General features: G+C 60.2%; 39 protein-coding genes (1 of these 39 running past the window's edge). 19 read left to right on the top strand and 20 right to left on the bottom strand.

Annotated features, from left to right (window positions below):
- On the bottom strand, positions 1-343 hold the 5' portion of the coding sequence (locus K0P03_RS32985) for a hypothetical protein (RefSeq protein WP_272791905.1). The gene continues 245 nt to the left of window position 1, outside the view; the window shows 343 of its 588 coding nt (coding positions 1-343); the start codon lies at positions 341-343; its stop codon lies off the left edge, out of view.
- Positions 344-868: 525 nt separating this feature from the next.
- Between K0P03_RS32985 and K0P03_RS32980 the strand changes: the two genes are divergently transcribed.
- The gene (locus K0P03_RS32980; RefSeq protein ID WP_272791904.1) at positions 869-1,174 is read left to right on the top strand and encodes an alkylphosphonate utilization protein; all 306 of its coding nucleotides are present in this window, start codon (positions 869-871) and stop codon (positions 1,172-1,174) included.
- Positions 1,175-1,183: 9 nt separating this feature from the next.
- On the opposite strand, the gene K0P03_RS32975 is transcribed toward K0P03_RS32980, so the two are convergent.
- The 12 genes from K0P03_RS32975 to K0P03_RS32920 form a co-directional block, all read right to left on the bottom strand.
- Positions 1,184-1,399 (bottom strand): hypothetical protein, encoded by a 216-nt coding sequence (locus K0P03_RS32975; protein WP_272791903.1) that lies wholly within the window; start codon positions 1,397-1,399, stop codon positions 1,184-1,186.
- Positions 1,396-1,770, bottom strand: coding sequence for a hypothetical protein (locus K0P03_RS32970; RefSeq protein ID WP_272791902.1), 375 nt, complete (start codon positions 1,768-1,770; stop codon positions 1,396-1,398). The genes K0P03_RS32975 and K0P03_RS32970 overlap by 4 nt, the downstream gene beginning before the upstream one ends.
- Entirely contained in the window at positions 1,767-2,654 is an 888-nt protein-coding gene (locus K0P03_RS32965) for a DUF7007 domain-containing protein (RefSeq protein ID WP_272791901.1), read from the bottom strand. The genes K0P03_RS32970 and K0P03_RS32965 overlap by 4 nt, the downstream gene beginning before the upstream one ends.
- A complete protein-coding gene (locus K0P03_RS32960) occupies positions 2,651-3,124 on the bottom strand; it encodes a hypothetical protein (protein ID WP_272791900.1) in 474 nt (157 codons plus the stop codon). The genes K0P03_RS32965 and K0P03_RS32960 overlap by 4 nt, the downstream gene beginning before the upstream one ends.
- Before the next feature lie 99 nt (positions 3,125-3,223).
- Complete coding sequence (locus K0P03_RS32955) at positions 3,224-5,068, bottom strand: ParB/RepB/Spo0J family partition protein (protein ID WP_272791899.1); 1,845 nt, start codon at positions 5,066-5,068, stop codon at positions 3,224-3,226.
- Between the two features lie 566 nt (positions 5,069-5,634).
- Positions 5,635-6,072 (bottom strand): hypothetical protein, encoded by a 438-nt coding sequence (locus tag K0P03_RS32950; protein ID WP_272791898.1) that lies wholly within the window; start codon positions 6,070-6,072, stop codon positions 5,635-5,637.
- Positions 6,073-6,193: 121 nt separating this feature from the next.
- Positions 6,194-11,350, bottom strand: a complete 5,157-nt coding sequence (locus K0P03_RS32945; protein ID WP_272791897.1) for a DEAD/DEAH box helicase family protein — start codon at positions 11,348-11,350, stop codon at positions 6,194-6,196.
- A gap of 98 nt (positions 11,351-11,448) precedes the next feature.
- On the bottom strand, positions 11,449-11,847 hold the full coding sequence (locus tag K0P03_RS32940; RefSeq protein ID WP_272791896.1) for a DUF3085 domain-containing protein: 399 nt from the start codon (positions 11,845-11,847) through the stop codon (positions 11,449-11,451).
- A gap of 11 nt (positions 11,848-11,858) precedes the next feature.
- Positions 11,859-12,461 carry a DUF1419 domain-containing protein gene (locus K0P03_RS32935; RefSeq protein WP_272791895.1) on the bottom strand — a complete coding sequence of 201 codons (603 nt, stop codon included), beginning with the start codon at positions 12,459-12,461 and terminating at the stop codon, positions 11,859-11,861.
- A gap of 145 nt (positions 12,462-12,606) precedes the next feature.
- Positions 12,607-13,566, bottom strand: coding sequence for a DUF3991 and toprim domain-containing protein (locus tag K0P03_RS32930; protein ID WP_097143024.1), 960 nt, complete (start codon positions 13,564-13,566; stop codon positions 12,607-12,609).
- A gap of 219 nt (positions 13,567-13,785) precedes the next feature.
- The gene (locus K0P03_RS32925) at positions 13,786-13,968 is read right to left on the bottom strand and encodes a hypothetical protein (protein WP_003501420.1); all 183 of its coding nucleotides are present in this window, start codon (positions 13,966-13,968) and stop codon (positions 13,786-13,788) included.
- A 392-nt stretch (positions 13,969-14,360) separates the two neighbouring features.
- On the bottom strand, positions 14,361-15,404 hold the full coding sequence (locus K0P03_RS32920; RefSeq protein WP_272791894.1) for a hypothetical protein: 1,044 nt from the start codon (positions 15,402-15,404) through the stop codon (positions 14,361-14,363).
- A 158-nt stretch (positions 15,405-15,562) separates the two neighbouring features.
- Between K0P03_RS32920 and K0P03_RS32915 the strand changes: the two genes are divergently transcribed.
- From K0P03_RS32915 to K0P03_RS32835, 17 genes are all read left to right on the top strand, one after another.
- Positions 15,563-18,304 (top strand): UvrD-helicase domain-containing protein, encoded by a 2,742-nt coding sequence (locus tag K0P03_RS32915; RefSeq protein WP_272791893.1) that lies wholly within the window; start codon positions 15,563-15,565, stop codon positions 18,302-18,304.
- A complete protein-coding gene (locus tag K0P03_RS32910) occupies positions 18,301-19,362 on the top strand; it encodes a DUF6088 family protein (protein ID WP_272791892.1) in 1,062 nt (353 codons plus the stop codon). Before K0P03_RS32915 ends, K0P03_RS32910 begins: the two co-directional genes overlap by 4 nt.
- 4 nt (positions 19,363-19,366) lie before the next feature.
- Positions 19,367-20,425, top strand: a complete 1,059-nt coding sequence (locus K0P03_RS32905; protein WP_003501430.1) for a nucleotidyl transferase AbiEii/AbiGii toxin family protein — start codon at positions 19,367-19,369, stop codon at positions 20,423-20,425.
- Positions 20,426-20,437: 12 nt separating this feature from the next.
- A complete protein-coding gene (locus K0P03_RS32900; RefSeq protein ID WP_013650715.1) occupies positions 20,438-21,295 on the top strand; it encodes a response regulator transcription factor in 858 nt (285 codons plus the stop codon).
- Positions 21,292-21,870, top strand: a complete 579-nt coding sequence (locus K0P03_RS32895; RefSeq protein WP_003501432.1) for a hypothetical protein — start codon at positions 21,292-21,294, stop codon at positions 21,868-21,870. The genes K0P03_RS32900 and K0P03_RS32895 overlap by 4 nt, the downstream gene beginning before the upstream one ends.
- A 1-nt stretch (position 21,871) precedes the next feature.
- Positions 21,872-25,270: a UvrD-helicase domain-containing protein gene (locus K0P03_RS32890; RefSeq protein ID WP_272791891.1), complete on the top strand. Its 3,399-nt coding sequence runs from the start codon at positions 21,872-21,874 to the stop codon at positions 25,268-25,270.
- A gap of 81 nt (positions 25,271-25,351) precedes the next feature.
- On the top strand, positions 25,352-26,107 hold the full coding sequence (locus tag K0P03_RS32885; protein WP_003501434.1) for a multiubiquitin domain-containing protein: 756 nt from the start codon (positions 25,352-25,354) through the stop codon (positions 26,105-26,107).
- Positions 26,082-27,254 carry a ThiF family adenylyltransferase gene (locus tag K0P03_RS32880; protein WP_272791890.1) on the top strand — a complete coding sequence of 391 codons (1,173 nt, stop codon included), beginning with the start codon at positions 26,082-26,084 and terminating at the stop codon, positions 27,252-27,254. The genes K0P03_RS32885 and K0P03_RS32880 overlap by 26 nt, the downstream gene beginning before the upstream one ends.
- Positions 27,254-27,697, top strand: a complete 444-nt coding sequence (locus K0P03_RS32875; protein ID WP_443020638.1) for a DUF6527 family protein — start codon at positions 27,254-27,256, stop codon at positions 27,695-27,697. Before K0P03_RS32880 ends, K0P03_RS32875 begins: the two co-directional genes overlap by 1 nt.
- Before the next feature lie 173 nt (positions 27,698-27,870).
- Positions 27,871-30,525 carry a PD-(D/E)XK nuclease family protein gene (locus K0P03_RS32870; protein ID WP_272791888.1) on the top strand — a complete coding sequence of 885 codons (2,655 nt, stop codon included), beginning with the start codon at positions 27,871-27,873 and terminating at the stop codon, positions 30,523-30,525.
- Positions 30,525-33,917: a UvrD-helicase domain-containing protein gene (locus K0P03_RS32865; RefSeq protein ID WP_272791989.1), complete on the top strand. Its 3,393-nt coding sequence runs from the start codon at positions 30,525-30,527 to the stop codon at positions 33,915-33,917. The genes K0P03_RS32870 and K0P03_RS32865 overlap by 1 nt, the downstream gene beginning before the upstream one ends.
- A 113-nt stretch (positions 33,918-34,030) precedes the next feature.
- Positions 34,031-35,197 carry a DUF6361 family protein gene (locus K0P03_RS32860; protein ID WP_272791887.1) on the top strand — a complete coding sequence of 389 codons (1,167 nt, stop codon included), beginning with the start codon at positions 34,031-34,033 and terminating at the stop codon, positions 35,195-35,197.
- On the top strand, positions 35,187-37,043 hold the full coding sequence (locus K0P03_RS32855; protein ID WP_272791886.1) for a phospholipase D family protein: 1,857 nt from the start codon (positions 35,187-35,189) through the stop codon (positions 37,041-37,043). The genes K0P03_RS32860 and K0P03_RS32855 overlap by 11 nt, the downstream gene beginning before the upstream one ends.
- Positions 37,040-38,941: a hypothetical protein gene (locus tag K0P03_RS32850; RefSeq protein ID WP_272791885.1), complete on the top strand. Its 1,902-nt coding sequence runs from the start codon at positions 37,040-37,042 to the stop codon at positions 38,939-38,941. Before K0P03_RS32855 ends, K0P03_RS32850 begins: the two co-directional genes overlap by 4 nt.
- Before the next feature lie 19 nt (positions 38,942-38,960).
- A complete protein-coding gene (locus K0P03_RS32845; protein WP_272791884.1) occupies positions 38,961-40,175 on the top strand; it encodes a C-terminal helicase domain-containing protein in 1,215 nt (404 codons plus the stop codon).
- A gap of 30 nt (positions 40,176-40,205) precedes the next feature.
- On the top strand, positions 40,206-42,902 hold the full coding sequence (locus K0P03_RS32840) for a site-specific DNA-methyltransferase (RefSeq protein ID WP_272791883.1): 2,697 nt from the start codon (positions 40,206-40,208) through the stop codon (positions 42,900-42,902).
- Positions 42,902-46,048, top strand: coding sequence for a BPTD_3080 family restriction endonuclease (locus K0P03_RS32835; RefSeq protein ID WP_272791882.1), 3,147 nt, complete (start codon positions 42,902-42,904; stop codon positions 46,046-46,048). The genes K0P03_RS32840 and K0P03_RS32835 overlap by 1 nt, the downstream gene beginning before the upstream one ends.
- 187 nt (positions 46,049-46,235) lie before the next feature.
- Here K0P03_RS32835 and K0P03_RS32830 read toward each other — a convergent pair whose 3' ends face one another.
- The 4 genes from K0P03_RS32830 to K0P03_RS32815 form a co-directional block, all read right to left on the bottom strand.
- Positions 46,236-49,199 carry a TrlF family AAA-like ATPase gene (locus K0P03_RS32830; protein WP_336314312.1) on the bottom strand — a complete coding sequence of 988 codons (2,964 nt, stop codon included), beginning with the start codon at positions 49,197-49,199 and terminating at the stop codon, positions 46,236-46,238.
- 52 nt (positions 49,200-49,251) lie between these two features.
- A complete protein-coding gene (locus K0P03_RS32825) occupies positions 49,252-50,121 on the bottom strand; it encodes a hypothetical protein (protein WP_272791880.1) in 870 nt (289 codons plus the stop codon).
- A complete protein-coding gene (locus K0P03_RS32820) occupies positions 50,109-51,185 on the bottom strand; it encodes a type IV toxin-antitoxin system AbiEi family antitoxin (RefSeq protein WP_272791879.1) in 1,077 nt (358 codons plus the stop codon). Before K0P03_RS32820 ends, K0P03_RS32825 begins: the two co-directional genes overlap by 13 nt.
- 144 nt (positions 51,186-51,329) lie before the next feature.
- Positions 51,330-52,451, bottom strand: coding sequence for an RHE_PE00001 family protein (locus K0P03_RS32815; RefSeq protein WP_272791878.1), 1,122 nt, complete (start codon positions 52,449-52,451; stop codon positions 51,330-51,332).
- Between the two features lie 284 nt (positions 52,452-52,735).
- Between K0P03_RS32815 and K0P03_RS32810 the strand changes: the two genes are divergently transcribed.
- Positions 52,736-53,662, top strand: a complete 927-nt coding sequence (locus K0P03_RS32810) for a recombinase family protein (RefSeq protein WP_272791877.1) — start codon at positions 52,736-52,738, stop codon at positions 53,660-53,662.
- 11 nt (positions 53,663-53,673) lie between these two features.
- On the opposite strand, the gene repC is transcribed toward K0P03_RS32810, so the two are convergent.
- From repC to repA, 3 genes are all read right to left on the bottom strand, one after another.
- Positions 53,674-55,008 (bottom strand): plasmid replication protein RepC, encoded by a 1,335-nt coding sequence (gene repC, locus K0P03_RS32805; RefSeq protein WP_272791876.1) that lies wholly within the window; start codon positions 55,006-55,008, stop codon positions 53,674-53,676.
- A gap of 209 nt (positions 55,009-55,217) precedes the next feature.
- Complete coding sequence (gene repB, locus K0P03_RS32800; RefSeq protein WP_160872130.1) at positions 55,218-56,231, bottom strand: plasmid partitioning protein RepB; 1,014 nt, start codon at positions 56,229-56,231, stop codon at positions 55,218-55,220.
- Positions 56,232-56,453: 222 nt separating this feature from the next.
- Positions 56,454-57,671 (bottom strand): plasmid partitioning protein RepA (gene repA / locus K0P03_RS32795; RefSeq protein WP_336314311.1); only part of this gene is annotated, 1,218 nt, incomplete at its 5' end.

Genomic DNA, 57,671 nt, shown 5'->3' with positions numbered 1-57,671 from the left:
CGACACCCTTAGCGGTGGCGTCACGCGCCTCGCTGACGGCGCGGGAGTAGAACTGGCCCGCGCCATGAGCGGATCCGACATACGCTCCAACGATGCGCTGCAGATGGATCTGCATCGCCCGTTCGCTTAAGCCCTCGGAGAGTCCTGTGGCGGTTTCGATGATCAGGCGCTCGTGCATGTCGCGGATGCCGTCGCTGTCGAGAATGGCGGTCCCGAAGCTCTCGGCGATCCGGAGCGCCTGCGCTTCATCGGGGCATGTGAGGCGGACCATTTCGATGGTGGCGCCCTTGCGGAGCTGGACGACTCGGGCGGATTGGCGGGACTGGGTTGCGGACTTTGTCATGGTGGTTTCCTTCTCGGTTTCCCCGAAGCGGTTCGGCCCCCTTGGCCGATCTGCCCTTCGGTGCGGTCAAGAGGAGCCGGCGCAAGCCGGGCGTTTCAGGGTCCGGGCAGGCCAGATCGAGCGGAGCCGGTGCGCGAGCAAGCGGGTCTTTGAGACCTGCGAGGCCCGCGTTCCTGCTCTGCGACAAGCGGCATGACCGGCCGCCCCGCGGCGCGACAGCGGCCTTGAAACGACCGGCAGCCGGTTCAGACCGCAACGAAACCGAAGGGCGGAACGGCCAAGGGATCGACATCGGATGCCAGAGCCGAAGAGGAAACAAGGCAAGGCGCGCCAAAACCAATTCCCATCTGCCGGAAGAGCTTCGCTCACCAGGACCGGAATGCTTTGACGGCCCTCCTGATGTCCGCTGGTCTGCGAGGCGCCCTCGATGGGAAAGCGGCGGTTTGCTCTCGGCGGCTTTCCGCGATAGATGCGCTCCTGACATGCGGGACCCTTGCAAGGTCTCCCAGGGAAGGGGCACGACAGATGAGCGACCAGAGCAACGACGATTACGTCTATGACGAAGCAACCGGGGAATGGCAGCCGGCCTCCGAACTTGCCGCGGAGAAGGCGAAGACAGCCGAAGTCCGGGATGCCTCCGGCAATATTCTAGCCGACGGCGACTCCGTAGTGCTGATCAAGGATCTGAAGGTCAAAGGCGCCGGCCAGACACTGAAGCAGGGCACCGTCATCAGGTCGATCCGGCTCACCGATAATCCGGAAGAGATCGATTGCCGCCACGACGCGATCAAGGGGCTGGTCCTGCGCACGGAATTCGTGCGCAAGCGCTGACGGGATGCGCTACCGTTTGGGCAAGCGGTAACGATCAAGCCAGGTGGGGCCGTGCGTGTTGCGAAGTCGGCGTAATATCCCGACATCGTCATGGGGCGCTTCGCCCATCCAGGCGTTGTTCAGGATGCGCTTCCACGAACGCCCGTGTCTGGCGGCATAATGCTGAAGGGCATTCACCTCTTCCTCGGTCAGAGGTGGAAGGGGCTCGGCGTCGAAGCGCCTCATGGCGCGCTCCTCTCACGACGGTGATGACGGCATCCTCGTTCCGGACCCCGAGCGGAAGCATTAAATTCCGGTCGCGCCTGGAAAGCGGCGATGGCCGCCTCCTGGCGCGCGAGCTTGCGAGCAAGAGCATCGATCTCCGGCTGCCGTTCCGCGGTGATCGCCGCCAGACTGGAGCGATAGCGGGCGAGGAAGGCTTCCGGCGCGGGCGGTTTACCCCGCCGGTATCCGCTTCGGCGCCGCCCGAGCGACGGGATGAGAGCCGTCATCTTGGCGGTAATCTGCCGGTCGATCATGTCGAGCTGGCGTTGAGTCTGGCGGCGGGCCTCTTCCATCCGGAAAAGCAACTCCTGACGTTCCGGGGACCGGGTCATGACGTCTCCCTCCCCTGCCAGACGACAAAGCTCGATGGCCCGTCATAGGACCGATGACGATCGACATCGATGACGAAACCGAAGCGGCCCGGCTCGTATTCACTAGATGGCACGAGAAACCGTCGTTCCCCGGCATTGTGCTCCCGCTTCCCGCCACGCGTGGCGATCACTTCGATCATGCCGGGATGATGATCGGAGCGAAGGGCGGAGATGACGATCCAGTCACCGGCATGGGCCGCCTCGAAAGCGCGACGGTCCTTCACATGGGACTCCCCCGGCGCAAGGGTCGTGACGAAGATCGTTTCCCAGGCGTCGGGCCACCATTCCTTGATGGACCGTTCCGCGCACCGGCGTTCGAACGCGGTGAACAGATGGGGGAAGGTGATCGCGACGATCGCCCAGGCGGAGTCCTCCTCATAGAAGCCGTCTTTCGACCGCAGCAGCGGGTGAACCTTTCGGTTGCGCTCGGCCGAGAGCTTGAAGCCGCCGTGCCCGGCGGTGGAATGGCACTCGATACCCTGCGCATAGACGGTCGTGCGCTGCGGCATTCCCCAGGGCGTATGGACACGGGTGAAGATCTCGCAGCGGCCAAGTGCCTGCCGTTCGCGCTGATGTTCGGCGTTCTCGATCACGCGTGCACGAAACGCCGCCTCGTCGGCGAGTTCGCCGGAATGGCCGTAGAAGTCGGATCGCCGCCACTCGGCAAGCGGCCGGGCGATCTTACCACCGAGGCCAAGATAGTGCCGCCCATTACGGCCGGGCACCATCGCGAACGCCGTATCGGCGACACGGGCGACCGGAAAGCCATCGGCGGATCGCCCAAAAGAGACCTCCGGATATCCGGAGGTGTCATTGGCTTCGGTCATGACAGGGCTGGTGTTCATGCTGCCGCCCTCCCTTCCACGACGTCGGCAGCGACCTCGTCCGCAGTGACGACCTCCAGCACGGCATGAGGATAGCCGTGTCGGGACAGCCATTCCTCTGCGGCTCGGCGGTTCGCTGCGAGATGGACGAGCTCGGCATTGTCGCCGGCGCGATCGAACACGCGGCAACTGCCGATGGCAGGGCGTTCTGCAATCGTGAACGTCAGACGGGTCTCCAGCGAGAAAGTCCAATGAACGCGGATTGTGATGACGCAAGCAGCACCTTGGTCGTCTTCATGAAGCGTGAAGCTCGCGGGCAGGATGCTGCTGCCTGAGCCAAGTTCTCCCTGTTTGCGGATCAGGCGGCCGCTGCTGTTATTGCTCTGCCATGCAGACAGCTTCCTGCGATGGCGTTCGGGTGGCCGCGGCGCGCCGTCCGACCAGGCGATGATCGAGCCGATGGGTGCCATGAATGCGATATGCGCGGACATGCAAGTTCTCCCTAAGTTTCGAGGGTTGCGCAAACGAAACCGCCGCCGATGGAGATCACCGGCGGCGGAACATCATTCGGAAGGAAGTGAGGCGTGCGGCTATTCCGCCGCGATGCAATAGGCCTCCTGCTCATCGTCGAGATCGGTTGCATCAGGAGCATCGTCTGACGTGTCGAGCAGATCGGCTTGACCCTCGAACGGATCGAGAGCTTCACCTTCATCTACGACGCTCCCATCAATCGGAGCGCCTTCGCCTGGATCCGTCTCCGCATCGACCGCGGCGCCCTCAACGGGCTCGCCGTCGAGGCCATCCTCTGCGGCGTCAACCTGGGCTTCATCATCGTCAAGAGTATCGGCTTGGCTGATCAGATCGGCGACATCATTCGAATCGGGCGCGAAGAGCGCCGACGAATGGACGAAATGGCCTTCCTTGAAGTGTTCGACCAAAGCCGCACGGGTTTCGCGCACCTTTGGACGCGGCAGGACATTGACCTCCTTCGCTGCCGATTCCAGCGCCTGCCGCGACAGGCACAACAGGAAGTCTTCCGAGCCCATGTTCGTGAGATACCCGTCGGCGCCGATGGCATCGCCGGCGATGCGGGAAACGACACCGCTGTTCGAGATGCCGCGGCGGCAGGACAGGACGTCGATCAGCATGGAGCGGGCGGCGACGCGCACCGTCTCCATATCGAAGGAAAGCTTGCCGTCCCCGGAGAAGAGGCGGGCGGCATGGCGCCGGAAACGCTTCGGTCCGAACACGGTGTCGTTGGAGCCAGAGTCGACGCGGACATTCTGGCCGGCAAGTGAGAGAACGAGCAAGGCCATGAGCATGTCGTCCTCGATCGGCGCGCGGCCGAGCGCCTCATGCAGGGCGTCGGTGCGGAAATCGCCGATCATGTCATGGCCCTTCTGGGTGACGTCAGGGCGCGGCTTCGGCGTATCGATGATCCTGCCGTCATGGAGAACATCGCCCTGCCCGCCTGTCGCGGAGACGCCGCCCTTGCCTTTCGTTTTGCTGTCCTCCGGCATGCGGAAGGCAACCGACTGCACCTTGCCGTCGCGATCGAGATACATGGCCACATGGTCGGACTTCGACGGCTTGCCGTAGACGCGTTCCGCCTTCTTCGGCAGTTCCGGTTGACCCCAGCTGTTGACCTCGACGATCGCGCCCTTCTTCGGAAGGTTATTGGTCATCCATTCCTGCTGGGCGCCGAGGAAAGCCTCGACATTGGTGGTATAGCGCGTGTCTTCGTCGGCCGGCGAAAACAGGTCCTCGACCCACTCGATGCCGTAGGCCGCGGCGAGATCGTCACCGAAGCTTGCATCCTTCGCATACATGCGGGTTTTCGAGAGCGCACGGGAGATATTGTACCAGTCCGCCCGCTCGTTCTTCTTCGGCTTGTGCGCCTTCCACACCTCTTTCTGTTCGTCGAGCGCCGCGGCGGCGACGGTGCGGAGCTGCTGCTCGTTGGGCATGTCGCCGAGCGCCATGTGGTCGAGCATGGCCGGCAGCACGTTGGCGAGTAGCCTGAGTTTCCTGATCTGGCGAACCGGCAGGGCGAGCGCAACGCCGATCCCCTCCTCCGTCCAGCCCAGCGCAACGAGCCGTTCTATGCCGCGCCACTGGTCCACCCCGTTGAGAGGTTCTCTCGCGATGTTCTCGACCATCGAGCGCATGGCACCGTTATCGTTGGCCGCCTCGCGGACGATCACCTCGATTTCCTCGAGGCCGGCGGCGATCGCCTGTCGGACGCGGCGATGACCGGCCTGGATGATATAGCCGTTCCCACCATCCGTCTGCGGCGACACGATCGGCGGCTGGATGATGCCGACCGCCTTCACCGTCGCCAGAAGCAGTGCGTCAGCCTGCGGCGACGATTTGGAACGGCGCGCGTCGTCGGGATTGTCCTTCAGCGCGCGGGGATCGAGTTTGAGGATCTGCATGGGATTTGCTCCTTCCGGGGTTTCGGAACCGGCACATCGCCGGCTCTTGTCCGCCTTCAGTTCTTTCCGAAGACATTTCCCGGACCGCAGGGCGGGCAGACCGGCGCAACTGCGCCCGAGCGGCCCTGCCGGTCAGGGCGAGCGGGGCGAAGCCTTGCGAGAACGACCGGCAGGGTTGCGGAGGGGGCGGTTGAGCGCCAGCGGCGACGGGTCGACCGCTCTGCGAAAGGGTTTTCTCCTTGCTTTCCTCCTCTTACTTTTTCAGACGGGTGAGGGAAACGCGAGGCAGCACACACAATCGAAGGCGCCTGCAGGTTCTGCCTGGCCCATGGTGTAGGGATTTATCCCCTCTCGGATTCGTCGTTGATATCCGTCTCCATGCCGGGCATGGTGGCCGATAAAGAGCGGACATCCTTAGCTGTGACCGTGCTGTCCTTGCGCTCCACCACATACTGAAGGCGCAAAGCCGGGCTGAATTACCGGGCAGGCGGGATCGGCTATATTGCTCAGGTGCAGGAAGACGTCGGAACCACTTGACCTTGCCTGTCTGCGTATGCGTATCACTGCTAGTGGGGTTTTATCAGCGATTGTTTCGCAGCCCATGTTTCATATTCCCGGAGGAGGTCCTCGACTACCGACCACTGCGGATATTTGCTCCGCAAGAGTTCATCGTGCTGGTCCAAGCACGGTGACTCTCGCATAGCACTTTGCCGGAAAGGCTCGAGGGCGCTGTGGCGCATCAAGGCCAGGCATTCAGGCGACGACAGATCGCGTGGCAGGTGTTCCAGCAAGCCGCTGACGATGATCACCCAATTGTTGACGACAAACGGACGACCAGCTTCCTCCACCTGAGCTGTGATCTCCTCCAACATCGACAGCAGCGCGACAAACCGCACGGGCCAGGTTTCGGCAAGGAATTGCGGCGCCATCATCTCGATCGTCCCGCGAATTTCCTCGGGTAGTGCGTCGCAGAAGCCGAGTTTCGAATATTCTATCCGCGCCATTGACTGATCTTGGCATCCTTGACAGCAGATTTCCGCTCTCCGTTGAGGCGCTCCTGCGTTGCCCATCCTTATCCTTCGAGAGCGAGACAGGGCAAGGTCAGAAGCGACGTCAGAAACGGGGCTAAGCAGCAATTTCCTCGGCCTCGGCATCACCGCGCGCAGACTTCGCCAGCGCCTCCTCGACCTCACGCAACTTCTGGCGCTTCTCAGCCAGTTCGTCGGCAAAGGCGAAGGTGCCACCCTGACGCGACTGGTAGGAGGAAAGCCGCCGCTGGTACTCATCCAACCTCAGGCGATAACGTTCCCGCTCCTCTTCGAACCCGCCGAGTGCATGCTCGAGGCGGGAGATGGCCCCAAGCGGCGTGACGGTCACCGGCAGATCGATCTCATAATCCGCGCCGGTGCGCTGAAGCAGGGTCTGGTAGTGGTAGTTGTCACCCCGGCCGAAGCGCTCGCCTTCATAGGTGAGATCAAAGCCGCCGATCGACGCGATGTGAACCTCGCCCTCTTGGCCGAGCTGGACGAGGGTGAGGATCTCCTTCATCAACGCCCGACCGGCATCCTTCCGCTCCGTGTATGGCTTGCCCATCACGGTCATGGTGAAGGCATCGCCGGAGGTCGGAACCAGCCGTTCGATGTCCTGGCCGATTTCGCCGATACGGCGGTTTGCCGTCTCGATTTCACGCTCGGCATCGCGAAGCTGCCGGCGCACGGCGAACAGGTCGTCGTCATGGGCGGCGCGCAGGCGCTCAAGCCGGGCAATATCGGCTTCCAGGCCCGCTTTCTGCATCAGGCGCTCATCACCACTGGCAATCGCCTTGGCCATGGCGAACTGGTTGGCCTGACCTTCGTTCAGATCCTCCAGCCGGCGGATGGAAGTATCGCCGGACAGTGCCGCGGCGATAAACCGAGCCTTGCGCTCGTTCTGCTGCCACATCGTTGCGTCGACGCTTCCCTGCGTGGCATAGGCGAAGATATCGACTTCGTCATGCTGATTGCCCTGGCGCACGATACGGCCCTCCCGCTGTTCGATCTGCGACGGCAGCCACGGCACATCGAGATGATGCAGGGCCTTCAGGCGAAGCTGGGCGTTGACGCCGGTGCCCATCGTTTCGGAACTGCCGATCAGGAAGCGAACCTTGCCGGCGCGGACGTCGCCGAACAGGCGCTGCTTCGCTTCGGTCTTCTTGTAATCCTGCATGAAGGCGATTTCCGATGTCGGCACGCCCATGCGGATGAGCTCGTCGCGGATCCAGCGGTAGGCTGAGAAGCCGCGGGTCTTCTCGACATTGGTCGTCCCGAGATCGGAGAAGATCATCTGCGCCGCACCGGGCAGCTCGTAGACTTTGCCGTCCGGGCGGCGATAGCTGTTCTCCGAAGTTTCCCTCCAGATACGGAAAGCGTTACGGACCAGCAGATTGAGCTTGTTCTCCGGCTCGTCATCTATTGCCGGCATGACCAGGCGGAGATCGATCGCGGCATGGCGGCCATCGGTGATAACGGACAGCAGGATGTCGTCACCGGGCTGCGCCGGCCCCTCGCGCATCTCGATCGCCTTGATGCGGGTTTCGAGGATCTGCTGGTAGGCTTTGAAGGCAGGCGTTGGCGCAGCGGTCAGGATTTGCCGCTTGCCCGTCGCGATCTCCGGCACCCTGACGTGCGCTTTAAGATCCTCCGGCATCACAACGTCGGCGAAGGCCCGAAACATAGCAATCAGTTCGGGGACGTTGACGAAACTGGCGAAGCGGCTGACCGGCTTGTATTTGCCGGATGGCTGAAGCTCCAGTTCGGTGCGTTCATCCCCGAAGTTCGAGGCCCAGGCGTCGAATTCGTGCAGGCCGCGCTCGCGCAACGCCTCGTAGCCGAGCAGGCGCTGGATCGAGAACATTTCTCCGAGCGTGTTGGTGATCGGGGTGCCGGAGGCAAGCACGAGCGCCCGGCCCGGATTCTTCGTCTCGATGTAACGGGATTTCACATAAAGGTCCCAAGCTTTCTGCGACCCGTTCGGATCGACCCCCTTGAGCGTCGACATATTGGTGGCGAAGGAGAGTTTTCTGAATTCCTGCGCTTCGTCGACAACGATCTGGTCGATGCCGATTTCGGAGATGGTCAGCAGATCGTCCTTACGGGTGGAAAGCGCCTCCAGCCGCTCCTGCAAGCCCTCCTTCAGCCGCTCGAGCCGCTTGCGGGAGACCCGGTCCTCGTCATCAACTTTGGTCAGCAGGTCCTCGTAGAGCTGCAGCTCGTCGTGGATCATCTGTTGTTCGAAGGCGGATGGCACGCCGATGAACCTGAACGCGGAGTGCGTGATGATGATCGCATCCCAGACCGCCGTCGCGGCTCGCGACAGGAAACGCTGACGCTTGTCTTTGGTGAAGTTGGTCTCATCAGCGACGAGAATGTTCGCTGAGGGATAGAGCGCCAGAAACTCGCGCGCCGCCTGTGCGAGGCAGTGGCCGGGAACGACCAGCATCGCCTTGGCGATCAGGCCCAACCTCCGCTGCTCCATGATGGCGGCTGCCATCGTCATCGTCTTGCCGGCGCCAACAGCATGGGCAAGATAGGTGGAGCCGGAGGAGATGATCCTCCATATGCCGCGTTTCTGGTGCCCATAAAGAACGAAGGCGCCAGAGGCGCCGGGTAAATTCAGATGGGAGCCGTCGAATTTGCGCGGCGCTATGTTGTTGAAGCGGTCGTTATAGACCCGCGCCAGCCGGTCGGTGCGATCAGGGTCGGTCCAAACCCAGGTCTGGAAGGCATCCTTCATCCGCTGGAGCTTGTCGCGCGCCGCTTCGGTATCGATGACATTCAGCACCCGCCGCTCGCCATCGGCGTCCTTGATGGTGTCGAAGATCTGCGGCACGCGTGAATTCAGCGCATCGGCAAGCAGTTCGCCGGCATGGCGGCGGCTCGTGCCCCATTCCGAGGTGCCGGCGGCGCTATAACCAAGTTGCCGAGCCTCGACCGTCCATGATCCCAGTTCCGGCAGATGATGAATGCGGATATCCGCCCCCATCATCTCGTACACGAAGGCGACGACATCGGACGCCGGGATCCACGGCGCTCCGAGGCGTGCGGTAATATCCGACGGACGTAGATCGGCCGGCTGGACTTCCTGTAGCGCCCGGACATTACGCAGATAAGCGGTATCGAGCGCAGCGGCGGCTTCAGCGGCCGCAAACTTGGTGCGGACCGGGCCGGAAAGATAGGCGTCGGAGGTCCGCCACGACCCATCCGAGGGATCGCGGAAGATGGCGTCGCCGAGGTCGGCGATGACCGCATCGGGGTCACGATGCAGGAGTTCGGCGATATGGTCGACGTCGACGCGGCCGCGCTCGTTGAGCACCACGGCGAGCGCATCAGCCGCGGACGTAATCACCGGGGTGGCCGGAGGTGAGACCACCCGTTCGGAGAAAATGGGACCCGGTCTGGCCGTATCGGTTTCGAGGTCGTAATCCTCGATGGAGGCCACCAGCCAGCAATCGGGATCGTCACGGAAAGGCTGAAGGTTCGGTTGCCGATGTGTCTCGCGAACCTCGCCGGTTTCCTCATCTTCAGAGATCGATACGGTAGTGTGGTTGATCGGTCCGAAATCACGGACGAACGAGGACCAGGCGATGCGCAGGCGCACCTGAAGATCCTTCCACGGGCGATCCTGTTCCTGAGCCTTCAGCACCTCCCGCAGAGCATCCCGGACCGGGATCAGCTTTTGGATGATGCGGACATGCTTTCCGGACAGGCATTCGCCTGGCTGCCTCTCGGCAGACCGCCCCTTGCGAACCTTGATCGGAACCGGAGAGCCCTCGACCATCTGCATCAGGCCGTGCCTGGCATCGATGAAGAAGCTGCCCTCGCGAACTTGTCTCTTTCCGGGGCGAAGATCGACGATCTCCCCGAGCTCGTCCTCCAGGTCGATGTCGATTGCTGACGGCTCGCCGTCGTAGCGATCTTCCGGAAGAAGAGAGATGGCAGCATTCAGCGCCACTTCGAGATCGACGCCGGCGCGACCACGGCACGTATAGGTCTCCCCGAACGCACCCGACGTCAGGGCGTGGTCGCCAAGCACGAAATCAGGATGCCGTGCGAACCAGCGATTGATGCGAATAGCGCCTTCGTCTTCTGTTGCCGGGCGGACTTCATCCACGTCGAGCCAGGTCTGGTCGCCCTCAGGTTCTCCAGCCTTGCGCCTGCGGAAGAACAGGATGTCGACGACGACGTCCGTGCCGGCATCGCGGCGGAAGCTGCCTTCGGGCAGACGAATGGCCGCAACCAGGTCGGCCGATCTGGCGATATGCTCGCGGGCTGTCGCATCAACCTTGTCCATCGTGCCGGAACTGGTGACGAAGGCCGCGAAGGCGCCGGGCTTCAAGAGATCGATGGACCTCGCGATGAAGTAGTCGTGCAGTCTGAGACCAAGTGACCGATAGTGCCGGTCCGAACGCACGATGCGATCGGAAAACGGTGGATTGCCAATGGCGAGATCGTAGATCGGCGAGAGATCGGCGCGCGCGAAATCCCCTTCGATAATCCGGGCTTTCGGCTGCAGGAGCTTTACGATTCGCACAGTCACCGGATCGAGTTCGACACCGGTTACATAAGTGTTGTCGCGATACGCCCTCGGCATCAGCGCCGGAAACAGGCCCGTTCCGATGCCCGGCTCCAGTACGCGACCGCCGCGCCAGCCCATGCGCTGCAATCCCGCCCAGATCGCGCGGACGATGAACTCCGGCGTGAAATGCGCATACTGCGTGCAACGCGACAGGCTGGAATAGTCGCTCTCCGAGACGGCACTTTCGAGCGACGAGCCGAGATCGTCCCACCCATCCCGGAAACTCACCTCGCCCGGACGGCGGAACATGCCGTTCGCCAGCTCGGAGGCGCCGAAGCCGGTGAAACGGATCAGCCGCTGCTGATGCTCGCGCGTGACGGGGACCTTGTTCCGCTCGATCTCATTGGCGATCAGGATTGCCGCCACGCTCAATCGCGCACGTTCCTTCCACGACGCAGCAAGGCCGCGATCCTCCCCATCATCGAGGTAGAAGTTCGTGTGCTCCCCTTGCCGGCGTGGTGCTGAGCGCAGGGGCGGCGCGATCGGCAGCGCCGGTGCGGGCGCAGGCGGCGTCGGATCGGGATCGTCGTCATTCGCAGGTTCGGGGGCCGCCTCGCGCGCGAGACCACCGAAGGCCGTCACGCCCAGGCCGAGCCCTGACGACAGGGCTGTATTCCCGAACATGTCGAGGGTGCCAGACGGATCAAGCGAAAAAGGATCGTTGGACATGAAAATGCTCTCCTTGAAAAAGGGGCGAGCGCCATCGTTCCGCTGGAGGTGAGCCTCCGGGCGGGGCGGTCGCGAAGTTGTTGGAAGGGTGCGCCGCGTCAGCGGCGGATCACGCTGATGGATATGGACGTGTCGTCCATCACGATCCGCAGATGCGTCGCGTCGGGCTGAGCCGCGACGAGCTGTTCGAGTTCTACCGCGTCGATGAATTCGACACCGTCATCGCCCCCGAAATATCGGCGCTTGTAGTGCCAGTAATCCGGATTGCTCTTCGGATCGCATTCCTCGGCATAGATGACGAGCGGACGCTGTCCCTCGGCGAGTTTTCCGTTCGAGAGAAGGTAGACGCCCTCGTCACCGACCAGCCATACGCCGGCTCTGGCCTCCGCTTCAGGGGATATTCCCTGATACGGAATCCGAAAGCCGCCGTTTGCGGCCGCGTCGGCACGGCCACGCGCCAGAACGGCGCAAATGTGCGTGAGTGAGAAAGTGAACATGCCGCCCTCCGTCACGCCGCGAGCGCGTCGGGCAGGTAACGCAGATGTACCGGCAGCTTCGCCGCGATCTCCACGTCCGTCAGGTCTTCCAGCAGCTTGCATGTGGTGCCGCCTGGTCTGGCGAAGAACATCACCGTGCGTTTGCCACGATCAGCCTCCGGCCAACGCTCGCCGGCATAGCCACGATAGTCGTCAGCGGTGCTGCTCCAGATATGTTCGAGACGCTCCTCGCGCGTCATCGCCCGAACAGGACGGGATTCACGCTCGATGATGGCGGTGCGCATGCGCTCGGGCGAACCCTTGTCGATCAGGTCGCAATAACCGTGGAAGTGCCGGATACGCCCGTCGATCGACAGCGTGAAAAAGATGCTGGTGATCGAGCCGGTGAGGAATTCGCGCATGGCGAACATCTCACCCCGCATCCAGAGGGGCGGCAGGATCTCGAACATGTAATCGTGGCAAGCCTCCCCGATCTCGAACCATTCGCCGCGATAAAGCGCACTGTCGTCGCACTCCCATCGGTTCGGGCGCTGCGCATGACGGTCGAACATGCGGAACATCTGGCGGCGATCGGCGATGCCCTGATAGACTTTACGGATGGGAGAGAGGTTCATGAGCGGGCTCCTTTCAGCGTCGTCGGGCTGAAGCGCGGCTCATCTTTGCGATGACTCCATCTTCTCTTCAGCCCTTCCTGACCCCTCCCCCGCGGCCGCCTCTCCGTCCGGTCGGGTCAAGGGCCGGCTTCAGCCGGGCGAAGCTTCACCCTTGACGCGGCCGGCGGGCATGCGGCAGGCCTCCCCTACCCACCCTTCTTTCCTTTTCTTCTCCTTTTCTCTCCTGCAATGCGTCGTTCCAGTCCTCAGCCGGCGGCGTCAGGCGGAACCAGTCGCAGCCGGCATCTTCTGCGATATCGCGCAGGCGGCCGGCAAAGGCCTCGCCCTGACTGTTGGCATCCGTGGCGGCGACGAGCTGCGCGCCGGGGCGCGCGGCGAGCACGCGAACCGCGGCTTCTGTCGTCGGCGACCATCCCCCGCCTGTGCTGAGATAGAGGCTTCCCTCTCGCATTCCTTCGAACGCGGCCAGGCTCATGGCGTCGATCGCCGCCTCGGTGACGCAGAGGCGTGAGGCGTCGAGGGCGCCGAACCGGAACAGAACCTTTGACCCTCCTGTCGAGAAGCCACGCCAGTCGGGGCCGCGCTCCTCCCAGCCGGTGACGCCGCCATCGGCATCAACATGGGCGGCCCACATGCTGCCGTAGGGACCTTCCCGCAGCACATCGCTTTGGAGGGCGGCACGGATGATGGTCTCCGGCAGGCAGCGTTCAGCACGCAGATAGCGCCACGTCATCGACCCTCGCCAAGGCTTGCGGCGTTTTGCCCACCGCTCGGGGATGGTCGCGGCCGGAACGGGATCTCGAGCTTTTCGGGTCCACACCGGCTCTTTGGCGACAAAATCGACCAATGCGGCGACCTGGTCGAGCGCTTCGACGAAGGACACTCCTTCGAGATGCGCGGCGAGACTGAAGACGTCGCCTTTCGCGTCGGACAGGGGATCGAACCAACCCCGCCCGTCATGGATGACGATGACGATTTCCGCACCGCGCCGATATTTGACCGCCTTGCGGGTGCTCTCCTTCACGTCGACCGCAAAGCCGGACTGCTCCAACACGACGCCGCAGAGAACACGGTCCCGCAAGTCTTCCAGTTCTTTTTTCTCCATGCTTTCTGTCGGCGCTCGCACGTCCGCCCTTCTTGTCCGTTTCCTTTCTCCCCGCAGTTTGCGGGACCCCTCTCCGGCGGCCCGCGAAGAGCAAAGGGGGCAAGGGCGCGGCCGGCAAGGTGCAGATCTGCACCTTGCCGAGCTGGCCGTGCCAGCCGCGGCGAAGCTTCCCTTGCCGCCTGCCGCTCGCAAGCGGCACCTAAAAAGGGGAAAGCCGGCTCAATGAGCCGGCCCGTATTCGAAGGGATCGAATTCGGCGATGGTCTCGACCTCGCCGTCATCGAGTTCGTCGCTCGGGAGAACGCCAAACTCGTTTCCGGACCTGAAGAGCGTGACCGGGACCATCAGAGTGCGGGCAAGTGCGAATGCGTGGCGTTGAGCGAGTGCAAGATCCTGTGCCATGTGAGAAACCTCCGTCCGGAGCGGGCCGATCCCGCTCGATGGCTCCTCGAAGGACCGGGGACGGTCGCGATCACCGCGAAGGCGAAGCCGAGCGGCGGCAGCTTGCTAGCCGACCCTCAACGGGTTGATCGACGGAGATCCGGACCTGGTCCAGGACGCCATCCATAAAGAGCGGGGTTGGTTTGCTTCGGAGGGCCAGGCTGTTTTTCCGGCACAGATCTTTCACCGGTTCCGCAGCGACAGCCACGACCCGGCGTTCTTTCCATCACGCGCCATGCAGATGCTTAGCGGTGACCGGCGCCTTCCTGATCGGCAATCGCCTTGACGGCCTCGACCGGACGTTTGCTCTCTTGCAGCAAACGATTGGCCGAAGCGGAGACTAAGCACGATCTTTAACCTTGTTGGACGTAGGTGGTCCGGTCGCGCCTTAGGGCCTGCGGCGGAATGATGTCGCGGGTTTGGAGCGGCGTCCGATAGTCCGAGCGGCGGTGAGTGCGACCAAAGCTACCAAAGAGGTGTAAATTTTTCAGTTGCGCACGGTCAACCTCAAAGATGGCGAAGCTGTTGGCGTCCTCCACAAGCACTTCATCTCCCCATGATACGCAAGCATGGTCGATCGCGGCATCGCGGTCGCGTACCAATCGGATGCTGTTGTCATTCCGGTCGAGCACTTGCCGATCTATACCCCGTTTCAACATGACCCCGGAGAACTCCTCCAGGATGGAAAAGAAAAGGGGCTGTCCGACCGGAAGCGCAACGTCGGTCGTATAGGTCGGCTCGTCTCGGCCGGTGAAAAAGCGATTGCCTTCCGAGGTCAGATTGAGAAAATCGTATGTGAGCGCATCCTCGTCATCGCGATCCAGTAAAATTGGCTCCATCTCAAGCGGCACATTAAACTGCTGCTCAAGATACTGCATGCGGTGGCGCGTAGCGCGCCGGCCGCATATGGCGACAGCGGAATCGTGGCGCGTCAATTCCGATTTGGGATCGCGCCAGGCTGACAGCCAATTGAAGGAACCGTCAACGAAGATCCTTTCGTCGACAATGAGCGACTTATTGTGGGCTCCGCGCAATCGGTGAACGGTAACGCCCAAATCCCGGAGCATTCGAATGCCCTCGGCAAAAGACCGCTTGTATGTCTCGAACAAGTCCTCAACTTTGCAATTCTTGTCGACCTGCATCAGATTGAACTCATAGTCGGTGTAGAAATGTATCTCTGCCCTTCTTGTCGCGCCCATCAACTCCGTCCACATCGTCGCCAAGGCTCCGCCGGTGATCCACGGTGAAGAAATGATAACCTCGTGCTTGGCGCCTCGCAGACAGAACGCCAGAAATTGAGACAGTTGTTCCGCCCCGGCAACGAAGGTACTGGAACACTCGCAGGTGCAGTCGAAGAGGTTGTGCTGGCAGGCACGGCAATGGAAGTTTCGCGTCATCGGATCGATCTTTTACTCATTGGTGATAATCGGTTTGACCTAGCAACATCCCGTTGAAAAATGGCGAATATCCATGAGCTATCTGCTACCCCAAACCATGTTCTCTTTGACGTGCTCTTCGATGGGTTCATGTCCCGGCAGGTAGCGCTTAAACCCTGATGACTGATCGCGTTCGAACATACCGACCTGGATTTTTTGCTCGGCTCCTTCCCCAAGGAAAATGGAAGGTCAGGCTGAACGTGTCGTTACCAGCAGCCTTGCAGCTCGATGTGAACGGCGCCCTCGATCTTCCTTGCCTGGATGTCATAGCAATTTCTGTCACCAAGGCATTGCTGTGGCACTCGGTTGAAGTCCGCTCGCGTAAAGGGATTCATACCCTATCGTGCCTCGGAGAAGAGGCAGCAACCCGGCTTGCGGCAAACCTTTACAGCTTCATCAACAGCCACCTCTTCGACCTGATCAGCTCTGACACCGACCGCTTGAGCGAGGTGGATACGAAACTACAGACTATCACCGAGGGTAACCGGCAATATCTGGCCCATGCCGACCTCGCCCGTGCGATTGCGGGTGTAACCGGTGAAGCCGCGGCCGCGCTTTCGCACCCTCTGTTCGACCCGGAACTGATGCCGGCCACCCTGAAAGCGGTGCTGCCCCGATCGCTCGCGTTCGTTACCGATCCGGACGTGCGCCACAGATATAATGACGCGTTTGTCTCAGCTGAGCTGTCGAGATACCGGTCGTTCTTTGACAATTTAGACGGCCGGTCCTTGTCCGATCAGCAACGCGAGGCATGCATTCGACTGGAGGACAACAATCTTCTTGTCGCCTCAGCGGGGTCGGGCAAGTCCGCAACCATGGTCGGCAAGGTCGCCTATGTCCTCGACAAGCAGCTCTATCGCCCTGAAGAGATTCTCGTCCTTGCCTTCAACAAGAGCGCCGCTGACGAGCTAAAGGAGCGGATATCCAGACAGCTCTCGGTCGATCCAGGAAATTCGGAATGTAAAGTGACCACGTTTCATGCGCTGGGTCGCGGAATTATCGAGGAGGTCGAAGGCCGTCCCCCACAGCTCGCCGACTGGGTCGAACACCCTGCCGGCGAAGCGAAAATCATCGAACAGATCATTGACGATCTGCTGCGATCAGATGCGGAATTCGCCGATCTCTGGGTCAACCTCCTCGTCCTTCATCCCAAGGCGGATATCCCGGTCGAGGTGTTTGGTTCTGAGGCTGACTACGAGCGCTATCTGTCGGTGCGCCGGCGGAAAGGCAATGCGACCATCGGCACGATGGCCGGGATACATGTGAAGTCGCTCCAGGAGCAGACAATCACGAATTGGCTGTGGCTGCATTCCGTCGAATTCGACTACGAACGCCAGATCCCGATCGAAGAGAAAAACGGGCAGATCCGGTACGTCCATCCGGACTTCTATTACCCCACCAGCAAGACGATACACGAGCATCTGGCTATCAATGCCGATGGCTCATCACCCTTCACAGACTACGCCACCCATGCCGAACACAAGCTGGCCGGCTACCGCAAGGCGGGGATGGACGTTTTCCAGACGACGTCTGCACAAGCGTGCAATGGATCGCTGATTGAGGAACTCGAGGCGCAGCTCACGAAACGGGGCATCTCGTTCGAAAGAAAGAGCTATACGGCGATCGTCAAAGCCCTCGAGCCTGTTGTCATCAAGCACTATCACAAGCTGATTGCGGTCTGCATCAAACACATCCGCGCCAGTCACCTCACCCTGGACATGCTGCTTGAGCGGGCCAAGGCGCTCCACGACCGCACCCGCGCCAAAGAGTTTGCTCAGGTCGTCTGGAAGATTACCGAGACCTATTCCCGGAAGCTTGAAAAAGCCAATCGCATAGACTTCGACTCGATGATCGCCAATGCCACGAGGCTCGTGGAAGCCGGACAGTATCAGAGCCCCTACTCCCTTATCCTGGTCGATGAATTTCAAGATATTTCCGAGCCGCGTGCGAACCTGATTAAGGCGCTGAAGCATCAGAAGGCATTCACCAAGATCTTTGCGGTTGGCGATGACTGGCAGTCCATCTATCGCTTCGCCGGATCGGACATAACGATCTTCACGCAGTTCGAGGCGAATTTCGGGGCAAGCTGGCAAGGTCGACTGGAGCAGACCTATCGTTGCAACCAGCTCATCGCCGAGACGGCCGCCAGTTTCGTGCAGCGCAATGCCGCCCAACTTAAAAAGTCGGTGCGATCGACACGGCCCGCGATTGCGCGGTCGATCCGGGTCATTCCGACCGACGGTGAAGGGGGCAAGCCAGATTTCGCCGATTCATGCCTCCGATTGCTGAAGCGCCTCGACACCTTCCTTGGCGGGATTTCCGTACAGTGGCGGAGTGATGGACACCAGAAACTCAAGGTCATGGTGCTGTGGCGCTACAACCAGCTGGACCCGTTCAGGGGGGCGACACCAAAATTCGAGCATATCGAGGTGTCGGGACTGTCGTTCCATCGAGCCAAGGGACTTGAGGCCGACTATACGATTCTGCTCGATGTCAGTGAAGGCGACTATGGGGTGCCAAGCCGGATAGAGGACGACGAGCTGTTCAATCTAGTCATGCCGCGACCGGAGACATTTGAGTTTGCCGAGGAGCGCCGCCTTTTCTATGTCGCATTGACCCGCGCAAGCCGCGGCGTGTTCCTGCTTACGAACAGCCGTGAGCCATCCAGATATATTCGGGAGCTCTCAGAAATCGCCGGCGAAAACTTGCGTTTCGAGACCATTGATGGTGATACGCTAAATCAATGTCCGGCGTGCGGCGTGGGCCAACTGGTAGAACGGAAAGGTCGCAACAACGGCCGCTTTCTCGGGTGTAACCAGTATCCCGGCTGTGACCACACGCAGCGACGAAGCGCCGAATGAACGAGCCACGTCGCCTGCGCGGCTGCGCGAGGTCTGCAATCGCTCTTCCAATTGATCGTGTCGGCCGGAAACAACTGCTCTACCGGCCAGATCGCACGATACCGAACGCATTTCGCGTCGGCACGGCCGATGCCAACCATTCGCGTTTTCAGCATTCGTCAATGAACATACGGAGCGTTTGTCCGAAATTTGTATGTATATTTCGGACTCGCCTTTTGTCCGAAAAAAGTATACATCTTTCGGACATGGCAGCCGACTCACCCGATCTGAAATCAGCAATGCTCGAACGCATACGTGGGGATTCACCGCGCAAGGTTTGGACGCCTAGCGATTTCGTTGACCTCGCCTCGCGAGATGCGGTCGACAAGGCGTTGCAACGCCTAACAAAAACAGAAATCCTCAGGCGGATCGATCGAGGACTTTATGACCAGCCTGGTTTTAACAAACTAACTCAAAAGCCCAATCCTCCCGATCCGCGCTCTGTTATCGATGCCGTTGGGCGCCGCGATCAAACCCGTATGCTTGTAGACGGAATGACTGCAGCAAATGACCTCGGTTTGACAGACGCTGTTCCTGCAAAAATTATCGTCCATACCGATGCACGTCGGCGACCGATCAAGCTCGGCAATGTGACGATCACCTTTCGTCCAACAGCCGCCAGCAAATTGTTCTGGGCCGGACGACCGGCAATGCGGGTCGTTCAAGCGCTTTACTGGATTCGCGATATTTTGCTCCGCGAAGGTGAAAGTGACCGCGTGAGCGGCAAACTTGCCAAGCTTTTCGAGGATCCTGCGGTCGGCGCGGCCATTAAAGCCGATTTGGCAGCGGGCATTACCGCGCTTCCGACATGGATGTGGACATTTCTCAAGCCGCTCATCGAAGGTGAGAGGGGCGATCATGATCAGCATGTCAGTAGCGATCGCACTGCAGATGATCACGACGCCGACGATCATCACCGCGACGACGATGATGGACATCGCCATGGCGATCCTCGCCTGAAACGTAAGTCGGTCTCGACCCGCATAACAAGCAACAAACGCAGTCACTCCAGGCAATGAAGAAATGAATCCAGCTTATGACGAGGTCCTTGCAGCTGGAGAAGCTGCGATGTTGAGCGCCTTCGATACGACGGCGCAGCGGCTCGGCACGGCCGCCCAGAACATAGAAAAAGACTTTTGGGTCTGTTGGACCCTAGATGTCTTATTCAACGGATTAAACGACAGTGGTCCTCGCCTCCTCTTCAAAGGCGGAACCTCATTATCCAAGGGATTCGGTCTAATCAGCCGGTTCTCCGAAGACATAGATGTCACGGTATTTAGAGATGACATTGGCGAGCCGGCGACCATCGAGGAACTTGAGGAGCTCAGTGGAAAGAAACGCAAAGCACGTCTCGAGGCGATCAAGGATGCCTGCAAAGCCTACATTAACGGACCCCTGCGCGACGAATTGACGAAAATTCTTGCGGACCGCCTCAAGGCCGCCGGCGCTGATCCCTCAAACGCGAGGATCGAAGCCGACGACACCGATCCCGATGGCCAGACCTTGTTGATCTGGTATCCGGCGGCGACACCGCGGTCGGAGTATGTGAGGGCGGCCATCAAGATTGAGTCAGGTGCAAAGTCTGCGCTTGATCCCAATAGCGAAGTGCCGATTAAACCCTATGTCGATGACGATCTTCCGGCGCTTGACCTGACGGTGCCAGCCGTGCGGACTGTCGATCCTGAACGAACCTTTTGGGACAAGGTCGTCATTGTCCACGGGCTGCGGCGGTGGTTCGACAAGCGCGGTGAACTAAAGGGCGGTGGCCAACGGGTTTCGCGACACTACTACGATCTGCATCGGCTCGTCGCGACACCGGTAGGAGCAGCGGCCATCAAAGATAGAGCGCTCGGTGAAGATTGCGTCGCGCACGCCCGCATGTTCTTCAATCGGCCCGACTTCGATCTCGCCAGCGCTGTTCCTGGCTCCTTCGCACTTGCGCCGCACGACGCGATGATCGAACAGCTCCGCATTGATTACCGGGCTATGCAGGGCATGATCTTCGGCGACCCGCCAGCGTTCGAAGCCGTGATCGACAGCATCGCTTCGCTTGAGGCGAGTTTGAACAAGGGCGCAGACTAAGCGGACGGGGCTATGAAGAGGTTGGACGGAGTAGTGGGGGCGAAACCGGAGCCGGAAGCTCATCGTAACGGCAACACGGTTGTAGCTCCGCTGCGCAAGCGACGACTTACTGGCGAGCTTTATGAGCGCGACAGGAAGGTGGAAACACTCATCGCCGAGTTGGCCGCGCTGCCACGCGACGAGTTAATCGGCAGAGCTGCAATTACGAAGCGCTCCGAGCCGGGATACGTACCCAGCGAGTGCCTCGTGTATTTCATCCGCGCTAGTCGTCACGACAATAACGAAACATGGTTCGAGCGCCTTTATCGTATACTCATGGAGCGGGTGCTCCGCAGCGTGCCCAAACCGGAGAACTCCGACGGCAAGACTGAATCGCTGACGCGCAGCGTGGTGCGTGACAAAGTCTTCAGCCGGTTTGTAGAAATTCTATCCGCAGACCGAGCATCATACGTCGACAAACTCGATTATTTCGAGGTGCGATTCGATGGCGCTGTGGCGAGCTTGCGACGCGATGCTCAGGAACAGGCTTGGCGCGACGAGAACAGATCCAAGCCTCTCGAATATGACGAGGAGAGTGGTGAACTGTCAGCAGAGGTCGAGGCAGCGGCCGGAGCCCATGATCCTTTCGCCGCATCGGATTTTGACGATCCGTCTTACCGGTCGCGTTTGGATGCGGCGATTGAAGCTTTACCGCCAGAACAAATCAGGATCATACATATGCTGAAACAGGGCTTCCCAATTGATTCTAAGGAGCCAGACGTCATGACCATCGCCAAGGCCCTAGGTCGTTCCGAAAAAACGATCCGAACTTATCGCGACAAAGCGTTTGCAGCGTTGCGGGTGGCTCTGGCCGACGGTGAAAAGCAATGAGTCCCGCCGGCGAACGCCCATCCCGCGAAGCCGTGCTCGACGCATTCGCAGTCGAAAGCGAGCCCGATCGCTCGACCCTCGAACGCTACCTGCGTCTTTACCCAGAATACGCCGCAGAACTCGTCGATCTCTCGCGCGAACTCAGCCGCGAGACCTCGGAAGAGGCCGCGCCCCCTTCCGCTGCGGATCAGGCGCTGATTGATGCCGCCTGGTCGCAACATGCGAGGGCTCTGCCCGAGGCAATTCCAGATCCTTTTGCGGCTCTCACAGCCGCTGACTGGCGCACTGTCGCTCACCAACTGGACATCCCGCGCCAGGTCGTCACGGCACTGCGTGAACGGCGCGTGTCGTTTCTCAGTATCCCTCGCCGTTTTCTTGAAAATCTGGCGATCGCAATGCGCTGCTCCGTCGCCCAGCTGGAGTTGTCTTGGGGAGCCACCCCACTGGCTGCGGCTCGTAGCTACAAGGCTGACGGAAAGCCGACCACGGGTGAGCAGGTCACTTTCGAAAAGGTGTTGATCGACGCCGGCATTCCCGTTGAGAAGCGAACCCGGCTTTTGGGGGAGATGGACTGATATGGACAGCGTGGAGCTTGCCAGGCAAGTCGCCGCCGAGCTTCACGCTCACCTTGTCGAATCCGGCGCCAATCCTTGGGCACCGTATGAATTCGTCGTCGCCGAGGCCACGCGGCGGGGGATTGACGTTGAGCCGACTGCGGCGGGTGCAGCTATGCTCAACGGCGGTCGCGCGACCTTCATAGCCGCCGACGATCTGATCCTTCATGAGAATGTCGGCTCTCTATTCGAGAAAGCCTTCCTTGTTGCGCACGAGATCGGGCATGTCGAGCTTGGCGACGATCCGGACGATGAGTCTGCGCCGACGATCGACCCCGCCCGCGCCGCCGAACCATCACCGGTCGGTATTGATCGGGTTGTCGACTATGGGCGCAAGCAACGGCGCGAAGTCCAGATGGATCTGTTCGCGAGAGAGTTGCTGCTTCCTCGTAGCGTCGCCCGAGAACTCCACGTAGCTGGAGGGCTTTCTGCTTCTGAGATTGCCGAGAAGCTCGGCGCGCCGTTCGAGGTCGTGGCGCAACAGCTGCTTGATGCCCTCTTGTTGCCGCCCTTCCCGACCGAGCCGACGGCAGCGCATGAGGAACGGCCCTTGAATCCCTTGCAAGCAACGGCGGCGGGGCATCGCGGAGGGGCCTACCTGCTAGAAGCAGGTCCAGGCACTGGCAAAACCCAGACGTTAGTCGCACGCGTTGAAGGCCTCCTCGCAGACGGTGTCGATCCAAGGCGCATCCTGCTTCTGACGTTTTCGAACAAGGCAGCGGGTGAAATGGCCGAAAGGATCGCGCGCAAGAGGCCCGACGCAGCGGCCGCAATGTGGATCGGCACGTTTCACGCCTTTGGCCTCGATATCATCCGCCGGTTCTATGCGGAGCTCGGCTTACAAAAAGATCCACGGATGATGGATCGTACTGAGGCAGTTGAGCTCCTAGAGGAGGAGTTTCCGCGTCTGAGGCTAGCTCACTATCGTAACCTGTATGATCCCACCCAAATCATCTCCGACATGCTGGTTGCTATATCCAGAGCCAAGGATGAGGTGGTCGACGCCAACAGTTACGCCGCGCTCGCTGGCGCCATGCTAACGAAGGCGACTGACACCGAGGCCCGCGAAGCGGCAGAGCGTGCCGTCGAGGTGGCTCGTGTCTACGCGACCTATGAGCAGCTCAAGCGCAACGCGCATTGCATCGACTTCGGTGACCTTGTCGCGCTGCCGGTGCAACTGCTTGAAAAGGATGCGGCCATTCGCGAAACACTCCAGGCACAATACGATCATGTCCTAGTCGATGAATATCAGGACGTGAACCGCAGCAGTGTGAGATTGTTAAGCGCAATACGACCTGACGGTCGCAATCTTTGGGTGGTCGGCGACGCCAAGCAGTCCATCTATCGCTTCCGTGGAGCCTCATCCTTCAACATGACTCGCTTCGGCAAGGAAGACTTTGCCGGCGGCAAGCGCGGGCGTTTGAAGCGCAACTATCGTTCGGCGTCAGAGATCGTCAACAGTTTTTCCAACTTTGCTGTCACGATGCGAGCAGGTGACGCCGATAGTGGTCTCGAAGCAGAGCGGGACCGCAATGGGCGTGGGCCAGAGTTGCGCACGGTCAAGCGTGCCGAAGAGCAGCAGGTCGCTTTAGCGGACGCGATCGAGGAACTCCGCCGCGCGGGCCACGCCTATCGCAATCAGGCGGTTTTATGCACCGGAAACGAAAAGCTGTCGAGGATCGGTCAAGATCTCGAACGGCTCGGCGTGCCGGTCCTATTCCTGGGAAGCCTGTTTGAACGAAGTGAGGTCAAGGATCTTCTGGCAATCCTATCGATCCTCGTTGACCGGCGCGCCATGGGTTTGGTACGAGTCGCCTGTTGGCCGGATTTCGCGATGTCTTTCGCAGACGTCGCCGCAGTTTTCGAGCATCTGCGAACCACAGATCCCGCTCCGGCAAGTTGGCTTCAGCACGTCGATTTAATCCCAGGCGTGAGTGTGGCTGGACGCGAGGCACTCGGCAAGCTCTCAGTTGCTCTCGCAGCCTTCGACGAAGCCGCCTCGCCCTGGACTGTCCTCTCAACACTGCTCCTCGATCGCACGCAGATTGCGGCGCGTCTCGGGACATCGCTGGACCTCGGCGATCGAACCCGGGGAATTGCTATCTGGCAGTTTCTCAACTTCGTGCGAGTACAGCCGTCGGGGCGCGGACTACTTATCACGCGCCTGCTTGATCGCGTGCGCAGGCTTGTGCGCCTCGGCGACGACCGTGACCTGCGTCAGTTGCCAGCAGCAGCTCAACATCTTGATGGTGTGCGGCTGATGACTATTCACGGCGCCAAAGGCCTGGAGTTCGAAGGCGTGCATATCCTGGGTCTCAACAGCGATACGATTCCACGCACGCCCCCTGCCCCGCCCTGTCCGGCGCCCCCGGGCATGATCACAGGTTCTGAAGGCAGCGTACTGGAAGCATTCCGAGCGGGCCAGGCCGAGGAACAGGAGTGCCTTTTCTATGTTGCGCTCTCGCGCGCTCGCGATCGCCTGGTCCTCTATGCGCCGACACAGAAGAGCAACGGTCACAATCGGCCGCTCTCGCCATTCCTCGATCGTCTTGGGGCGTTGACGCGCAGCTCGATCGTGCCGACGCGGCCACTTCCGCTGGCGGCCGAAGCGCGAGGTGTCGAATTGATCATCGACGGACGGCTTCGCTTCAGTGGACCGCAAATCGCACTTTATGAATCATGCCCTCGCCGCTTTCTTTACACGCACATCCTCCAGGTCGGCGGCCGTCGAACCGCTACCGCCTTTATGCACTTGCATGAGGCAGTTCGCTCAGTCGTCGGGGCGATGATTGCAGCCGATCTGTCACCTTCCGAGCAGGACCTCCAAAATCGTGCTGAAGCAGCGTTTGCCAGCCAAGGGCTCTCAGATCACGGCTATCGCGCCGAATTCCTCGACCTGGCCATGGCGATGCTGCGCTTCTTCCTGTCCAGCCGCGCAGGAGCCGTCGCGGAGCCTTCCGCAGCGGTCAGCCTCACAATTGAAGGTGAGGAAATACTCGTCCAACCGGATGAGGTGCTGGTTCGACCCGACGGTGTTCGCGCCGTGCGGCGCGTCGGCACAGGTCACATGCGATCTGCGGAGAGCAAGGACGTCGGCGCTGCGGCGCTGATCCTCGCGGTCAAGCAGGCCTTCCCCGGCGCCGTCGCTGAACTGGTTCATCTCTCCGATGGCGAAGCGCGTGCGCTCTCATTGTCGGATCGCGAGTTAACAGGGCGCAAGGACAAGCTTGCAAAGTTTCTTGTCGACATTCGCGCCGGCCGTTTCCCGGCCGACGTTTCACCATTCACCTGCCCGAACTGCCCGGCTTTCTTCATTTGTGGACCGACCCCCGAAGGCCCCTTGAAAAAAAAGTTTGCCTGACCTTACCGGTCGGCCAATCTCGCTCCGATTGGATCTTTAGAGCCGCGGCGTCGCCACGGCGCAAATCTAAGGAACCAATCTATGAGTACACAAGAACTTCTTGAATTTGACGATGTCGGCGATGCGCTGCGCGAAGGCCGGCCGCTTCGTCCGGCGCGGGTTTATCGCTTCCTCCTCGCTGAGGGCGATCTCAATTTTCAGCACCGTCAGGTGACCGATCCCGTGCCGCTCGGACGTCAGTTGCTCGAAGCTGCCGCCCTCGACCCTCGGCAGGGTTACAGTCTTTTTGCGATTTTGCCCTCGGGCGATTTCGAGGACGTGCGCTTGAACGAGCCCTTCGATCTGCGCGAACGCGGAGCTGAACGTTTCATTGCTTTTGAGACGGACCGCGACTTCAAGCTGATCCTCAATGACGACGAACTGCGCTGGGGCAAGCCCGTTATCAGCGGCGCGGTCCTCTATGGCCTGGCCAAGCCGGGTGATAACGAGGCGGTCTTCCTCGAAGTTCAAGGCGGTGAAGATCGTCTGATCGAACACAACGAACTGCTCGATCTGACCGGCGCCGGCATCGAGCGTTTCATCACCGCTCCGAAGCCGCCAATTACCTTTGAGATCATCGTCAACTCGCGCCTCCGCACGGTGGACGAGCGGACGGTGACGTTCGAGCAGATCGTCCAGCTCGCCTTTCCGGGCCAGCACCCGCCGAACGTCGTCTTCTCGATGACCTACCGGCATGCGGCATCTGCGCCGCATGCCGGAGAACTCGGGGCCGGCGGCTCTGTCGATGTCAAGAAGAAGGGGACCGTGTTCAATGTCACGCGCACTGTTCAATCGTAATCCTGACCTCAAGCGCCTGATGGACGAAGGCTACTTCGTCCAGCAGCGGGGCGGCTATCTCGTCATGCGCGAGATTCCTTATGTCGATGAACGCCGGCAAGTGCGCACCGGCACCTTGATCTCCAGCCTTACGCTGGCCGGAGATCAGACGCGCACGCCTGACACACATGTCGTCCACTGGGACGGTGATTTCCCATGCCACGCCAATGGCGCACGAATTCAGGGGATTTCGCACGCCAACGGCGCCTTCGACCTTGGTCACGGCTTGAAGGCGACGCACAGCTTCTCCAGCAAGCCGGAAGGTGGCTATACGGACTACCACCACAAGATGACGAGCTACGCGAACATAATCGCGGGCCCGGCGGCTGTGCTGAAGCCCGGCGTGACAGCTCACACTTTCCGTGAGCCCGAGCAGGAGGAAGAGAGTGTCTTCAACTACGTCGAAACAGCCTCCGACCGCGTGGGTATCGGCATGCTGACAGAGCGGCTCGTCAATGAAAAGATCGCCATCATCGGGCTCGGCGGCACCGGCGGCTATGTTCTCGATCTCGTCGCAAAGACGCCGGTTCGGGAAATCCATCTGTTCGATAGCGACGAGTTCCTGACCCATAACGCGTTCCGCGCACCGGGTGCTCCGAGCCTGGAGGAACTGCGGGAAGCACCCAAGAAGGTTGAATACTTGAAGCGCATCTACAGCCGGATGCACCGCAACGTCGTGGCGCACGACGCCGCGCTGAGCGCCGACAATCTCCACCTTCTCGACGGCGTCACCTTTGCATTCCTCTCTCTCGATGCTGGTGAGGCGAAACGGTTGATCGTGGAGAAGCTCGAGGCGATCGGTGCCGCGTTCATCGATGTCGGAATGGGCCTCGAGCTCGATGATGGGTCGCTCGGCGGCATCCTGCGGGTCACCGCCAGCACGCCGGAGAAGCGAGATCACGCGCAACAGCGCATCTCCTTCGTTGGCGGCGGCGCCAAGGATATCTATGCATCCAACATACAGGTCGCCGATCTCAACGCCTTGAATGGCGTTCTCGCGGTCGTGAAATGGAAGAAGATTCGCGGGTTCTATCGCGACCTCGAGCGCGAGCATCACTGCACCTACACCACCGACGGCAACATGCTGATCAACGGAGACTTTGCTTGATGCGGCACCAGCGACTCGACCATCGTTTCATCGAACACATTCCTGAGCGCCTGGAGCCAGGCGTGCTCTATGTTTCGATCGAATATGCGACATCGGCCCATAGCTGCTGCTGCGGCTGCGGCGAGGAGGTCGTCACGCCTTTCACGCCGACGGACTGGAAGATGACGTTCGACGGCGAGACAGTCTCGCTTCGACCGTCGATCGGTAATTGGACGCTGAAGTGCCGGTCGCACTATGTGATCGACCGAGGCAAGGTGATCGAAGCCGGTCCTTGGAGTGAGGAGCAGGTCGAAGCCGAGCGACGTCGCGATCGCGCGGCCAAGGCCCACTTCTATGGGCAGCCGCCAAAGGTCGCGCCTGCCGTTCAGCCCGCTCCGGTGAAAGTACAGCACAGTCTCTGGCAGCGCCTCTGGGCGTGGATCTCGGGACGCCCTGCAAAATAAACTTGTGAGTTACATTTCCGCGCAAGCATTTCGCGCGGAAGTGTACTTTCGAAACATTACCAATACCTCATAGAAAAGATGCAGCTCACTCAACTCCGAGAGAGTCGTGCGTCCGTAAGCACGTAGGTCGTGAACCGCGCCTCGGCGAGGATCAGCCCAGTAAGGAAAGCAGTATGACCAACTCGAGCCGGTCAACACTCGTCGTTCATGGTCGCCTCGCTATGCGCGAAGCCCGCCTCGCTGCGGCCCGCGGCGCCTGCCACGGCCTTCAGATTATGTCCTTTGAGCAAGCTGCGGTGCGGCTTGCCGGGGGATTCGCGCGGCCGATCGATGAGGAAAGCCTGCGCACGGCGATCCAAGCAGTTCTCCCCAGTACGCCAATGGGGGAGTTGGAAAGCATCAAGATGCTGCCGGGCATGATCGGGGCAGCGGCGGACACGCTGCACAAGGCTTGGCGCGCCGGCATCGATCTGGCCGCTCGGGCGAGCGATCATCCGCGGCTGTCAGCAATCTCCCGGCTAGAAACCGCAGTCCTGGCGCAACTTCCTGCCGGAATGATGCGCCCGGTCGACATCGTCGCGGCAGCTCGTAGCCGCATCGCCCATGCCCCCGCGATTTTCGGGAAGATCGAGATTGTCGGATTGACAGAGCTTTCTCCATGTTGGCGTCCGCTGATCAAGCAACTGGCCGAGCGCCTTCCGGTTCAGTGGACGGCCGGTCCCCGCTCGGTCCCGAGCTGGCTAACCGAGAGCGGCGTCGCCGTTGTGCGGGGCAAGGCTGAAGCGCCGGCGGTTCGGTCTGTCAGCGGCGCGACCGCGTATCACGAAGCCATAGAGGCCATGCGCTGGGCTCGCACCTTGCTTGGCTCTGGCATCTCACCGTCTGAAATCGCAATCGCCACGGCTTCGCCGGCGGATTATGACGATCATTTCCTAGCGCTGCGCGCCGACGCCAATATCGATCTGCATTTCGTCCATGGTATGCGCGCGGTCGCGACACGAGAAGGCCAGGCGGCTGCCGCACTTGCCGACATCGTTGTGCGCGGGCTCTCACAATCCCGTCTGCGCCGCCTTGCCACGCTGTGCCGAGAATCGGCACCGTTGACGATGCTTCCCGACGGTTGGCTGCGCGTTCTGCCGAACGATGCACCCTTGTCGACATCTGCCGCCTGGAACCGACTGCTCTTGCGCCTCAAGCCAGCAGACTGGCCCGATGCTAAGGATCACGCACCAACGCTGCGCAAGGCGATTGACATATTGGCAAAAGGACCCGCCGCTGCTCAGGAGATAGGCAATGCCTTCCTTAAAGGTCGGTCATTGGCCATCTGGCGCAAGGCGCTGCTCGCCGGGCCTGCCGAATCTGTCGATGTCACGCTTGAGGCGCTAAAGCAGGATGACGGGCTTGAGGCTTGTGTGTCGGTTGTCTGGATGCCAGCAAGCGCGCTCGCGGCCTCACCCCGGCGCTTCGTTCGGCTGATCGGTCTCAACTCTTCTCGTTGGCCGCGCGGGATTGCCGAGGACCGGCTGATTCCCGACCACATCATTCCGACCGCCGAGCTCGACCCGCTTCCGGTCAGCCTCGCAGATCGCAGGGATTTTGAAACAATTATCGCGACTACGTCGGGCGAGGTCGTCCTCTCTCGCGCCCGTCGCGACAGCGACGGTCGTCTGCTCGGGCGCAGTCCGTTGTTTGCTGCCCATGGCGACGAAACGTACCTGCGTCGCAACGCCATTCCCGAGCACGCGTTTAGCGAAACCGATCGATTGATGGCGCGACCGCAAGAGTTCGCAGCGGTTGCCCAAGCGATCGCTGCCCGCAGTTGCTGGCGCGACTGGCGCTCGCCTGACATCACGTCCCATGACGGCCTCGTGCGACCTGATCATCCGCTCATTCTCACGATCCTTGCGCGAACGCAGTCGGCCAGTTCGCTGAAGACGCTGCTGCGCGGCCCACTTGGTTTCCTCTGGCGCTACGCCTTCGGCTGGCGCGCACCGCAGAGCAGCGCCGAGCCTCTTGTGCTCGACGCCCTCGCAGCAGGCGATCTGATCCACCTGGTATTGGATCGCGCTTTGCGGACCCTCGAAGCGGCCGGCGGACTGTCCTCCGCAGATGCGTCCGCGATCGAGAGAGCCGTGGCGGAGGCTGCGGATGCGGCCGCAATTGATTGGGAAAGTGAACGCCCGGTTCCTCCTAAAGTTATCTGGGAGCGAACACTCAGCGACGTGCGCCTTCTGGCGGCGCGGGCCCTCTCTTACGGCGACGAACTTCTACCGGCAAGCCGCTCCTATAGCGAAGTTCCCTTCGGGGGGGCCGAGCCGAAGTCGACGGCGGTGCTTCCCTGGAATGCGAGCTTGCCTGTCCTTATCCCGAATACGGGCTTTCAGATCGCGGGCTATATCGATCGGCTCGACATTGCCGGCGACGGAAGCCGGGCGCTCGTTCGCGATTACAAGACTGGCAAGCCTCCTAAAGGCGAAATTCGACTGAATGGCGGGCGCGAGCTGCAACGCTGCCTCTACGCCTTCGCCGTGAAGGCGTTGTTGGGCGACCAGGTCGCGATTAGCGCGTCGTTACTTTATCCGCGCGAACCGCTCGAAGTTCGGCTGGATGATCCGGAAGCCATGCTGGCAGAGATCACGCAGTTCCTGCGGTCTGCGCGCAGCGCGTTTGCAAGTGGCGCCGCATTGCCGGGTCCGGATACGGGCAGTGACTACGACGACCTCGCATTCGCCCTGCCGGCCAATGCCAACGCAACATACTGCAAACGCAAGCAATCCGCCGCGAGGGAGCGGCTTGGCGAAGTCGCTGAGGTGTGGGAGGCGGAATGATGACCATCATGCAAAAAATCCTCAAGGATGACAGTGCCCGGCGCGATGCCATCAGCGGCCACGAGCGTTCCATCCTCGTCGAGGCAGGAGCAGGTTCTGGCAAGACAGCGGTTATGGCCGGCCGCATCACTGTGATGTTGGCACAGGGTGTTGCACCTCGCGCGATTGCCGCCGTCACCTTCACTGAGCTCGCGGCGAGCGAGCTCCTTTCCCGTGTTCGGGAGTTCGTCAGCGATCTTGCGGCGGGCCACATTGCACCCGAACTTCGGGTGGGGCTTCCAAGCGGTCTGTCGCAGATGCAGCGTGACAATCTCATCGCAGCGAGCGCCGCGATCGACGAGATCACCTGTTCGACAATCCATGGGTTCTGTCAGCGTTTGATCAAGCCCTATCCGGCAGAGGCTGATATCGATCCGGGTGCCACGGTCATGGACCGCAACCAGGCCGACCTCACCTTTCTTGAAATAGTGGATGGCTGGCTTCGAGAGAGGTTGTCCGGCGACCATGATGGCATCCTCGCCGAAATGGTTCTGCACAGCCCTGGCGAGACGGTGGCCCTGATGCACAGGGTCGCCGATGCGCTGCGCCGGCGCAGAAGCCTCGTCGCTCCGGCGGTGACACCGCTTGCGGACCATTTGGAAGCGTTTCGGCAGGCGGCTGATGATCTCTCCGCCTTCATGCAGACCGCCAGCGTCCGTGAGCCGGAGACGGAGGTCTATGCGGCACGCTTTTCCGAAATGGCTGCGCGCTTGCCCGCCGTGTCGAACGCGGAAACGCCTGCCGGCTTAGTCGGGCTGCTGGTCTCGCGCCCACATCCCGACTTGTGCACCAAGGCTGGCGACTTCTCCTCCTATCGCAAGAAGGGCAAATGGGCGGCGGCGGCAAAACAGGCGGGGCTTTCCAAAGCCGACGCCGACCGGTTGAACGATGCCGCAGAAGACTTCTTTGACGCCTGCTGCGCTGCGTGGACCGCCCTCCTTCAGTCGGCGTCTGGCCAGGTGCTCGCAGCGCTGATCGATGAAGCACGGCCGATGTTGGACCGGTATCGAGAGCACAAGCGCGCTAGCGCCCAGCTCGATTTCGACGACCTGATCTACGCCGCACGCGATCTGCTGAGTGACCATGAGGCCGTGCGACGGGCGCTCGGGCAACGGTACGCGAAGGTCCTCGTCGACGAGTTCCAGGATACCGATCCGCTTCAGGCGGAAATCTTCTGGCGGCTCTGCGGTGACCCGGTGGAGGATCCACGAGATTGGGTCAGCTTCAGGATCCGGCCTGGGGCGCTCTTCCTCGTCGGAGATCCCAAACAGGCGATCTACCGTTTCCGCGGCGCCGACGTCGGCGCCTATGTCCAGGCGCGGGCGGCCTTTTCGGTGCAGGATGCGGACGGTCTTGTGTCGATCTCGACCAATTTCCGGTCCTGCGCCTCGATCCTCACCTTCGTCAACGAGCGCTTCGAGGCGATCCTGTCAGCGGACGGACAGCCCGGCTTCACCGCACTCGATCCCTTCCATGACGACCGCGGCGGCGTCTGTGTTGCCGCGCTCGACATCGCCGTCGCCGACGAGAATGGCAAAGCCAGCGCCGAACAGCAACGCGATGCCGAAGCCGACGCGGTGGCTGACCTGTTGGCTCGCTTGATCGGTAGCCATCCCGTTCTGGATCGGAAAGCCGGCGCGGAACGCCCCTGTCAACCGGGTGACATCGCTCTTCTCGCGCCGACCGGCGCGGATTTGTGGCGTTATGAGGAAGCCCTTGAACGGCGCGGCATTCCGGTGGCAACGCAAGCCGGCAAGGGCCTGTTCCGCCGGCAGGAGGTGCAGGATCTTATCGCACTGACCCGTGCGCTGGCCGATCGCCGTGACACTCTGGCGCTGGGGGCGCTGCTGCGCGGCCCGCTGGTCGGGCTCAGCGAAGAAGAGTTACTGGACGTGGTCTGGGCTCTCCCCCGGTCCGAGGAGGAACCTGACCGAATCCCCCGCCTCGACCTTGGCGTCGACCCGGCGGCAATCAGTCATCCGCTAGCGCGCGACGTCATTGAAAAGCTGCAGGCACTCCAGCGGCGCGGCAACAGCACCACGCCGCACCAACTGCTGTCGCAAGCCGTAGATGTCCTGCGCTTGCGTCCCATTCTGCTCGATAGACATCGGGGTCAGGCCGAGCGGGCGCTCGCCAATGTGGACCTATATCTCAGTCTCTCGAACAGTTATGCGGTGCGCGGCCTACGCGCCTTCTCCGAGGCGATGACGGCGGCCTGGACCGACGAGGCCCGGGCGGTCGAGGGCCGACCCGACGCGCAAGAGGAAGCCGTCGCGCTGTTCACCATGCATGCTGCCAAAGGCCTCGAATGGCCGGTCGTTATCCCCATCAACACTATGACCGGCGTAATGGCACCTGACAGCGCAGTGATTGACCGGCAGAACGACACTTTCTACTGCCCTGTTCTTGGTGTCCCTCCCTCTGGCTATGACACGGCGCGGCAAGCCGAGAAGGCGGAATTAGACCGAGAACGTGTCCGTCTCTGGTATGTCGCTGCGACCCGTGCCCGTGAGCTGCTGATCCTGCCACGCCTGGACGTAGCCCCTTCGAAGTCTGCCTGGATTAGTCTTGTAGATCTGTCACTCGCGGGCCTCGCCGCGCTGGACGTATCGCATTTACCACCAGATCCAGTCGTGGTAGCTGACGGCCACAGCAACAGTCAGACGCGTGAGAGCTTCGCCGCTGAGGCCAGCGCAATCGCCGATCAGCAGATCCGACTGAAATGGCTTGCTCCGAGCCGTGACGAGAATGCAGCCGGAACGGTCTTGCAGGAAGAGCAAGCCGATATCTGGACCGGTTCGGATGATAATACACCGCCGGAGCTCGTAGCTTCCTCCACCGTGCAGGGTGGCCGTGAGCGCGGGCTCGTCCTTCACAAGCTCATGGAAGAAGTCCTGAACGGCGAAACCGGCGACTCGCACGCGGCGCTCTCTGCGCGAGCCGGGGAGCTCGTCCGTGCGCTTGGCGTAGTTCCGGTCGCCGACCCAACTGCCGGGCTCTCCCCCGAGGAGCTGGCTGGTTGCGTCGGACGGACTTTAAGGCTGCCCGAAATCGCAGCCCTCCGGCCGGCGCTGTCTGCCGAGTTCCCCGTTTACGCGCTTCGCGAGGAAGACGCTGAGCTGGTCGCAACGGCGGGCATAGCCGATGCGCTGACGGTTGGTCCAGGGGGGACGCCAGCTATGGTCATCGATTGGAAGAGCGATGTAAATGCCGATCCCAAAACGCTCGACCATTATCGGGCGCAGGTCCGTGCGTATCTCGAAATGACGGGAGCAGAACAGGGGCTGATCGTCCTGATGACGAGTGCGACGGTGATCGCGGTCAGGCCAAATGCTCCCTCCCCTCCATCCTGATTGCGGAGGCCCTTCACAATCTGCCGACTTTTCATCAGGCCAGTTCAAACCGTGACCACTTCCGCGGCAGGAACGAGCCCTCTGTTCCACTCAGCGCCCTAGACGGAATTTGTATGTCCTATCTTGCTTGGATTGATTTCGACCCCGAGGAGCGGCGACGCGCACAAACGCTGATCGATCTCTTCAAACAACCTGAAGCTCGCGATGAACTAGGTTTGGGAACAGTGCGCGATGCTCTTGCCGATCTCCTTTTTCCAGGCACCAGCACAATCCAGACGCGGCTACGCTATATGCTTTTTATTCCTTGGATCTACCTTGAGGCGCAAAGTCGCAAGGCGACACAAGCGGAGCGGACGAATATTGCTCGGGACCTGGAATTCCGATTGAGCGAAGCTCTGCTTCGTGGCGAGGAAACGATCGGTGTGATCGGCCGAGATGCCGGCCGAAACCTCAAGCGGCTTGCCTCAAGCGTCTATTGGGCAGGTCTAAACACTCTTGGTATACGCACCCTGGCAGGGTCCCAAGCGACTTTCCTCTCCTATGGTCCCGAAAGCCTGAAGGATCACGATCTGAAACTATGGGCGCCAACCCTACCTAAAGCACCCGGCAATCTGTTTGATGAGGCAACGTTTGCGCTGACATTAGAAGAAGCGGATTTCCTGCGAGATCGCATTGCCGGCAATGCAAAGCCAACACTGCTGAATGAACTGGCGCGCACGGGTGAGACTTATTCTCAGGATTGGCCGTGGCAGGTGGACGAAGGTAACATCTCGAAATCCAATCGTGCGATGTTGCGTCACGCCGAAAGGTTCTCGGGCGTGATGTATGGCGCCAGTCTGTTTTACAATCTTCTGCTGGCGCTCCGCGCCGCTACGCGACCGAACGCCAAGAAGCATGCAGATGCTCCAGCCCTGCTGGAGCATTACCGGTCGCGGCTTGAAGCCTGGAGGGCAGAGCTCAAGCATCTGAGCTTGAATGAGTGGGATCTCGACGATCTCTTTTGCCTTATTGGCAAGACCAGCCACAATTTGACGAAGTCGTCTCGTGATTTTATCCGCAGCTGGGCATCCATGGCACGGGATGGCTCGGTCCAATTAGAGACAGACAGTGCAGCGATCGAGCTTCTAAAGCATCGAGAACATGGCCTGAAGCGGTTGAAGGCGCGTCTGCTGCACGATGCGCCACTGGAGAGATGGTCAGGTGCTTCTGGCGACGCCCGTCTCGATTTCAGATGGGGTATTTCAAGAAGCTACCTCGGGGAGCTCGCCGATGCCGGCTGAACCCGTGTTCAACCCTGAAAATCGCGAACTCTACACGTCTCTTGTGCGCGCGCCCGATCAATATCGGTTCGACAATGCCGCAGCGACAACCTACTCGCTTGACTTCGAGACGGCGCTCACCATTCCAATCGCCATCGTTTTTCGAGACGCCGAGAACCGTGACGAGATGTTGCGGAGCCCGCTGGCCCTGCTGCAAAGCGTCGAACGGATGGCCGGCAGAATGGCCATCTACTGTGATCGGGGTCGCATCAAGGAGGCGCGCCCGAATGCAGCACGGTTGATGGCGCTTTACGAGAAGACGATAATCGAGGTTTCGGCGCCGGAGGGCGGTGCATTCCATCCGAAGCTGTGGTGCATCCGTTTCCAACCGGAACAAGAGGGACAGCCCACGCGCATGCGGCTCGCCATCTTGTCACGGAGTCTCACGAATGATCGATGCTGGGACCTGGCTCTTTGCCTCGACGGGAAGGTTGGCGACGATATCAACGATGCGAACGAGCCTGTCGTGCAGCTTCTTCGCGCACTTCCGGGATTGGCCAATTCGGCAAATCGCCCGCCGGCACCCAAATTTCTTCCGTCGCTCGCGCGCGATCTCGAGCACTGCTTCTGGGATGATCTCCCCGCTGGCGCCACCAAAGTCACCTTCGCAGTGAATGGTTTGAAACCTGGCGCCTGGTCTCCGCAAAAGGGCGAGCGCCTCGCCGTTCTCTCACCTTTCGTAAGCAGTGCCGCGCTCGCGCACCTGGCCAAAGACTACGAGGAGCCGTCAGCCTGTCAACTCGTGGCACGGGCCGAGGAACTGGATTGCATCAAGCCTGAGATTCGCGAGCTTTTTGATATACGGACCCTCGATGACCGAGCGACTCGTTACGAGGAAGAAGATCGTGACGAGATAGATTCTGCCGATCTTGAGGGCCTTCATGCCAAGGCCTACGTGGTAGAGCGGGGATCACGTCTTCATATCCACCTTGGCTCCGCCAACGCAACGAGCGCTGCGCTGATCCCCGGCCGCGGCGGTCGTACCCAAAACGTAGAAATCATGGCAACCTTGGACGGCCCCAAAAGCCGCATGGGTTCAATTGCCGAAACCCTTTTCTCGGACGAATTTCAACGACTTCTGACGCCCTATGTGCCATCTGAGCCGCCCGGGCAGGATGCCGCTGCAGCCGCTGAGAAAGTGCTCGAAAATTTGCGCATCAGGATCGCGGCGCTGCCGCTCGACCTACACTGTACCCAACTACCCGACGCCATTGGGCTCGAACTGGTGCTATCCGGCAAGATTTCGCCGATCGAAATACCGGCGGGAGTGAGATGTTTCGTTCGCCCCATTACGGTTGCGAATGAACGGGGATATGACGCTGCGCCTTTGCTCTGCGGCACGGCGCCGAGAATGGCTGTAAGCAGCGTCCCTTTGAGCGACGTTACACGCTGGCTTGGAATGAGGCTCCGCGATGAGGGTACAGGCGTAGAGATTGCGTTCACTTTGGGCGCCCGTCTCATCGGTCTGCCCGACGGCCGGGATGCTGCCGTCCTGCGAGCACATATTGCCAATGTCGAGAACTTCTTCCGCTATCTGAGCTTGCTTCTCGGGAGTTTGGGTGAAGGCAGCTTCCTCGAAAGCGAAACTGCCGGTGAGGGCCAATGGCTTCGACGGCTCGGTCAAGGTGGAAACGCGTTGCTGGAGCCGATGGTGCGAGCCCTCACCCTCGGTGGTGGTGAGCTCGCCGAGATCGATCACCTCATCAAGCGCCTAGATGACGGTGGCAAAAGCATAGTCCCCGAGGATTTTCTTCAGTTGTGGGCCAGCTTCGCGCCGCTCGTAGCCATCAAAGGAGCCCGAAAATGACTTATCAAGCAGAAGAGCATCTAAAGCTCCTCAAACCTTTTCAGCGGGCCACAGTCAATTACGTGTTTCGGCGTCTATTCACTGATGCGCAGACCACGGCGCAGTTTCTCGTTGCCGACGAGGTGGGCCTTGGAAAGACCATGGTGGCGCGGGGAGTCATTGCTAAAGCAATCCAGGAGTTGACCGGTAAAGTCGACCGTATCGACGTCGTCTACATATGCTCCAGCCAGGCGATTGCCGAGCAGAACATCAAGTCCCTCAACGTTATTGGCTCGGCGACAAAACCTCTCAATACCCGCCTCACTTTGCTACCGCTCGAAATCGAGCAGGAGGGCGGGATTGCCTCAAAGCCCGTGAACCTTATCAGCCTCACCCCAGGAACAGCACTCGATCTGAAGTCATCATTGGGTACCGCAAAAGAACGAGTCCTGATTTACGAGATGCTGAGAAAGAGGCTCGGCATCAGACACGGCGGCGTGCAGCGCGTCTTCCGCGGAGGCGTGGAGGCAGAAAACTGGCCTGGCTGGACTGACTGGATACGCACGCAGAAAATTTCCGAGGAGATCTCGAAGAATTTCAACGCGGCTGTTGGAGATGAATTCATCCAGCGGATTCGCGCAGCCGCGGAGTTGGCGAGGAGTAAGAAAAATCCAAACTATCCCGTCGATCAGCGGCCAGCTTCCATCATAGGGGAATTGCGCCGGATCCTGGCACGTATCTGTGTCGATGCGTTGACCCCCGATTTGATCATCCTTGACGAATTTCAGCGGTTCGCCGACCTGTTGCACGAACACGATGCGCAGTTGGCTCCTGAAAAGGCAGCCGCGGCGGAGCTCGCGCGGGCGCTCTTTTCCTACTCTGGCGGCGACGGCTCGAAAGCTCGGTTGCTGCTCCTGTCAGCAACACCATACCGGATGCTGACCTTGAATAGCGACGATCCAGAAGATGGCGATCACTACAGTGATTTCCTACGCACCATGCGCTTCCTCTTTGGCGCAGAAGATGGCGATGCGCGGATCAAGGAGCTGGAGCACGAACTGACTCGTTTTCGCCGGGCATTGCAGGCAATGCCGGAGACAAGATTTGATGCCCGCGTCACGCGTGATCGCGTTCAACACATTTTGAGTGAGGTCATTGCCCGAACCGAGCGCGTTGATTCCAGCGATGATCGCAATGCGCTGGTCAGGGAGAACAAGCCGCAGCTGACGATCGAAACAGAGGATCTTAAGGAGGCGAAGGTGATTGCTCAGGTAGCAGCGATCGTCGGTGCGCCGGGCGTAGTGGAGTATTGGAAGTCGGCGCCGTACCTTCTCAATTTCATGCGTGACTACAAGCTCCGGCAGAAACTACAGATGGTGAAGCTCCGGCCATCTAAAGAACTTCGCCACGCAATCAAGACTGCCGCTCCGTTCCTCATCAGCAAGGAGCAGGTCGAGGGCTATGGGGAGATTCCGCTTCGTAACGCAAGAATGCGGGTTATGGCGGATACGGCCTTCCAGCATCAGCTTGATCGCGCGTTGTGGATTCCGCCGTCTCGGCCAACGTTCGGCGAGCAGATCCCGGCAACCAAGTCGCTCATATTTTCGGATTGGTCGATGGTGCCTGACGCGGTCGCCGCCCTTCTTTCGCATGAAGCAAGTCGGCGCATGGGGATGACGGCCGACCTCGTCAGCCGCACCAGCCGTCCCATTGGCATCGAGGAGATGATGCCAATGCTCTGCCCTTCCCCTACCCTGGCGTCGTGGATCGACCCCTTGGCATTGGAGCGCCGGTATGGACGTGCGCCAAGCTATGATGAGCTGCATCTCCAAGCAGTCGAAGTGTTAACTGCGTATCGACGCAAAGCATCTAACACGTCTGACCGAGAGATCCGATCGGCTCCTGCCGCTCACACTTGAGGAAGAATTGGGGAACGGCGTGGACTGGGGAAGGCTCGGTGCGATCGAGCATGAAGGCCATGATGAACACGGGGCAATGGCGCGCGCCATCGAGATAATAGGAAACGCACTCGAAGGCGAAGATCATCTCGACGATGCAGAGGTCAAGGATTCCTACGACAAGCTCGCAGAATTTGCCCTCGGGTCCCCTGCAACCTGCGCACTTCGCGCGCTGTGCCGCCTATGCCCAGAGCTACCTCTGAACGACCCTGCCCTTGTCGGGGCAGCGATGGCGATCGCGCTCGGATTTCGGAGCCTGTATAATCAGCCGGAAACCAGGGCGTTGTTGGGAGAAGCATCGCCCCTGAACTACTGGCGCCAGGTCAATGCGCATGCCGCGAGACACGACCTGACCGCTGTTTTGGACGAATATCTCCAGCTCGTGGTCGATGCTGAGCATGCTGCCGAACTGGACGCGCGACAACGCGCGGCTCTCATCGCCAACAAGGTCGTAGAAGTCGTCGCATTGAGGCCAGCTCAAATAACGCTGGATTACTGGACGGCAGGGCGCTCGCGCTTGCACGATAAGACGTTCGAGGTGCGGGCGCGTTTTGCGATGCGATTTGCGACAAAAGCGGAGGACGAAAAGGGGGTTCGCCGTACGACGCTCGTGCAAGCCGCCTTCAAGTCGCCTTTTCGTCCATTTGTTCTGGCGACAACCTCGATTGGCCAGGAAGGTTTGGACTTCCATCCCTATTGTGCCCGTATCGTGCACTGGAATCTGCCCCGAAATCCGGTTGACATAGAACAACGCGAAGGGCGGGTTCATCGCTTCAAGAACCACGCCGTCCGGCGCAATATTGCTGCCAAGCTTGGTGATTTTGCGATCCGTGGCGATGATTGTGTCGCACCATGGGAAAGCATGTTCGAGGCCGCTCGGCAGCAGGAGATATCACAGAGCCGCCCTGGTGACATCGTGCCTTACTGGCTATACCCCGGTGACGAAAAAATCGAGCGCGTAGTTCTTATCCCCCCGTTCAGCAGAGAAGTTGAGCGCTACGGAAATTTAAAGAAATCTTTGGCGACCTATCGATTGGCATTCGGTCAGCCACGACAGGAAGAGTTAGTTCAGCTATTTACGAGATTTGAATCTGAGGTTGTCGCGGAGCTGGCTGATCTGCAAATATCACTCAGGCCGAAAAGTGATTTGAATATCGACAGCAAGCTGCACGATGCGCAGCAAGGGCAGCAGTAAGAATTTTGGGGCAGGAGGGTAGTTTTCGGTATGGTGCAGGATAATCTTTCGGGCGCATCGATATACAAGCATAAACAGGAGTCAGTGCAGCGCCCCGATGTCGGCGTTGAAGCGCAGTTTTCGAGTAAGAAAGCGCCCAGGACCTACCGCTACGATTCCAGCCTTGCGCCCGAACTCTCATGGGATGAAAACGCTGATCGTGCCTTCGCTGAATGGCTTTTGACGCTGGTTGCCGATGCCGCCGAGAAGGGCGAGGCCGCCGTCTTTGCTGAACCGCAGGTCTGGCAGGGCACCGAGGAACGGTTCACGTCCCTGTCGCAATGCGCGGCGCGGCTGCGCAGCCTGACCAAACCGTTCCTCAACTGGACCGGCAAGGCCGAGCGGCAGCAGGTGACGGTGCCAACGCTGCCGCTATTCGTGCATGAGCGTCATTCGACGCAGGCCATTCTCGAAACCCTCAAATCGCACAAGGCGCTCGGCACCAATCTTGACCTGTTCGGCGATATCGACCTCGACGTGGCCGACAAGCTCGACGCCTACGAGCATAAGGGGCCGTGGACCAACCGGCTCGTTCTTGGCGATTCTTTGCAGGTCATGAACTCCCTGCTCGAATATGAGGGCATGGGCGGTCAGGTTCAGATGATCTATTTCGACCCACCCTATGGCGTGAAATTCGGGTCGAACTTCCAGCCCTTCGTTCGCAAAAACCGCGTCACACACGGGTCGGACGACGAGATGATCCGGGAACCGGAAATGGTTAAGGCGTACCGCGATACGTGGGAACTAGGCCTGCATTCATACCTGACCTACCTGCGTGATCGGCTGATGCTGGCGAAGGAATTGCTTTCTGAATCCGGCTCGATCTTTGTGCAGATTTCGGACGATAATATCCACCATGTCCGGGAAGTGCTGGACGAGGTATTTCCGGGCGGGTTTGTTTCACAGATCAGCTTCCAGACAACTTCAGGATTTGAATCTAACACCCTTCCAACCGTGGGCGACTTCCTTCTCTGGTACGCGAAAGACAAGGAGCGCGTTCGCTACAACAAGGTGTTCGCTCCGCAGCCGGTGGAGCTTGGAAAGGGGAATGCGCGTTGGGCGCTATTGCCTGATGGTACTTACCGCGGAGTGACTGCTGCGGAAGCGAGAGGGGAAGACGAACTCCCGAAAGACGTTAAGCTATACAACCCTGGCGATCTTCAGTCGCAGGGTTCGGCATCGGAACCGCAGCCATTTGAATACGAAGGCAAGACGTATCTTCCAGGAGGCAACTCGCACTGGAAGGCCAATTATCCCGATGGGATGAACCGGCTCGCCACGGCCGGACGCATCCATGTCGCAAAGAACAGCATCCGTTATCGCAGATTTTCAGATGATTTTCCCTTCCAGCAAATAGGGAACATCTGGACCGACACCATCACCGGCAACTTCACCGACGATAAGGTCTATGTCGTACAGACCGGTTTCAAGGTGATCGAGCGGTGCGTGCACATGACCACCGATCCGGGTGATCTCGTGCTCGACATCACCTGCGGCTCCGGCACCACGGCTGTGGTCGCCGAGCAGTGGGGCCGTCGCTGGATTACCGTTGACACATCGCGGGTTCCGATAGCACTCGCCCGGCAGCGCCTCCTGACCAGCACCTTTCCCTGGTACAGGCTGAAAGAGCCGTCGAAAGGTCCGGCAGGCGGCTTCATTTACGAACGCAAGCGCAACAAGAAGGGCGAGGAAGTCGGGGGCCTGGTGCCCCGGATCACACTGAAATCTATCGCCAATGACGAAGATCCAAAGATGGAGATCCTCGTCGATCGTGCTGATGTCAATGACAAGATCACCCGCGTCTGCGGCCCCTTCACCGTGGAGGCGACGATTCAGGCCGCGATGAGCCTTGAGGAAGAAGCGCCGCAGCAGGCGGCGCAGCCGCAATCGAGCAGCCCGCGCGCCTATCTCGACCGGATGATCGAAGTCCTGCGGCAGAGCAAGACGCTGCGTCTGCCGGGCAACGTGACGCTGGAGCTGGACACTGTCAGCCCTCTTGCCGACCGTGAATATCTTCATGCCGAGGGCGTGGCGCGGAACGGGACCGACAAGCGCATCGCCTTCGTCTTCGGGCCGGAGGACGGCGCGATCGGCTCCGAATATGTCTTCAACGCTCATACTGAGGCGTTGCAGCAGGGATACCAGCAGCTTTTCCTGTTCGGCTTCGCGATCCAGGCGAAGGCGCGGGAAATGCTCGATAAGCTGAAGCTGCCGACAGTCTATGTGACTGTGACGCCGGACGTGGTCATGTCCGACCTGCTCAAGACCAGCAAGGCCAGCGAGATATTCTCGATCACCGGCCTGCCTGACGTGGAGCTGCAAACGGCCGGCAAGCGCGACGACGGGACGCCGCTGCACCGCGTCGTCATCAAGGGGCTCGATATCTTCCGGCCCGATACGATGGAGACGGACGAGATCAAGGCCGAAAACCTGCCGTGCTGGATGCTCGACACCAATTACAATGGCATGGCGTTTCTTGCGTCCCAGGTGTTTTTCCCGAAGACCAGTGCGTGGGACAATTTACAGAAGTCGCTCAAGGGCCAGTTCGCCGACACTGTTTGGGAACATCTGGCGGGAACGGTCAGCGAGCCGTTCGTTCTCGGCGACAAGAAACGGATCGCGGTCAAGGCCATCGACGAGCGCGGCAATGAGCTGATGGTCGTCAAAAGCGCGGAGGGAGCCCGCTGATGCCCGCCGCGCAGGAGAAGCAACAACCGCCGCTGACCGTCGCGGAGGTCGATTCCCCGATCATCAATTCGCCGTTCCGCGAGCCGGAATACCATTGGCAGATTGAACGCGGGAAGCCGCCAGTCAAGGCAGAAGGACGACGGCGCGCCAGCTATTTCTACCGCGTGCCGGAACACGCCGGGCGCGGACGGAAGAATAAGAAGCAGGCCGAGCTTTTCGAGAGCGAGAAGGGCGAGGAAATCGAGCTCGAGATCGTCAACCTCATCCGCGATCGGGTGAAGGAATGGCGTTCAGGCAGTCGGTCCGGCGGTATCGCCTATGACGGCGCGTCGCCCGTCACCAAGGAATTGCTGGAGCTATGGCGCAGCAGCGACCGGATGCAGCGGCTGTTCTTCGCGCAGATTGAGGCCGTCGAGACGATCATCTTCCTCATCGAGGCCAACGACGTTTACCACAAGGGCTTGCCGGAGATTCCAAAGGACGAACCCGGCCTGGAGGCGAAGGCCGCCGGCGTTCGCGCCTTCATCCGCTACGCCTGCAAGATGGCGACCGGCTCCGGGAAGACCACCGTCATGGGCATGCTGACGGCCTGGTCGATTCTCAACCGCACTGCCTCGCCCCGCGACGATCGGTTTTCCGACACCATCCTGATCGTCTGCCCCAACGTCACGATCCGCGAGCGTTTGCAGGAGCTGGACCCTGCGCTCGGCGACCTGAGCCTCTATCGCACGCGCCAGCTTGTGCCGCCGCACCGCATGGAGGAATTGCGGCGCGGCGAGGTCATGATCGCGAACTGGCACCGCCTTGCGAAGAAGGAAACCAACACCGTCAACGGCGATTCCGCAAAGGTCGTGAAGACCGGAGAGCCTGTGGAAGTCGTGAAAAACGCAGGCAAGGAAAACGAATCCGTCGAAATCAAATACTTTGAATCCGACGCGGCCTGGTTCAAGCGCATCCGGCGCGAGCTGGGCAGCGGAAAAGGACGCAGCCCGCACTGGCTGATCTTCAACGACGAGGCGCATCACGCCTATCGGCGCGGCGACGCCGGAGCCGAGGATCAGGCTCTTGAGGAAGACAAGGACCTTGCGAAGAAGAATGAGCGCGAGGCCACGATCTGGATCGAGGGGCTGGACCGCATCAACCGTCTTGCCGGCGGCAGCCGCAGGCGCGGGATCAATCTCTGCGTCGATCTGTCGGCTACGCCTTTCTATATTCAGGGTTCCGGCAATGAGGTCGGTAAGCCGTTCCCGTGGATCGTTTCCGACTTCGGCCTTCTCGATGCCATCGAGTCCGGCCTTGTCAAAATCCCGCAATTGCCCGCCCGTGACGTGACCGGGGCCGAGGAAGCTGCTTATTTCAATATCTGGCGATGGGTGCAGGCTAAAGCCAAGGAAGACGGCTACGGCACCAATCTCACACCTGAGCTGGTCATGAATTATGCCAGCGCGCCGATCAATCTACTGGCGGCCGAGTGGCATGAGCGCTTTCTTGAATGGGAGCAGTTCTCGAAGCAGCAGCACAAACATCCCGTGCCGCCTGTCTTCATTGTCGTCTGCCGCGACACGGCCGTCGCCAAGGAAGTCCATTCCTGGCTTGCGAACGGCAATGACGGCTATGGCGTTTCCCCGCCCTGGTTTCGGAATTCACCCGGTCAGGAGGTCACGGTCCGCATCGACTCAAAGGTCATCGAGGACATCGAGGAAGGCGGCAGCAAGGACGAGACCCGCCGCTTGCGCTACATCCTCGATACGGTCGGCAAGGCCGAATGGCCGGGCGGCAAGGTGCCGGAAGAATGGTCGGAGCTGGTCCGCAAACACAACGACAAGGTCGCCAGCGACGACAATGACGGCTCCCTGAAATGGATCGACGAGCGCATCCCGCCGGGCCGGGACGTGCGCTGCATCGTGTCGGTCGCAATGCTGGCCGAGGGCTGGGACGCCAACACCGTCACACATATTGTCGGCCTGCGACCGTTCGGATCGCAGTTGCTCTGCGAACAGGTTGTCGGCCGGGCGCTGCGCCGCAAGAGCTATGCCCTGAACGAGGAAACGCAGATGTTCGCCGAGGAGACCGCCAAGGTCTTCGGCGTGCCGTTCGAGTTGATCCCGTTCAAGGTTGCGCCTGCCGGACCGACTCCCCCGCAGCCGGAACCCAATCATATCTATTCGGTGCCCGAGAAGGCCGAGTTCGAGATCACCTTTCCGGTCGTGACCGGCTACCACCAGTCCGGGCAGTTTGAGCTTTTCATCGATTGGGACCAGGTCGCCAAGGTCACGATCGATCCGATGAGGATTCCGCAGATCGTCGAGCTGACCCCGCTGACGACGCCGGACGGCACTCTCGCGGCCTACGGTCCGGGCGAAAAGCCGGTCCTGTCGCTCAAGGACTGGCGCGCGATGTTCCGCGACCAGCAGGTCGCCTTCCGGCTCGCGCGCGAAATCTGCCTGCGCTGGCAGGCCGATAACGGCGCGGCGGCGGTGCCGACACAGCATCTCTTTCCAAAGGTCGCTTTCGCTGCAAAGCGCTTCCTGGCCGAGAAGCTGGATCGGAAAGGCGGCAGCCAGCCCTGCGACGTTCTGCTGGTCGGCGAATATATGCAGGCAGCGATCGGCTCCCTGCTTGAGGCGATCAAGAAGGGTTCATCAACCGCCGACGCAGAGGTCGCTGTCGTCCCGCAGGGTGCAGCCGGGCGTGGCAGCACCCTCTATGTCGATTTCCATACGACGAAGCCCATCTATCCCGTGACACACTGCCATCTGAATGCGATGGTCGCCGACACGCAGCGATGGGAGCAAAGCGCCGCCTTCCTTCTCGATAGTCATCCCGGCGTGAAAAGGTGGGTCAAGAATGACCGGCTTGGCTTTTTCATTCCCTATCGGAATCGTGGAATTCCGGCCAAATATGTGCCGGACTTCATCGTCGTCACCGACACGGACCAGAATGTCGTCATCGAGATCAAAGGCCAGATGACGGACGGCGCGGACGCAAAGGCGAAAGCGGCACAGCGCTGGACTGATGCCGTCAACCGACTGGGGCAATATGGCCAATGGCATTACCTGCTTGCGACCGATCCCGGTCGTCTTGGTCTCATGCTCAACGACTTCACTGAAGCCTCCTGGGATGAGGGGCCATTCGCGCTGACATAGCTCCTGGCGGTCGGGTTCCTGTTCTCTCGTGTGGCAGCGGAGCCCGATCGCCTGCCCAACACGGTCCCGGCGTGCGGCCTAGCACACCGCGACGCTGCCAGCTGCGCGGCCTTGCATTCTTTTCTCACGACCATCGAACCGGCTAACGGAGAAGGGGAGCGCATCGATAGAACGGAGATCCATCAGTCTATCGCTGCAACCTTACCCTAAGACGCCGAGCGCGCTCCTTGAAGGCGTCCTCGCCCCCTTCCAGGATAGTGCACACCTGATGGCGCATGTCGGCGTCCTCCAGTCCTCCGGAAACGTAGGTGATTGGCGGCAGTTCGCCAGGGCTATGCGTGCCGGCGCTAGCGACGATGATCTGGTCAGCATCCGTGTTGATCACGAGGTTGGCGTTGTGGGTGACCATGATGACCTGCCGCTTGGCCTTGGCCGCGATGAACAAGGCGACCAGTTCATCAAAGATCGATTTGGGATCGAGATTCTCCTCGGGCTGATCGATGATCAGGGGCCGATGATCGCTCTCGTCGAGCGCCAAGTACAAGAGGAGCAAGACAATCCCGCGCGTACCCGGCGACAACTTTGTGATGTCGGTGCCTTCGTAATCGATGCTGTAGGCGATCTGGATGTGGTCGGTGCTGAACAGCCACTTTGCGAAACGCATCAGCCAGCTTCGATATGCCGATTGATCATTCGCCGGTACATTGGCCACCGCGAGAAGCTCGTCCTGCCAGGCATCAGTGAAGTGCTGGATCGCCGTATCGATGGCGCCCACATCACCTGTTTCCCACGCCTTTCGGAGGTTGGCGTTGGCCCACTGTTCGATCGAGCCCTTTCCCTTAAAATCGCCGGCGCGCCGCAGGTCGAAAAGCTTCTCGCCGAGCGCGGCCCACTGCTTTACATCGGCATGCCGGCTGGCCGAAAAGGACAGCTTCTGCAACGTGCCTTGGGCGGCCTGTAGGCGGTCGACCAGAGGCTGATACAAGTCACGCAGGACCTGCTCTTCGGCGATAATCGCTTCGAACACGCGTAGGTAGCTGTCCCGCCGCTGCTTGCTGAGATCCGCCATGCGCACAGCGGCCTTTTCGCAATCGGCAAGCGTGGCGCGGCTGGCCTCGATCTGAGTATTCTCCTCGGCAATGCGCTTGACCAACGCTGCAAACTTCTGCGCGGTCTCGGTGTCGATATTGATGAGAGCCTGCAGACGCAATGCCTCCGCCTCCAACACTGCAAGCGGCGTCTTCTCTGGGTCCGCACCCTCTGCCAGATAGGACCGATTGGGATCGGTGATACGTGCCGGAGGCACCCCTCGCCACGCTGCCGCATTCTTTCGTGCGGTCTCAAGCTTGGCTGCCAGGGCGGCGTCGACGTCACCATGATACTCAAGCAGGAATGCTTGCCAGTCCGTGTCATCGAGACAAGCCGCGACGAAGCTCGATTTCGTCTGCCGAAGCGCTTCCGGCGCTTTGTTTTGCCGAAACGCCTTCACCTCATCCTGCAGGCCGAGGAGCGAACTCTCCTGATTGGCGAAGTACCGGACGTACGAACGCACCTTTTCGGCGGCATTGGTGATGGCTGAAAGACGGTCGGCCCGTGCCTCGCTCCCTTTCACGATGAGCTTGTCGCGATCGCTCTCCAATCCCTTGACGGTCTGCTCCTTCTGGGCGAGCTGCTGCTTTAGCCCAGAGATCTGCCGCTTCTTTTCCCGCTCGAGGCCGATCTGATCCGAGAGCGTGGAAATGGCATCCTCTTCGCGCTGGCGAGCGAGGCGGAAGCGCGTTGCCCGCAGCTCCAGAAGCTGGTCGAAGCGAAATGTCCCATCCTTTTCGGGATGCGCTTCGAAGATCACTCGTTCGATCTCGGCCAGAAGTGCATCGGTCATTCCGTCAGCCGAGCACAGTTCCTCGACGAACTTCTGCGAAAGATAACGCGCCCGCGGGAAGCGTCCGTCTAGCTCGGCATCATAGTCGTAGTCGAGCAGATCGCGTTCGGATGGGTCGCCGCTGCCCCAGTCAAGTCGGACACTTGCCCCTTCGAGTAGATCCCCTGCTCGGAGAAGCAAGGAGGCAGGGCTGAGATGTTCAGAAGCCGCATCGCAACCTGCGGCAATCGCGTCGGCGAGAGCCGTCTTTCCTGAACCCCGCGCGCCGATGATGGCGACGAGCCCAGGGTTGAGCTCGACGACGGGTATTGCCGCCCAGTCGGCATTTTGGATTGTGACGCAAGAAATCACCTGCGAGGGCGTGGCGCGGGTCGGAGGTGCGGCGCCGACAAATGCCCGTCCGGCAGGATCGATGACCGCCTGACGCAGCGAGTCGAAGTGAGCACCCCCCTTTACCCAGGAATAGCGATCGCCGTCGGGAGCCCCGACTTTTGCTGTCTCATGGGCATCGCTTCCGTGCAGACAGGGTTTGAGTGCTCCATACCGGGAGCGGATATCGTCCGGCGTGGCGCTGCTTTTACGGCCTAACCAGAAATCCCGTTGACTGATGCTGCTGGCGAATATGATGTGAGCGAACCGCTCAACCTCCTGTCGCTGCGCCCCTTCAGCTTCGCCCCGCATGCCGGACGTGCCATCATGCTCGCTCCCGGCAACTGCTATGAGAACATTGGCTTGGGCCCAATCGATCGCGCGATAGAGCTCCACCAACTGTTCAAAGCTCACCTTAAACTGCGTCGCGCCACGTGCGAGTGCAGCTCGTCCAGAGAGACCGGGATCGATCCTCGAGCCGAGGCGCGTGAGCTCGTCTGGCGTGCATGCGAACCGATCCCCAGAATACTCGAACGTCAATTGCGCGAGGAAGCGCTGTGTAGCCCCTACATGATCAGGATCCTGCGGATTGACGAGAAGATGGCAGTTCACCCAGTTGCCCTTGACGGTCCCAAAGGCAAGTCGCAGCTCCACATTCGGAAAGACAAGGTCGACGCCAGGAAGGCGACCGTCGCGGTGTTTCGCATCACGGACGCGCTCATAAGTGTCGAGCAAATAGTAATCGGTGACGCCTAGCGCGCGGATGACGGGCGCCGCCATTTCAATCCTGGTGAGATATTGCTCCCAGCTGTCGGTGCCATTGAACTGATCGTTCAGTACGGTACCCGGTGCATGAATATGAGGCTCCCATCGGAGCCAGCGTGATCCGGAACTACCCACATTCCCCCCAATCATGTGTTTTTATGCCGTCGAGTTCCGCCTCGTGACTATGTCAATGTCGCAAACCAAGAGCTCGCAGCCACGCGTCGACCTGCCCGAAGGCATCCTGCTGCCATTGCTCGGGTGTGCGACCATCAAGGATATCCGTCTCAGCAACGAATTTTCGGACGCTGGTCGGCCCATATCCTTCGGGCGCGTCGAACTTCTCCGCAATATATTGATAGCCTTGTGAGCCGCTCTCATGCTCGAGTAGCGGTTTGCACGCTGCGGCCAGGGCTTCGATCCCATCAGGATAATTTCGAATACAATAATAGATGTCGCAGGCGTCCTTCTGCTTGTGACGGCCGTTGAGGGCATAGCCCTTCATCGCAAGCAAGGCAGGAATCGAGCATACGGCTACCTCGACGCGGTTGGTGCCGCCTTCCGGCATATCTCCGGATATCGCGACGAGTTGGTAGAAGCGAAGAGCAAGGTCCGCTCCGTCAGCGCGCTGAACAGCAAAATCGCTCAAGATCGGCGGGCTATTCTTCACGATCTCCGCGTGACGGGGCATGAGGAAATCGACGACGATGTCGATGGGCGCCCCGCCATCGTTTACCGGCACCTGACGGACAAGCTGAAAGCGCCGAAGTTCCTCCCTCTGCTTGTACCCATTGCCCAAGAGAGCCTCGACCAAGTTCACATACTCGCCATCGCCGAGGGCTTCCGCGTCGAGGCCGAGATCGACATCAAGTGTCCCCACATGAGGCATGTCCTCATTGTCGAGCAGCAGCCAGGGAACCGCACCACCAATCACCGCGAACTTCCCTTTGAAGCTGCCGAGGATCTGTCCGATTTCGACAAGGACACCCTTCACGGCCTTCGTTGTGCGGTCCTCATAATCCGCTGCGGACTGAGGCTCGGGCGGCACTATTTTCGCCATGAAAGGAGTTCCTTTCTGAGATGTTCAGCAGCTTCCGCTCCGCGTTCGCCCGCGATGGAAAGATCAAGATAGGTTTGGACGGGACTCGTGCAGATTACATTCGGGGCAGGCTCGACGATATCGTTGAAGAGGCCACGGTCTTTAAGCACCGTAACCACAACGTTCGCTCCCGACGCCGCGGGGGAAAGTTTCAGGGCATCGCGCAGACGGTTGAGCCCGGCCGCATCCGCGTAAAAATGTTGTGTGGCAACGCGGCCATAAGGGGCCAGCCAGTGCGCCGCCGAAAACGAGGCGAACGCAGCGTGGGGATAGCCTTCCTGTGCACCAAGTGCGCCTCGCGCAGAGGCCTCCAAGGATTGGCCATGGAGCGTCGTGTAAAAACTCATGCGCTCGCCTGCCGGCGCTTCATAGGCTTCGCGCCAAGAGTCAAGGAGTCCATCGGGCTGAGAAAGCCGCAAGCCATCTTCCGTAACCTCGGCCCATTCGCGGTCGACCAACTCGCTCCGAACATTACTGACGTGGCCAAGGCTGACATCGGAGGCCTGGGCGAGGTCTGCGACTCGCCATGGTCGAATAGGATCGCGAAGAAGAACCCGAAGAACCTGCGCCGACTTTGGTTTGAATATTGATTTCAGACTGCGGTGGACCGCGGGTGGCTTCGCATCGACCTGCCGCTCGATGAAGACGCTTTCGAACGCGATCCGCGCGTTCCCCACGAAATCGATAAATCCAACATTGAACTCCCGACATAGCGCTTGCGCATCCGGCGATAGATATGGCGCGATGAAGATCGGTGTTGCCGGTGGATCGAAATGATCCGCGACTTTGTGGAGCTGAAGGAGGGCCGCACGCACATGCCGCGGCTGGCCCGCTGGCTTGACCTCGCAAACCAGGAAATGGTGATGCCCATCGATGTTGAGTTCTACCAGAATATCGACGCCGGAGCGTGGTGACGTCAGCTCCACTTTGTTTATCCGTAAGACGGGCACACTTTGCAGCAGCCCCTCAACAACCTTCGCTGCTTGGCTTTCGAGTTCATTCAATGAGTCGTCGGTTTTCAACATTTGCTGAAAATGGCGCCTTCGGTGAAACCAGTCAAGCGAATTTCAGTGGACGAGGGTTTTCAACAAGCGCTGAATAACCCTGCTAGAGTGAAACGCATTGCATGGTCGGGCCACCTGGTGGCAAGGGAGCAAGGTCGTGCGGGTCTAGAGAACGCCCCACGCTCGGTATCTACCCCTGCCCGTCATCTCGCGAGCACCAAGCTCGCCAATTAAATTCAGAGCGCCGCGGGGCGTCACCCCGGCCGCCTTTGCGATCATGGACGCCGACACGATCGGGCGCGACAGGATCAGATCGATCACCGCCGGAAGGCTGCTCGACGAGCGACGGCCGCGCATCCTCCGCTCCATCTGATCCCGCGCCTGGTTGAGCCGGACGATCTCCTTCATGCCAGCCTCCGCCGCGATCGACATCGCCTCAAGGAAAGCGAGCAACCGCGTCGTTCGCTCTCTCGCGCGACGTCGCTCTCGAGGAACAGCTTTCAGCCCGACATTGTATGCCAGCAGATGCGAGATGATCTTGCCGCTCGACCGGAGATAGGCGACGACGAGCTGGCCACCGAGCCAGTGCTGGCGTTGCACCGGCTCCAAGGATTCCCAGGCGTCGTACAACAGCACGGCCGCAAGTGCGGGTGGCAGTGTTTCGGCACATTTCAGGACCGAACGCCATTGTGACAGCCGTTCCGCCTCATCCCAGTCTGGGTCGCGGATAACCAGGTCGCCGACGGCGAGTGAGGGGCGCGCTGCGGATGTCGGCGCAGAGCCGTCGCTCAACGCGTCGAGGACTCGCTGCGAGCGACTGATGATCGCATCAATATCAGCGAACTCGCGGGCAAGCACACCATCCTCATCATCGTCGAGATCGACGCTCCCCTCCCCTGCTCGCCCGGGCAGCGCGAACTCTTGCTGCCGCTCCGCGCCGAGAACCGCTCCTGTCAGTGCAGCCACGCCGCCCTCGCTGACCGCCCAGGCGGGATCGGCACCGAAGATCCGACGCCGAGCACGGAGGATCGTGTGCCCGATGGTCAGCTCATGGGTGGGCGCCCGGATATCCATTTGGGCATCGTGGAGCACGAGGTCCTCGACATGGATGAGTTCGCCCGCCACCCACATACTGGCAGCCGCATCAAAGAAATGTCCCCGCTCGACAAAACCATCGCCGACGGGGCTGCGGCGTACAACCTCGTCGAGTCGGGCAAGTCGATCTTCGGCCCGTGCAATGGCTGGAAGAAGCGTCTCCAGAGGCAATTTCTCAATTTCGTAAGCCATTGTAATAAAATGCCTGCCAATCCGATACGGAAGCTATCATGTCCTTCGCTTCCGTCACATAGGTAGTTTTTCCCGCGCGCGTACTTAGTAAAGGCGGCTAGGCCTTCCGGATTGAACAGAGGTATGCCCACCGCGCCTCACGTCGACGAGAATGGCCATTTTCCAATGGTTTTCGACATTCAGCGCCCCGGCAAATGGCAACAAGAGACGTTTACAAACGATCGGTTATCCTTATCTTCTACAATTGGAAATCCGCACCAGAACAACTCTCTTAGGCGCTCCAGATGCCCGCTGACACACGCAATCGCACTTCCCGTCGACCACAGGGCCGGCTAATCGGCTATGCGCGCGTCTCGACGGACGAACAGATGACGGAGGCCCAGGAGATTGAGCTCCGCTCGGCCGGCTGTGACGTCATCGTTCAGGAACACGGATCCGGCGCATCGCGCGCCCGTCCAGCCCTGTCCAAGTTGCTTCGAGAGATCAATGCCGGCGACACACTTGTGGTCGTGCGGCTCGATCGTCTGGCGCGCTCCGTTAGTCATTTGCTCAAGGTGATCGAGGATCTGACTGCGAAGAACGCGCATTTTCGGTCGCTCCGCGATCCGATTGACACGTCGACGCCGCAGGGAATGTTTTCTCTCCAGGTGCTTGGCGCCGTGGCGCAGCTAGAACGCGCACTGATCTCCGAGCGAACGAAGGCAGGCATCAAGGCCGCAAAAGCGAAGGGCCGACTGCCCGGCAACCCGGGTATCCGGGAAAAACGGCCCGAGGCGCTGGCCAAAATGACCGCGGCGCAGAAAGCGGCTTACGGCGATCGCATCCAGGCTACCGCCAATCAATGGCTTCCGACCGTTCGGCGCATGCGGCCGGATCACACCTGGGACGACATCGCCCGCGTTTTGAACCAACGCGGCCTCGATTGGACGCCAGAGCGTCTTCGCCGCGCCGTGAAGTGGATGGTCGCGGAGCGCATGGCCGATGCGGCGTTGCTTCGCAAGTCCCCTCCCCGTCCGCCTGAAGATCGCTTGATGACGTTGGTCGCCGGCATTCACTCGTCGAACTCGGACCTGACGCTGCGCGAAATCGCGGCCCAACTCGAAAGGTTGCATGAGCGCACTCCGCGCGGCGGCTCGAAATGGTCGCCCTCGTCCGTGAAGAACCTCATCGATCGTGCCCGCCGATCGGGACTGATCTCCAGCGCCGGATAGCAGCGCGGCCTTCATCGCGATTTCGGCGTCTGCAGGCCCTTCAAGCTCTTCAACAGTGAATCCGACACCTGCAGCCGATCTCCGGCTTCGGCCGCATCATTCGATCGGCTCCCAGCCAGACCGCGATCGTCGCCGGACTTCTGCGCATCGAGCTTTGCCCTGAGCAAGGCCATGATCATCGGCCAGGTCGAGAATTTCCCGTCCTTGGCGCGGTCCGTCAGGCTGCGCAAATAGCCGCCGGCGTTGCTGATCTGACCGGCCCTCTGGTAGATCGCGGCCAGCGTGATCCCGGCATGCTGCTCTCCCATGACCTCACAGGCTTCCCGCCAGGCGCTCGGGCTGATCCCCAGCATCGGCCGGGCCAGTTCCGCGGCCGCCAGCAAGTCTCGCCAGTGCCGGATATCCCCTCCTTGTGCCAGTTCACGGATTTCGGGGCAGGCATCCAGCACGATCCCCAATGGTAGCTCCCGTTTCGGCAGGCTCCGCACGTTGACGGTTTCCGCAACGCCGCCGCTCACTTCATCATCTTTTCCAAAGCCGTATTCAGATTCAAAATTAGAGTCTGGTTTTGAATTTTGTATGTGACGACCGGAATGGGACTCATTGGCGTCCAGATTCTGCGTTTTCGCGAATGATTCCAACACGTCACGGATATCGACGCAGAGTTCGTGAAGTTCCTGCGCAATGTCGTCCACAAGCTGCCGGGGAGCCGAACGTGGGAGCCTCGCGATGATCCGCTGATAGGTCTGCGTGACCCTGCCCCAGTTCCCCGGAACGTTCTCCTCAATGCCGGTTTCAATCATCTTGACGATGTCGCGCCGGAGCAACGTGAGACGCTCCTTCGCAACGCGAAACGCCTTCTTCTCAGCTTGCAGTGCCTCAACCAGGTCTCGAAACTCGTCCGCCCGCGCCACGATCGGCGACAGGTCGAAGCCGTAGGCCTGTTCGATCTCCCCTCCCCTTCCCTTGCGAGCGAAGCGTTTGCCATTGGGGCTGTCGCGGCGGATGATCACGCCGCAATCGACAAGCACCGCGATATGCCGTCTGAGGGTCGTCGGCGGCATCCCATTTGCGCGCGCAGCAAGCTGCTCGTTGGACGGCCAGACTACAAGCTCCGCGTCGCCGCTCAAGGATGTGTCCGGGTGAAACGACAGCAATGCGTTGAGAATCGTGAGTGACCGATCCGTAGCACCAATCAGTTCCCGCGCTTCGCGGATATGCTGGAAGACCTGCCACTTGTGGACGGCAGCGTCAGGTGAGATTGCCTTTGCAGTCATTTGACTTGCGATATGGCCGAGCGTCATCGCCCGCCGCCCGAAGGGCGTCGTCGAGATATGCGTCTGCATTTCCTTTTACCTTTTGCTAGGCAAAAGAAATCTGCTCGCCGAAACGGCGTTGAGCCTCAGAAGACTCTTGACGGTGATTCTCGGAAATGCGATTCTCTTAGTCGCGACACTACAGAGAAGGGCTTCCGGAATTTGTTTCGGTGGCCTTTTTCTTTTGCGGTTCGTAGTTTTTCATCTCTACCGAGCGCGGCTCGGAATTGATGCAAATCTCACCCTCGGTCGGCTTTCTCTCCTTCATTCGTTTCAAGAAATTGGACATACAAACGATCCAACTGGTCCGCGACATACTCTCCGAAAGATGGCACCAGTTTCTCGTCGAAAATTAATGCTGTCTTCCCGGTCTCTAACTGGATGCGCGCCGCCTTTTTCCCCTTCGGCGTGCTCCAGTTTTTTACTTTCCTGGAAGGCTTGGCCGGCCGCTTCGATGCAACATCGAAGATGAGAGCGAAACGAGCATCGCTATCTGCGGCCAAGAACCGTTCAGACCCCAGAATCGCCTCAACAGCGTCCATGACCTTTGGTTTCCCGAGGCTTTCAGCAAGCGCTGCCCAGCGCGATCTACCCGCTTTCGCGGCCGGGCCAATCTGGATAGCAAGCTTTTCTGGAATGCTCCGCGCGACGGCGATATAGCGGCTTAGGTCAGACTTGTCGGTCGATAGGGCAGCAGTAATGGTTGCGCGATCAAAACCCGCATCCTCGAGCCGGAGCGCAAAGAGCGCCTTCTCAATGAATGAAAGGTCGGCGCGATCAAGATTCTCTCGTCCTTGAGCCACCACCAGGTCACGATCGGTCAGGCTTCGGACGATCGCCGACACCTCTCGACCCAGATCTATGGCAGCCCGTAGCCGCCGACGTCCGTATGCAATTTGATACCGGCCAGTCTTTTCCGGATGAGGTCGAACGAGGATCGGGACTTGCTGTCCGTTTTCAGCGATGCTTGCCTTGAGCTGATCGAATTTTGGGTCAATAGCGGTCGGCAATCGGTCGGCAATCGTCGATCCTTCAATCATCGACGGATCCAAGGAAACGACCGCCTCGCCCGAAGCCAACTGATCCTGAAGTCGAGCTGCGGTTTTCGCTCCCTCCGCCATCTCTTGCAGTGACGAGCCCATCGCGGAGATTGCGCCAGTGCGCACACGGGCAGCTGACTTGTCCGTTGCAGCCTTTTCGCTCACAACCGGCTTTTTGAGGAACAATGAGTCGATCGCGTCCTTACGGCTCATGGCGTTGATCTCCGCAAGCTAGTTTCGAAGCACCGCATCCGGCGGAAGGCGGCCTGTTGGGAGCTCCCAACAAGCTGCGGCTAAAGCAGCTTGGGCGGCGGCTTCCCCCAACCTTTTGGTTCAAAATTGTTGGATACGATCCCTGCAACGAAAACAGAAATCGGCTCTGGTGGAGTCTGTTGGGAGCTCCCAACGGTATGTAGGGATCCTGTAATACTCCAATCATGGGCGTCCCCAGGCAGCCTTAATCAATCCTTCGATTTCGGCGTTCACCGCGTCCAAAGCTTCCATCGCCCGGTCGTATGTCGAACGAGTTAAATTCTCTCGCCCGATTTCATAGAGCGTCTGTTTCGTAAGGCCGGCGTCGGAAACCGCCGCAGACTTCACCATCGGATTAGTCAGGACGTGATCATCGAACATGTTCCTCAGCAGCGCCGCGACCTTCGTCTGCGGGGCATCCTGAGGTTCGAACCGGGTCAGCAGATAGCGGATGAAATCATACTGTAGATTCCCTCCGGCCTCCTTCACGACACCGAGAAGATCGCGAGTCATAAGCAGAAACTGACTCATCGACGCGATATCGAGCATCTGCGGGTGCACCGTAATGACCATTGATGTCGCGGCGCACAGACCACTGAGTGTCAGGAAACCGAGCTGGGGAGGGCAGTCGATCACAACGACGTCATAGTCGTCAGCGACTTCGTCAAATGCTTGGGCGACACGCGTGAAGAAAAGCCCATCTCTCGAACCACGGTCAGTCAGGGCCTTTGGGGTTGTGTGCTCGAACTCCATAAGCTCGAGGTTTCCCGGGACGAGATGCAGACCATCGAAGTACGTTGAGCGGATCACCTCTTTGAGCGACCGCCTAGAGTCGTCGTACCGGATTGCCGCGTACAGTGTCTCGTTGGCACCTACATCCGTCTCCGGGAGAACGCCGAGGAGTGCCGATAGGCTGGCCTGCGGATCGAGGTCTACAGCAAGTACCCTGTAGCCCTGCAATGCAAGATACTGAGCAAGGTGGGCTGACGTTGTTGTCTTGCCGGAGCCGCCTTTGAAATTGGTCACCGCAATGACCTGCAAGTGTTCCGAGCCGCGCCGATGGGGCACAAACTCGATACTCTCGCGTCCGCGGGCAGAGCCTGCCAGCATATGCCGGATTTCGTTAATCTGACCGAGTGTGTAGAAGCGCCTTCCGTTGCTGGCGAGTTCGGGTTGAGGACCTTCACCCGCCAGAGTCATCTTTCGAAGGGTCGAATCAGATATTTTCATTAGGCGCGCCGCTTCACCCGACGTGAATTTGCGCAAACTCTTGTGCGACGTCGGAGGGAACAGGGCTTCGCTCATAGCCTGGAGCTGAGAGCTCAGTTGTTCAGCGTGATCACCAATAGTGACATCTACCGAGGGACGATCATTTCGGGATATGGCAACAGCTTTGCTCAC

The organism is Shinella sp. HY16 (assembly GCF_028534175.1).
GTDB lineage: Bacteria > Pseudomonadota > Alphaproteobacteria > Rhizobiales > Rhizobiaceae > Shinella.
Note: the sequence above shows the minus strand (reverse complement) of the source record. Positions and strands in the feature narration are given on the sequence as shown.

Bases quoted from the DNA above. Each gene is read 5' to 3' on its own strand.
- K0P03_RS32910 (WP_272791892.1), top strand. From the start codon at position 18,301: ATGAACGAGCCACGTCGCCTGCGCGGCTGCGCGAGGTCTGCAATCGCT.
- K0P03_RS32950 (WP_272791898.1), bottom strand. From the start codon at position 6,072: ATGGCGCGGATAGAATATTCGAAACTCGGCTTCTGCGACGCACTACCC.
- K0P03_RS32890 (WP_272791891.1), top strand. From the start codon at position 21,872: ATGGACAGCGTGGAGCTTGCCAGGCAAGTCGCCGCCGAGCTTCACGCT.
- K0P03_RS32860 (WP_272791887.1), top strand. From the start codon at position 34,031: ATGTCCTATCTTGCTTGGATTGATTTCGACCCCGAGGAGCGGCGACGC.
- K0P03_RS32920 (WP_272791894.1), bottom strand. From the start codon at position 15,404: ATGACGCGAAACTTCCATTGCCGTGCCTGCCAGCACAACCTCTTCGAC.
- K0P03_RS32815 (WP_272791878.1), bottom strand. From the start codon at position 52,451: ATGGCTTACGAAATTGAGAAATTGCCTCTGGAGACGCTTCTTCCAGCC.
- K0P03_RS32810 (WP_272791877.1), top strand. From the start codon at position 52,736: ATGCCCGCTGACACACGCAATCGCACTTCCCGTCGACCACAGGGCCGG.
- K0P03_RS32965 (WP_272791901.1), bottom strand. From the start codon at position 2,654: ATGAACACCAGCCCTGTCATGACCGAAGCCAATGACACCTCCGGATAT.
- K0P03_RS32820 (WP_272791879.1), bottom strand. From the start codon at position 51,185: ATGTTGAAAACCGACGACTCATTGAATGAACTCGAAAGCCAAGCAGCG.
- K0P03_RS32955 (WP_272791899.1), bottom strand. From the start codon at position 5,068: ATGCAGATCCTCAAACTCGATCCCCGCGCGCTGAAGGACAATCCCGAC.
- K0P03_RS32960 (WP_272791900.1), bottom strand. From the start codon at position 3,124: ATGTCCGCGCATATCGCATTCATGGCACCCATCGGCTCGATCATCGCC.
- K0P03_RS32825 (WP_272791880.1), bottom strand. From the start codon at position 50,121: ATGGCGAAAATAGTGCCGCCCGAGCCTCAGTCCGCAGCGGATTATGAG.
- K0P03_RS32940 (WP_272791896.1), bottom strand. From the start codon at position 11,847: ATGTTCACTTTCTCACTCACGCACATTTGCGCCGTTCTGGCGCGTGGC.
- K0P03_RS32870 (WP_272791888.1), top strand. From the start codon at position 27,871: ATGACCAACTCGAGCCGGTCAACACTCGTCGTTCATGGTCGCCTCGCT.
- K0P03_RS32885 (WP_003501434.1), top strand. From the start codon at position 25,352: ATGAGTACACAAGAACTTCTTGAATTTGACGATGTCGGCGATGCGCTG.
- K0P03_RS32945 (WP_272791897.1), bottom strand. From the start codon at position 11,350: ATGTCCAACGATCCTTTTTCGCTTGATCCGTCTGGCACCCTCGACATG.
- K0P03_RS32915 (WP_272791893.1), top strand. From the start codon at position 15,563: ATGACTGATCGCGTTCGAACATACCGACCTGGATTTTTTGCTCGGCTC.
- K0P03_RS32840 (WP_272791883.1), top strand. From the start codon at position 40,206: ATGGTGCAGGATAATCTTTCGGGCGCATCGATATACAAGCATAAACAG.
- K0P03_RS32855 (WP_272791886.1), top strand. From the start codon at position 35,187: ATGCCGGCTGAACCCGTGTTCAACCCTGAAAATCGCGAACTCTACACG.
- K0P03_RS32980 (WP_272791904.1), top strand. From the start codon at position 869: ATGAGCGACCAGAGCAACGACGATTACGTCTATGACGAAGCAACCGGG.
- K0P03_RS32865 (WP_272791989.1), top strand. From the start codon at position 30,525: ATGACCATCATGCAAAAAATCCTCAAGGATGACAGTGCCCGGCGCGAT.
- K0P03_RS32905 (WP_003501430.1), top strand. From the start codon at position 19,367: ATGAATCCAGCTTATGACGAGGTCCTTGCAGCTGGAGAAGCTGCGATG.
- K0P03_RS32850 (WP_272791885.1), top strand. From the start codon at position 37,040: ATGACTTATCAAGCAGAAGAGCATCTAAAGCTCCTCAAACCTTTTCAG.
- K0P03_RS32875 (WP_443020638.1), top strand. From the start codon at position 27,254: ATGCGGCACCAGCGACTCGACCATCGTTTCATCGAACACATTCCTGAG.
- K0P03_RS32975 (WP_272791903.1), bottom strand. From the start codon at position 1,399: ATGAGGCGCTTCGACGCCGAGCCCCTTCCACCTCTGACCGAGGAAGAG.
- K0P03_RS32895 (WP_003501432.1), top strand. From the start codon at position 21,292: ATGAGTCCCGCCGGCGAACGCCCATCCCGCGAAGCCGTGCTCGACGCA.
- K0P03_RS32925 (WP_003501420.1), bottom strand. From the start codon at position 13,968: ATGGCACAGGATCTTGCACTCGCTCAACGCCACGCATTCGCACTTGCC.
- K0P03_RS32970 (WP_272791902.1), bottom strand. From the start codon at position 1,770: ATGACCCGGTCCCCGGAACGTCAGGAGTTGCTTTTCCGGATGGAAGAG.
- repC (WP_272791876.1), bottom strand. From the start codon at position 55,008: ATGCAGACGCATATCTCGACGACGCCCTTCGGGCGGCGGGCGATGACG.
- K0P03_RS32900 (WP_013650715.1), top strand. From the start codon at position 20,438: ATGAAGAGGTTGGACGGAGTAGTGGGGGCGAAACCGGAGCCGGAAGCT.
- K0P03_RS32935 (WP_272791895.1), bottom strand. From the start codon at position 12,461: ATGAACCTCTCTCCCATCCGTAAAGTCTATCAGGGCATCGCCGATCGC.
- K0P03_RS32880 (WP_272791890.1), top strand. From the start codon at position 26,082: ATGTCACGCGCACTGTTCAATCGTAATCCTGACCTCAAGCGCCTGATG.
- repB (WP_160872130.1), bottom strand. From the start codon at position 56,231: ATGAGCCGTAAGGACGCGATCGACTCATTGTTCCTCAAAAAGCCGGTT.
- K0P03_RS32835 (WP_272791882.1), top strand. From the start codon at position 42,902: ATGCCCGCCGCGCAGGAGAAGCAACAACCGCCGCTGACCGTCGCGGAG.
- K0P03_RS32930 (WP_097143024.1), bottom strand. From the start codon at position 13,566: ATGGAGAAAAAAGAACTGGAAGACTTGCGGGACCGTGTTCTCTGCGGC.